This window comes from Flavitalea plasmicola (genome assembly GCF_030546645.1).
Classification (GTDB): Bacteria; Bacteroidota; Bacteroidia; order Chitinophagales; family Chitinophagaceae; genus Puia.
Genome location: NZ_JAUOTO010000006.1, coordinates 403,699 through 461,153, shown reverse-complemented (window position 1 = coordinate 461,153; position 57,455 = coordinate 403,699). Strand labels below are relative to the sequence as shown.

At 50.7% G+C, this 57,455-nt stretch carries 56 protein-coding genes (2 of these 56 only partly in view); 28 read left to right on the top strand and 28 right to left on the bottom strand.

All coding sequences use genetic code 11. The features are described 5' to 3' along the window. Positions 1-380, bottom strand: partial view of an LOG family protein gene (locus Q4E93_RS23630; protein ID WP_303589529.1) — the 5' portion only. Its footprint begins 370 nt before the window's first position; the window shows 380 of its 750 coding nt (coding positions 1-380); it begins with the start codon at positions 378-380; its stop codon lies beyond the left edge, outside the window. Between the two features lie 89 nt (positions 381-469). On the opposite strand from Q4E93_RS23630, the gene Q4E93_RS23625 reads away from it, so the two are divergent. The 6 genes from Q4E93_RS23625 to Q4E93_RS23600 all read left to right on the top strand — a co-directional run bounded on the left by Q4E93_RS23625 (position 470) and on the right by Q4E93_RS23600 (position 6,112). Next, the gene (locus Q4E93_RS23625) at positions 470-1,249 is read left to right on the top strand and encodes an exodeoxyribonuclease III (protein ID WP_303589528.1); all 780 of its coding nucleotides are present in this window, start codon (positions 470-472) and stop codon (positions 1,247-1,249) included. A 60-nt stretch (positions 1,250-1,309) separates the two neighbouring features. Further along, positions 1,310-3,739 (top strand): DUF2339 domain-containing protein, encoded by a 2,430-nt coding sequence (locus tag Q4E93_RS23620; RefSeq protein ID WP_303589526.1) that lies wholly within the window; start codon positions 1,310-1,312, stop codon positions 3,737-3,739. Next, positions 3,717-4,958 carry a hypothetical protein gene (locus Q4E93_RS23615; protein ID WP_303589524.1) on the top strand — a complete coding sequence of 414 codons (1,242 nt, stop codon included), beginning with the start codon at positions 3,717-3,719 and terminating at the stop codon, positions 4,956-4,958. Before Q4E93_RS23620 ends, Q4E93_RS23615 begins: the two co-directional genes overlap by 23 nt. Next, complete coding sequence (locus Q4E93_RS23610; RefSeq protein WP_303589522.1) at positions 4,945-5,259, top strand: DUF4286 family protein; 315 nt, start codon at positions 4,945-4,947, stop codon at positions 5,257-5,259. The genes Q4E93_RS23615 and Q4E93_RS23610 overlap by 14 nt, the downstream gene beginning before the upstream one ends. Before the next feature lie 300 nt (positions 5,260-5,559). Further along, the gene (locus Q4E93_RS23605; protein WP_303589520.1) at positions 5,560-5,829 is read left to right on the top strand and encodes an HU family DNA-binding protein; all 270 of its coding nucleotides are present in this window, start codon (positions 5,560-5,562) and stop codon (positions 5,827-5,829) included. A 166-nt stretch (positions 5,830-5,995) separates the two neighbouring features. Then, on the top strand, positions 5,996-6,112 hold the full coding sequence (locus Q4E93_RS23600) for a 30S ribosomal protein THX (RefSeq protein ID WP_303589518.1): 117 nt from the start codon (positions 5,996-5,998) through the stop codon (positions 6,110-6,112). A 53-nt stretch (positions 6,113-6,165) separates the two neighbouring features. Here Q4E93_RS23600 and pdxH read toward each other — a convergent pair whose 3' ends face one another. The 8 genes from pdxH to Q4E93_RS23560 form a co-directional block, all read right to left on the bottom strand. After that, positions 6,166-6,810, bottom strand: coding sequence for a pyridoxamine 5'-phosphate oxidase (gene pdxH / locus Q4E93_RS23595; RefSeq protein WP_303589516.1), 645 nt, complete (start codon positions 6,808-6,810; stop codon positions 6,166-6,168). A 44-nt stretch (positions 6,811-6,854) separates the two neighbouring features. Next, entirely contained in the window at positions 6,855-7,958 is a 1,104-nt protein-coding gene (locus Q4E93_RS23590; protein WP_303589514.1) for a coiled-coil domain-containing protein, read from the bottom strand. Positions 7,959-8,171: 213 nt separating this feature from the next. Further along, positions 8,172-8,885, bottom strand: a complete 714-nt coding sequence (pyrH, locus tag Q4E93_RS23585) for a UMP kinase (RefSeq protein ID WP_303589512.1) — start codon at positions 8,883-8,885, stop codon at positions 8,172-8,174. An 83-nt stretch (positions 8,886-8,968) separates the two neighbouring features. Further along, the gene (gene tsf, locus Q4E93_RS23580; protein WP_303589510.1) at positions 8,969-9,817 is read right to left on the bottom strand and encodes a translation elongation factor Ts; all 849 of its coding nucleotides are present in this window, start codon (positions 9,815-9,817) and stop codon (positions 8,969-8,971) included. A gap of 39 nt (positions 9,818-9,856) precedes the next feature. Next, positions 9,857-10,735 (bottom strand): 30S ribosomal protein S2, encoded by an 879-nt coding sequence (gene rpsB / locus Q4E93_RS23575; RefSeq protein WP_303589508.1) that lies wholly within the window; start codon positions 10,733-10,735, stop codon positions 9,857-9,859. Between the two features lie 113 nt (positions 10,736-10,848). Continuing rightward, positions 10,849-11,238, bottom strand: coding sequence for a 30S ribosomal protein S9 (rpsI, locus tag Q4E93_RS23570; protein ID WP_303589507.1), 390 nt, complete (start codon positions 11,236-11,238; stop codon positions 10,849-10,851). Positions 11,239-11,250: 12 nt separating this feature from the next. Beyond that, positions 11,251-11,694 carry a 50S ribosomal protein L13 gene (gene rplM / locus Q4E93_RS23565; RefSeq protein ID WP_303589505.1) on the bottom strand — a complete coding sequence of 148 codons (444 nt, stop codon included), beginning with the start codon at positions 11,692-11,694 and terminating at the stop codon, positions 11,251-11,253. Positions 11,695-11,951: 257 nt separating this feature from the next. Then, on the bottom strand, positions 11,952-12,338 hold the full coding sequence (locus Q4E93_RS23560; protein ID WP_303589503.1) for a hypothetical protein: 387 nt from the start codon (positions 12,336-12,338) through the stop codon (positions 11,952-11,954). Between the two features lie 70 nt (positions 12,339-12,408). Between Q4E93_RS23560 and Q4E93_RS23555 the strand changes: the two genes are divergently transcribed. Continuing rightward, on the top strand, positions 12,409-13,017 hold the full coding sequence (locus Q4E93_RS23555; protein ID WP_303589502.1) for a hydrolase: 609 nt from the start codon (positions 12,409-12,411) through the stop codon (positions 13,015-13,017). A 7-nt stretch (positions 13,018-13,024) separates the two neighbouring features. Here Q4E93_RS23555 and Q4E93_RS23550 read toward each other — a convergent pair whose 3' ends face one another. The 7 genes from Q4E93_RS23550 to Q4E93_RS23520 form a co-directional block, all read right to left on the bottom strand. Then, positions 13,025-15,940, bottom strand: a complete 2,916-nt coding sequence (locus tag Q4E93_RS23550; protein WP_303589500.1) for an alpha-amylase family glycosyl hydrolase — start codon at positions 15,938-15,940, stop codon at positions 13,025-13,027. A 10-nt stretch (positions 15,941-15,950) separates the two neighbouring features. After that, positions 15,951-17,774 (bottom strand): SusE domain-containing protein, encoded by a 1,824-nt coding sequence (locus Q4E93_RS23545; RefSeq protein WP_303589498.1) that lies wholly within the window; start codon positions 17,772-17,774, stop codon positions 15,951-15,953. Positions 17,775-17,784: 10 nt separating this feature from the next. Further along, on the bottom strand, positions 17,785-18,606 hold the full coding sequence (locus Q4E93_RS23540; RefSeq protein WP_303589496.1) for a hypothetical protein: 822 nt from the start codon (positions 18,604-18,606) through the stop codon (positions 17,785-17,787). Positions 18,607-18,616: 10 nt separating this feature from the next. Next, on the bottom strand, positions 18,617-19,123 hold the full coding sequence (locus Q4E93_RS23535) for a DUF5004 domain-containing protein (RefSeq protein WP_303589494.1): 507 nt from the start codon (positions 19,121-19,123) through the stop codon (positions 18,617-18,619). 19 nt (positions 19,124-19,142) lie between these two features. Continuing rightward, the gene (locus Q4E93_RS23530) at positions 19,143-20,543 is read right to left on the bottom strand and encodes a RagB/SusD family nutrient uptake outer membrane protein (protein ID WP_303589493.1); all 1,401 of its coding nucleotides are present in this window, start codon (positions 20,541-20,543) and stop codon (positions 19,143-19,145) included. Positions 20,544-20,553: 10 nt separating this feature from the next. After that, positions 20,554-23,625, bottom strand: coding sequence for a SusC/RagA family TonB-linked outer membrane protein (locus Q4E93_RS23525; RefSeq protein ID WP_303589491.1), 3,072 nt, complete (start codon positions 23,623-23,625; stop codon positions 20,554-20,556). Between the two features lie 209 nt (positions 23,626-23,834). Continuing rightward, positions 23,835-24,602 carry an NUDIX hydrolase gene (locus tag Q4E93_RS23520; RefSeq protein WP_303589489.1) on the bottom strand — a complete coding sequence of 256 codons (768 nt, stop codon included), beginning with the start codon at positions 24,600-24,602 and terminating at the stop codon, positions 23,835-23,837. A gap of 91 nt (positions 24,603-24,693) precedes the next feature. On the opposite strand from Q4E93_RS23520, the gene ligA reads away from it, so the two are divergent. The 3 genes from ligA to Q4E93_RS23505 all read left to right on the top strand — a co-directional run bounded on the left by ligA (position 24,694) and on the right by Q4E93_RS23505 (position 28,203). Next, positions 24,694-26,862, top strand: coding sequence for an NAD-dependent DNA ligase LigA (gene ligA, locus Q4E93_RS23515; RefSeq protein WP_303589487.1), 2,169 nt, complete (start codon positions 24,694-24,696; stop codon positions 26,860-26,862). A 64-nt stretch (positions 26,863-26,926) separates the two neighbouring features. Next, a complete protein-coding gene (locus tag Q4E93_RS23510; protein ID WP_303589485.1) occupies positions 26,927-27,490 on the top strand; it encodes an NUMOD4 domain-containing protein in 564 nt (187 codons plus the stop codon). 47 nt (positions 27,491-27,537) lie between these two features. Further along, positions 27,538-28,203 carry a DUF2461 domain-containing protein gene (locus tag Q4E93_RS23505; protein ID WP_303589483.1) on the top strand — a complete coding sequence of 222 codons (666 nt, stop codon included), beginning with the start codon at positions 27,538-27,540 and terminating at the stop codon, positions 28,201-28,203. 35 nt (positions 28,204-28,238) lie between these two features. Here Q4E93_RS23505 and Q4E93_RS23500 read toward each other — a convergent pair whose 3' ends face one another. Next, entirely contained in the window at positions 28,239-29,228 is a 990-nt protein-coding gene (locus tag Q4E93_RS23500) for an aspartate-semialdehyde dehydrogenase (RefSeq protein WP_303589482.1), read from the bottom strand. Between the two features lie 329 nt (positions 29,229-29,557). On the opposite strand from Q4E93_RS23500, the gene Q4E93_RS23495 reads away from it, so the two are divergent. Next, positions 29,558-30,097 carry a hypothetical protein gene (locus Q4E93_RS23495; protein WP_303589480.1) on the top strand — a complete coding sequence of 180 codons (540 nt, stop codon included), beginning with the start codon at positions 29,558-29,560 and terminating at the stop codon, positions 30,095-30,097. A 50-nt stretch (positions 30,098-30,147) separates the two neighbouring features. On the opposite strand, the gene Q4E93_RS23490 is transcribed toward Q4E93_RS23495, so the two are convergent. Beyond that, positions 30,148-31,071 (bottom strand): PfkB family carbohydrate kinase, encoded by a 924-nt coding sequence (locus Q4E93_RS23490; RefSeq protein WP_303589478.1) that lies wholly within the window; start codon positions 31,069-31,071, stop codon positions 30,148-30,150. Between the two features lie 96 nt (positions 31,072-31,167). Beyond that, the gene (locus Q4E93_RS23485) at positions 31,168-31,887 is read right to left on the bottom strand and encodes a glycosyltransferase family 2 protein (RefSeq protein ID WP_303589475.1); all 720 of its coding nucleotides are present in this window, start codon (positions 31,885-31,887) and stop codon (positions 31,168-31,170) included. Positions 31,888-32,008: 121 nt separating this feature from the next. On the opposite strand from Q4E93_RS23485, the gene Q4E93_RS23480 reads away from it, so the two are divergent. The 12 genes from Q4E93_RS23480 (at position 32,009) to Q4E93_RS23425 (ending at position 42,272) form a co-directional block, all read left to right on the top strand. After that, entirely contained in the window at positions 32,009-32,599 is a 591-nt protein-coding gene (locus Q4E93_RS23480; protein WP_303589473.1) for a TetR/AcrR family transcriptional regulator, read from the top strand. Positions 32,600-32,702: 103 nt separating this feature from the next. Continuing rightward, entirely contained in the window at positions 32,703-33,791 is a 1,089-nt protein-coding gene (gene paaE, locus Q4E93_RS23475) for a 1,2-phenylacetyl-CoA epoxidase subunit PaaE (protein ID WP_303589471.1), read from the top strand. Positions 33,792-34,065: 274 nt separating this feature from the next. Next, positions 34,066-35,016, top strand: a complete 951-nt coding sequence (gene paaA / locus Q4E93_RS23470) for a 1,2-phenylacetyl-CoA epoxidase subunit PaaA (RefSeq protein WP_303589469.1) — start codon at positions 34,066-34,068, stop codon at positions 35,014-35,016. Positions 35,017-35,018: 2 nt separating this feature from the next. Further along, positions 35,019-35,303: a 1,2-phenylacetyl-CoA epoxidase subunit PaaB gene (paaB, locus tag Q4E93_RS23465; RefSeq protein WP_303589468.1), complete on the top strand. Its 285-nt coding sequence runs from the start codon at positions 35,019-35,021 to the stop codon at positions 35,301-35,303. 1 nt (position 35,304) lies between these two features. Further along, positions 35,305-36,072: a 1,2-phenylacetyl-CoA epoxidase subunit PaaC gene (gene paaC / locus Q4E93_RS23460; protein WP_303589467.1), complete on the top strand. Its 768-nt coding sequence runs from the start codon at positions 35,305-35,307 to the stop codon at positions 36,070-36,072. Next, complete coding sequence (gene paaD, locus Q4E93_RS23455) at positions 36,072-36,584, top strand: 1,2-phenylacetyl-CoA epoxidase subunit PaaD (protein WP_303589466.1); 513 nt, start codon at positions 36,072-36,074, stop codon at positions 36,582-36,584. Before paaC ends, paaD begins: the two co-directional genes overlap by 1 nt. Before the next feature lie 18 nt (positions 36,585-36,602). Continuing rightward, positions 36,603-37,379: an enoyl-CoA hydratase-related protein gene (locus Q4E93_RS23450; RefSeq protein ID WP_303589465.1), complete on the top strand. Its 777-nt coding sequence runs from the start codon at positions 36,603-36,605 to the stop codon at positions 37,377-37,379. A 9-nt stretch (positions 37,380-37,388) separates the two neighbouring features. Continuing rightward, positions 37,389-37,808 (top strand): PaaI family thioesterase, encoded by a 420-nt coding sequence (locus tag Q4E93_RS23445; protein WP_303589462.1) that lies wholly within the window; start codon positions 37,389-37,391, stop codon positions 37,806-37,808. A gap of 20 nt (positions 37,809-37,828) precedes the next feature. After that, on the top strand, positions 37,829-38,419 hold the full coding sequence (locus Q4E93_RS23440) for an acyltransferase (protein ID WP_303589460.1): 591 nt from the start codon (positions 37,829-37,831) through the stop codon (positions 38,417-38,419). Positions 38,420-38,453: 34 nt separating this feature from the next. Next, entirely contained in the window at positions 38,454-39,461 is a 1,008-nt protein-coding gene (gene obgE, locus Q4E93_RS23435; protein ID WP_303589458.1) for a GTPase ObgE, read from the top strand. 197 nt (positions 39,462-39,658) lie between these two features. After that, on the top strand, positions 39,659-40,039 hold the full coding sequence (locus tag Q4E93_RS23430; protein ID WP_303589456.1) for a hypothetical protein: 381 nt from the start codon (positions 39,659-39,661) through the stop codon (positions 40,037-40,039). A gap of 52 nt (positions 40,040-40,091) precedes the next feature. Next, positions 40,092-42,272: a S46 family peptidase gene (locus tag Q4E93_RS23425; RefSeq protein WP_303589454.1), complete on the top strand. Its 2,181-nt coding sequence runs from the start codon at positions 40,092-40,094 to the stop codon at positions 42,270-42,272. Here Q4E93_RS23425 and Q4E93_RS23420 read toward each other — a convergent pair. Continuing rightward, positions 42,261-42,809 (bottom strand): hypothetical protein, encoded by a 549-nt coding sequence (locus tag Q4E93_RS23420; protein ID WP_303589453.1) that lies wholly within the window; start codon positions 42,807-42,809, stop codon positions 42,261-42,263. The two genes, Q4E93_RS23425 and Q4E93_RS23420, sit on opposite strands and share 12 nt — an antisense overlap. 124 nt (positions 42,810-42,933) lie before the next feature. Further along, positions 42,934-43,569, bottom strand: a complete 636-nt coding sequence (locus tag Q4E93_RS23415; RefSeq protein WP_303589451.1) for a DNA-3-methyladenine glycosylase family protein — start codon at positions 43,567-43,569, stop codon at positions 42,934-42,936. A 37-nt stretch (positions 43,570-43,606) separates the two neighbouring features. On the opposite strand from Q4E93_RS23415, the gene mnmC2 reads away from it, so the two are divergent. Then, positions 43,607-44,272 carry a tRNA (5-methylaminomethyl-2-thiouridine)(34)-methyltransferase MnmC2 gene (mnmC2, locus tag Q4E93_RS23410; RefSeq protein ID WP_303589449.1) on the top strand — a complete coding sequence of 222 codons (666 nt, stop codon included), beginning with the start codon at positions 43,607-43,609 and terminating at the stop codon, positions 44,270-44,272. 12 nt (positions 44,273-44,284) lie between these two features. Here the strand turns inward: mnmC2 and cysS are convergent, their stop codons facing one another. The 5 genes from cysS to rlmD form a co-directional block, all read right to left on the bottom strand. Further along, complete coding sequence (cysS, locus tag Q4E93_RS23405; RefSeq protein WP_303589447.1) at positions 44,285-45,781, bottom strand: cysteine--tRNA ligase; 1,497 nt, start codon at positions 45,779-45,781, stop codon at positions 44,285-44,287. A 46-nt stretch (positions 45,782-45,827) separates the two neighbouring features. Next, entirely contained in the window at positions 45,828-46,964 is a 1,137-nt protein-coding gene (locus Q4E93_RS23400) for an endonuclease/exonuclease/phosphatase family protein (RefSeq protein ID WP_303589445.1), read from the bottom strand. Positions 46,965-46,975: 11 nt separating this feature from the next. Beyond that, positions 46,976-47,899, bottom strand: a complete 924-nt coding sequence (locus Q4E93_RS23395; protein ID WP_303589443.1) for a rhomboid family intramembrane serine protease — start codon at positions 47,897-47,899, stop codon at positions 46,976-46,978. Between the two features lie 76 nt (positions 47,900-47,975). Then, positions 47,976-48,686, bottom strand: a complete 711-nt coding sequence (locus Q4E93_RS23390; protein ID WP_303589441.1) for a rhomboid family intramembrane serine protease — start codon at positions 48,684-48,686, stop codon at positions 47,976-47,978. 59 nt (positions 48,687-48,745) lie between these two features. Continuing rightward, positions 48,746-50,152, bottom strand: a complete 1,407-nt coding sequence (gene rlmD / locus Q4E93_RS23385; protein ID WP_303589440.1) for a 23S rRNA (uracil(1939)-C(5))-methyltransferase RlmD — start codon at positions 50,150-50,152, stop codon at positions 48,746-48,748. A gap of 48 nt (positions 50,153-50,200) precedes the next feature. On the opposite strand from rlmD, the gene Q4E93_RS23380 reads away from it, so the two are divergent. Together Q4E93_RS23380 and Q4E93_RS23375 are read left to right on the top strand one after the other, a co-directional pair. Beyond that, positions 50,201-51,637, top strand: coding sequence for a DUF5106 domain-containing protein (locus Q4E93_RS23380; RefSeq protein ID WP_303589439.1), 1,437 nt, complete (start codon positions 50,201-50,203; stop codon positions 51,635-51,637). Next, complete coding sequence (locus tag Q4E93_RS23375; protein ID WP_303589438.1) at positions 51,621-53,570, top strand: peptidylprolyl isomerase; 1,950 nt, start codon at positions 51,621-51,623, stop codon at positions 53,568-53,570. Before Q4E93_RS23380 ends, Q4E93_RS23375 begins: the two co-directional genes overlap by 17 nt. 4 nt (positions 53,571-53,574) lie before the next feature. On the opposite strand, the gene metF is transcribed toward Q4E93_RS23375, so the two are convergent. Continuing rightward, positions 53,575-54,528 (bottom strand): methylenetetrahydrofolate reductase [NAD(P)H], encoded by a 954-nt coding sequence (metF, locus tag Q4E93_RS23370; protein WP_303589437.1) that lies wholly within the window; start codon positions 54,526-54,528, stop codon positions 53,575-53,577. A 232-nt stretch (positions 54,529-54,760) separates the two neighbouring features. Here metF and lptB point away from each other — a divergent pair, with 232 nt between their 5' ends. Further along, a complete protein-coding gene (gene lptB / locus Q4E93_RS23365; protein ID WP_303589436.1) occupies positions 54,761-55,558 on the top strand; it encodes an LPS export ABC transporter ATP-binding protein in 798 nt (265 codons plus the stop codon). Positions 55,559-55,632: 74 nt separating this feature from the next. After that, positions 55,633-57,156 (top strand): GH3 auxin-responsive promoter family protein, encoded by a 1,524-nt coding sequence (locus Q4E93_RS23360; RefSeq protein ID WP_303589435.1) that lies wholly within the window; start codon positions 55,633-55,635, stop codon positions 57,154-57,156. On the opposite strand, the gene Q4E93_RS23355 is transcribed toward Q4E93_RS23360, so the two are convergent. Next, positions 57,131-57,455, bottom strand: the 3' end of a protein-coding gene (locus tag Q4E93_RS23355) for a hypothetical protein (RefSeq protein WP_303589434.1). The gene runs 935 nt beyond the window's last position; 325 of the gene's 1,260 nt are visible here — the last part of the coding sequence; its start codon lies beyond the right edge, outside the window; it ends in the stop codon at positions 57,131-57,133. The two genes, Q4E93_RS23360 and Q4E93_RS23355, sit on opposite strands and share 26 nt — an antisense overlap.

Below are 57,455 nucleotides of genomic sequence, written 5' to 3'. Positions count from 1 at the left end.
GTGATGCTGGTTTGCACGTAAGGATTAGGTTTTTGTTCGAATGGGAGCTTGATATTACATCCTACCGAGCGTCCCCCCTGCTCGAAAGCGCCCCGGTTGGCAGCCTCCATAGTGCCTGGTCCCCCGCCCGTCATGGTAGTAAGGCCCAGGGCGGCAATCTGGCGTCCCATCTCCCGGGCCGACTCATAATGCGGGTGGTCGTCCTTGAACCGGGCCGAGCCAAATACGGTGACGCAGGGTCCGACGAAATGCAGCGTGCGGAACCCTTTGATGAATTCCCTGAAGACCTTCCAGGCAAATTTCAACTCATATCCTCTGCTCTTAGGGCCTTCCAAAAATTTTGCGTCTTTGGCCGGTATGATCCTGTCTAAATTTTCCATGCTGGTATAATGCGGTTTAGTACCTTGCGGTGTCTAAGAGTAAGACCTTAGGCCCCAATCGAAGACACAAATTTAAAGTAAACGTTGTTATGTCATCATTACGAATTGTCAGTTACAATGTTAATGGCATCCGCGCCGCAATGAACAAGGGCCTGATCGACTGGCTCAAAACCGACCCTGCCGACGTTGTTTGTATCCAGGAGACAAAGGCACACCGCGACAATGTGAACCACAAAGCTTTTACGGACCTGGGATACCATGACTACTGGTTTTCCGCCCAGAAAAAGGGATACAGCGGCGTTGCCATCTTTACCAGGCGGGTGCCGGATCATGTGGAATATGGCACGGGCCATAAGGTCAGCGACGACGAGGGGCGAGTACTGCAAATAGACCTTGGGGACATACGCATCATCAATGCCTATTTCCCTTCTGGCACGACGGGAGATGAAAGGCAGGTATACAAGTACGCCTGGCTGGATGAATTCCACGCCTACCTTGAAACGCTGAAGCAAAAATATCCCAAACTGGTGTTGTGCGGGGATTATAACATCGCCCACAGGGACATCGATATCCACGATCCAAAAGGCAATAAAAAGTCCTCTGGTTTTCTTCCTGAAGAACGAGCCTGGATGGATAAGTTCATGGGCAGCGGCTGGGTGGATACTTTCCGTCAGCTGAATCCCGCACCTCACCAATACACCTGGTGGAGCCAGCGTTTCCCCTCGGTGCGGCTGGAAAATAAAGGCTGGCGGATAGACTATATCAATGTCACCACAGCGCTTGGTCAAAATCTCCTCCGCGCGGAGATCTATCCGGATGTCAGGCAAAGCGACCATTGCCCTGTATACCTTGAGCTGGAGACAAAATAAGTACCGGGGGCTTCCATTTACCAATTATGCCGTTTATCTTTATCGGCTAACCCTCCGGGCATGGAAATACTCGTCATATTACTTTTCATCGTACTCATCATATTGATCGCCTCTTTCAGGGGCCGTGCCCTGGAGAGGATTGGGAATCTGGAGCGGGAGATCGCCCGGTTGAGAAAGGATCTGGAGGCGGCGCCCCGGGCGGTGGAGGTGGAGAAGAGGCCGGTGGAAGTGATGACGAGGCCTACGCAGGCAGAGAAGGGGCCCGCTGCAACAGCGCAGAGGCCTGCGGAAGCGAGGCGGGACAAGGCTGATGGTCCGGTGGCCAGTCCGGAAGAGTCGGAACCGTTTGTTCCTGCAGCAATCAGGAGGCCAGTGCCGGCGTCGGAAATTCAGCCCGGCGCAGAGGTGACCAGGCCGCATGTTTTCCAGCCGACGACTTCTTCAGGCGCTGTTAGAAAAAGTCCCCCTCCAGTTGAGAAACCAGGATTTTTCGAAAGACATCCCGACCTGGAAAAGTTCATCGGGGAGAACCTGGTGAGCAAGATAGGGATCGGGGTCCTGGTCCTGGCCATCGGGTTCTTCGTGAAATATGCCATTGACAATGAGTGGATAGGTCCGGTAGGCCGTGTGGGTATCGGTGTACTTTGCGGCGGCATCCTGATAGGTATCGCCCACTTTCTCCGCAACAGCTACAAGGCATTCAGCTCAGTATTGGTAGGCGGAGGACTGGCAGTGCTGTATTTTTCGATCGCGCTGGCCTATCACCAGTATGGGCTTTTCAGTCAGTCTGCATCCTTTGTCATCATGCTGGTCATCACCGCATTTGCGGTGATCCTTTCGCTTTTATATGACCGCCAGGAGCTGGCCATCATCGCGCTGGTGGGTGGCTTTGTCACGCCTTTCCTGGTGAGCAATGGCAGCGGTAATTACAAAGTACTCTTCAGCTATCTGCTCATACTTAACACAGGTCTGCTGGTCATGGCCTATCGCAAAGCCTGGCGGCTCCTGAACGTGCTGGCTTTCGGCTTTACGGCCATCCTGTTCGCGAGCTGGCTGGCGACCTTGCCGGAAGGGCAGGATACGCCGTCCACTTATGGAGGCGCTTTATTGTTTGCCACATCCTTTTACATTCTTTTCTTTATCATCAATATTGCTCATAATATACGGGAGAACAAAAAATTCATCGCTTCGGATTTTGGCATTCTGCTGGCCAATACCTGTTTGTATTTCGCTGCGGGGCTGTACCTGTTGGCCGCCATGGGCCTAACGAAATACCAGGGGTTGTTCAGCGCGTCCATGGCTGTGTTTAACCTGGTAACCTCTTATTTCCTGTTCCGCAAGAAAAAAGTGGACAGCAATGTCCTATACCTGCTGATCGGCATTACGTTGACCTTTATTTCCCTTACCGCTCCCATTCAGCTGCACGGCCACTATATCACGTTGTTCTGGGCCTCCGAGTCTGTGCTTTTATACTGGCTTGCCCGCAAGTCGGGGATCCGCATCATAGAATGGGCATCCCTTGTAGTATGGGCGGCCATGTTGGTGAGCCTGGTGATGGATTGGGGTGCTGTTTATATTATAAGGCTTGACAAACGGCCGCTACCTGTTGTCTTCAACAAAGGCCTGATAACTACGCTGTATGCTGGGGCATGCACCTATGCATTGTTCTTCATGCGGAGGAAGGCAGGTACTGCCGGAATGATCCTCAATGCTATGGTGATCGTAGCCAGCCTGCTCCTGTTCATCGGTGGCGCCCTGGAGATCGACCATCAATTCGAATTTTTCTACCCGGAGACCCGGATCTCCACGTTATACCTGTTGTTGTATGGGTTCTTATGGTCTTTTTGCGTGACCTATATCATGGACCGGCGCCGGTGGTTCGACAATCCCCTATTTGCCATGGGTCTGCTGATCTTCAGTCTTGCTACCTACCTGGCAAATATCCCTGACATATTTTCCATACAAACAGCGCTGGCAACACCGGGACTGCAAGCTCATTTCATGGCGCACTGGGTCACCGCGTTGCTGGTGGCTATGATGATCCACCGGTGTATCGCCTGGTGGAGGAAGGGTATGTTGGAAGCATTGTCCCCGAAGGCCTTCAGCTGGCTGATCTGTATATTCATCATCATCTTTCTCAGCGCAGAAGTGGGATTACTGGTCAACGCTGTTTTTTACAGCAAGTCCCTTTCTTTTGACAGGATCGGCACTGTCTATGTCAAAACGGGGCTGCCCATCCTATGGGGATTGAGCTCCTTTATTTTCATGTGGCTGGGTATGCGGCATAAGTTCAAGCCGCTGCGTATCATCTCGCTGGCCCTGTTCTCCGTCACGTTGTTAAAGCTTTTCCTGTTCGATATTCAAAATATTCCTGTCGCGGGTAAGATCGCAGCATTCTTCTGCCTGGGTGTCATCCTACTGGTGGTCAGCTTTATGTATCAAAGGTTAAAAAAAATCATTATCGAGGATGAAGAGAAAAAGACTGCTTAAGTGCCTGTTGCTATCCGGCATGTTGCTGTTTTTCCTCCTGGGAAAAGCGCAGGACTTTTTCGCTTATGAAGTGCCGCTGGATACTGTCGGCCAGGCGGGTTTTTATAAGGTCATTCTCACCCCTGATGCCATTGCCAGGTGCAAACGGGACCTGGCGGATCTTCGGATCCGCGACGCTCATGGCCGGTATACGCCGTATGTTTTACGAAGCGACCTGCCCATCCAGACCGGCGAAAGCTTTAAAGAGTTTCCCATTCTTCCGGCCAAAGCCGGGGCGGACAGTTCAAACGATGTACAGATCGCCAACTGGTCTTCCGGCCCCATCCATTCGTTGTTGCTGTATGTCCATAATTTCACCGTCAGGCGTAATTTTACTTTAAGCGGCAGTGATGACAGGCAGAAATGGTATGTCATTAAAGAGCATTTTTTATGGGAGCCTTCAAATACTGACAGCGCGGAATATTTTATTCAAAGGATCGACTTCCCCGCCAGCAGCTACCATTATTTTAAGATCATCCAGGAAGAAAAGGGCGCGCTGCCTGTGAACATCCTCCGGGCGGGTATTGCCACCAAGCATGTTGCCAATGGTAGTTACCGGATGACCCCCGCGCCACAAATATCACAGAAGGACAGCAGTGATCATCATTCGTATGTGACGCTGACGTATGAAGAGCCTTACCTGACAGACAAGCTGGAGCTGGAAGTAATAGGTCCGCGTCTGTACAAAAGAAAGTCCCGGATCTTCAGCAAGGACGATCCTTATTCTTCCGTGAGCCTGGATATCGACCCCATTCATCATACTTTCCTGGTGCCGTCATTCAAAACACGCGTATTGATCCTGGACATCGACAATGAGGACAATGCGCCCCTAGTAGTCAACAATATCGTGACCAGTCAACTGGAGCGGTATCTGCTGGTCTGGCTTCAGCCAGGAACGGAATACCGGCTGCTGGCGGGCAATGTGCAGGCGAATGCGCCGGCATATGACCTTAAATATTTTGTAGACAGTATGCGCCGGGAGCCTGGAGAGATCCTTCCGGGCGCGCTGCAGGCTGTCGTTAAACCAACTGCGTTGCCAGAGGAGAATAAGAGCGGTAGCGGCGTCCTCCTCTGGATCATTCTTTCAATTGTCCTGGTCTTATTGATCTTTTTAAGCTTTAGAATGTTGAAAGCTATTCCGGGGAATCATCAAAAGGAGGATACAAATGATCGTTTATAATGTCACTTACAAGGTCCGGTGGAGCATCCTGGACAAGTGGCTGGCGTGGCAGCAGTCATCACATATTTCCGCTCATATGGCGACGGGGCTTTTCGATGATCACCGGTTTTTCCGGCTACTGGAGCAGGATGAGGAAGAAGGCCCTACTTATATCATTCAATATTTCACCACCTCCCTTGAGCGGTACAGGCAATTCATGATCGAGTTTGCGCCGGAGCTGCAAAGGGTTTCGTGGCAGCAGTGGGGGGATGCGTTTATAGCGTTTCGGACTTTGATGTCTTCAGAATTGGGCGACACCTAGCTGTGCAGTAATTGTGGAAAAGAATTAAAATAACTTTGCTGAAATATAAATTGTCGTAAATTCTTTTCAAATCCTTGCCAGTGAAGGATTTCAGCCGCCAGTCGTGAAACATAGTGCTGACAAGGTTTTCGGCCGGTGAGCGTAAGTTCGCCATAGGAAATCTACGAAGTAGAATAGCGTCTAATCCTTGTCCCACGCGGTTTAGAGAGGACTTGTACCATTTTCCAAAGGGTTAAAAAAATTTTGTCGGATTCAAAAAGCGGGTATATTTGTTGGAGCTAATTAAAAAAATATTACACTATGAACAAAGCTGAATTAATTGCAAAGATTGCCGATGATGCTGGCATTACAAAAACTCAGGCAAACTCTTCCCTGGATTCTTTTGTTGAAGCAGTTACCAAAACGCTGAAAGGCGGCGGTAAAGTTACACTGGTAGGCTTCGGTACTTTTTCTGTATCCAAGAGAGCCGCCCGTAACGGACGCAATCCTCAGACTGGTGCTGTTATCAAGATCAAGGCCAAGAAAGTAGCTAAGTTCAAGGCAGGTAAAGAGCTGTCTGCTAAATTATAATTTTAGTGGACTTACGGTCCACTTTTGGCTGCACCCAGCAAGAGTTTATTGGATGCGAGAGCGTCCTGAAGCTCCGATACCAGGCATTCAGCGCAGGTACCGGGGCTTTTTATAGTTTGGGCCGGAGGCCCGGGAAAGAAAAGTAATCTAAAAACAACAATATAATATGGGAAGAGGAGATAAAAAAACCAAAAAAGGAAAGATCTTCAAGGCTTCATTCGGCAAGAGCCGTCCTGCCAAGCCAGCCAAGAAATCGGCGCCGGCGAAAAAAGAAAGCAAGTAGCCTATTTAATGCGTGCAATTGGACTTTAAAGAAATTTAGTCCAATTGCGCGTACTATGGCGCTAATCGCTGGATCTTCCAGTCACCTTTTATTTGCAGGCTATATAGGAGCCTATCGTGTAGCCTGTTGGGCCTGCCCTGCCAGAATTCAATGTGTGTGGGTCTGACGCGGTAGCCACCCCAATTCGGCGGTCTTTTGATCACTCCATCGGAGAATTGCTGCCGCATCTTTCTTTCATTTTCTTCCAGCCATTCACGACTTGCTATGGGTTGACTTTGTGGTGATGCCCAGGCTCCTATCCGGCTGTTCTCCGGCCGGCTGTTGAAATATTCTTCACTTTCCGCCTCGCTTACCATTACTGCCAGCCCACTGATACGCACCTGCCTTTCCAGCTCCTTCCAGAAAAAGACAAGGCTCGCCCGTGGATTTTCCAGTAATTGCGCGCCTTTTACACTGTCATAATTAGTGAAGAAGGTAAACCCCTTGGGATCGAAGCCTTTCAGCAGAACGATGCGAGCATCCGGCATGCCGTCGGCCGAGGCAGTAGCAAGGGTCATGGCATTTACTTCATCGATGCCTGCTTCCAGCGCCTCTTTCCACCATTTCTCAAATAGTGCGAAAGGATCCGGCAGGGCATCGCTCTCAGAAAGGGATTGCAGCTTGTAGTCCTTTCGTATATCAGCGATATTGTTTGACATAACATCGCAAAAATAAGTCAATTCAAGGGAAAGAGGGACACTCTTTACTTATTGGGCATCTCATCACCTGTGGACCCTGTGATCCTGGCAAGCATGGTCTCCATATCGCTAACACGGCGCAGCTGGCTTTCGATCCTCTTATTATGTTCGGAGATCTCCTGAAGGTCATGGTTCAGCTCTTCAAGGAAGACCGCTCTTTTCTGGAATTGCTGGCGCTGGAAATTAGCTTCTTTCAATTTTTCTTCCGTGTCGGCCAGAATGCGGGTGAGGCGCTGATTCTCCTCCCGGAGGGAGATGTGGCGCAGCTTCATCTCATCGTGCTCTTTGCCCAGCTTGAAATAAGATTCTTTCAGTTCGTCGTAATCTGAGCCTCCCTTAAAAGGCTGCGTGAGGTAGGCCTGCAGTTTGTGCAGCTTCTCCTGGAGCCCATTGTATTCCTCATAGGCCTTGTCCAGGCGGAGACTCATTTCTTCCGCCAGCTTTTTCTGGTGACGGAGATAATTGATCTCGCTTTCCTTTTCCATCATCAATTGCCCGGACTGGCGCAATTCTTCGACCAGCTCTTCATTCCGAAGCTGCAGGTCCATGATCCTCTTCTCGGCTTCGCTCAGCAGCTGTGTTTGTTCCAGCAGGCGTGAAATGCTATTGTTGTGCTCCACCAGCTTTTCCTGGGCAGCCTTTAGTTGAGAGAGATAGGCATTGGTCGGTTCTGCTGCGACGATGGCTGCGGAAGCTGCTGCCTGCTGCTGTTGCTCAGTGACCTTGGAAACCCGGTATTGTGCGTCATCCAGCTCGGTGCGTGTCTCCTCCAGTTCCCTGCGCATGGACTCAATTTCTTTGCGGGCTTCTTCCAGCTCGATAGTGAGGATCTGCTCGGTTTCCTGTCCCTGATTGAGCTTTTCGCGCAATTGCTGCTGTGCCCGCTCCTGCATATCCATGTCGTTGTAGTACTTCAGCTTCCAGTTATCATTTTCGCTGATGCCGGTAGACTGATTGGGGTCGTTAATGCGGAGACTTTTTTTGGAATTCCAGAAAAAATGAATGGTGAAGCCAAGGATAAGGGCTCCCAGCTCACAGATGATGATCTCAGGCAGGCCCATGGTCAGCTGAAATCCCAGAATAATGTTCAGATCGTTTAAGGTGTTCATAACGGTTCGGAGGGTGTTAATTACAAAGCATATAGATATGGCTTTCAGGGATGAATGAATAAAAAACTACGGTCGTTTTTCAAGGGAGTATCGACGACAACAAGAGAGGGAAGCGAGAAAAAACCACCGTGTGAGGTGGGACTAAGCCTTTAAATTACTATGCTTTAGCCAGATATGCAAATGTTTCGCAAGTTCTGCGCAAGCAGCACACTATCAACCTTTTACTAAGGTGCCCACTTTTTCGCCGCGCACAACGCGGAGCAGGTTTCCGGGCTTGTTCATATCAAAGACGATGATCGGCAGCTGATTTTCCATACAAAGGGTGAAGGCAGTCATGTCCATTACCCTTAGATTCTGCGAGATACACTCCTGAAAAGTGAGCGTATTATATTTTGTGGCTGTCGGATCTTTTTCCGGATCGGCAGTATAGATACCGTCTACGCGGGTGCCTTTCAGGATGACCTCCGCGTTGATCTCGATCGCACGCAGTGAGCCGGCCGTATCGGTCGTGAAGTAAGGGTTGCCTGTGCCTGCACCGAAAATAACAACACGGCCTTTTTCTACGTGCCGGATAGCCCTTCTGCGGATATATGGCTCTGCGATCTGCTCCATTTTGATGGCACTTTGCAGCCGGGTATATACGCCTATCTTTTCCAGGCCTGCCTGCAAGGCCATTCCATTGATCACGGTGGCGAGCATTCCCATATAATCGCCATGGGCCCTTTCAATCCCCGTTTCGGCCTCATTCATCCCGCGATAGATATTACCTCCTCCGATCACTATGGCCACCTGTACCCCCAGCTCGACAATGCTTTTAATATCTTTTGCATAATGGGCGATGACGGCGTTGTCAAATCCAAAGCTTTTATCTCCCATCAATGCTTCACCGGATAATTTCAGCAGAACTCGCTTGTACTTAGGCACCATGTCGGATTATTCTTAATTAATTGCGCAAATATAAATTAAAGGGAGCTTACGCTCCCTCTAATTCTATACTTATTTATCGGGGCTTAACCGAGCTGTACTCTCTTAAACTGGGTCACCTTAACGCCAGCATCAACGCTCTTCAGATAATCTCCAACCGTCTTTCCTGCATCCTTTACGAAAGGCTGTGCGGTAAGGGTATTTTCTTTGAAGAAAGCGTTCAGCTTGCCAACGGCGATCTTCTCGATCATTTCGTCGGGCTTGCCAGCCATTTTAGGATCATTCTTGATCTGCTCGGTAACGATGGCTTTTTCCCTTGATACGACTTCGGCGGGAACGCTGTCCGGATCGACTGCGACGGGGTTCATTGCTGCGATCTGCATAGCGAGATCCCTACCGGCTTCGAGGACGGCGGGTGTATCTTTTGTAAGGCCTACCAGCACGCCCATGCGGTATGAACCGTGGATATAGGCGGCTACTCCGTCAGCATCCACTCTTTCAAAACGGGTGAGCTGAACTTTCTCACCGATCTTAGCGACCTGGTCGTTAATCTTATCGGCGACAGCGGCTCCATCCAGCTGGGCGGCGAGCAGCTCATCCAGGCTTTTTACGTTATTCTTAAGGGCGACGGCTACAATGCTTTGTGCGAAAGCAATGAAATCAGCGTTCTTCGCTACGAAGTCTGTTTCGCAGGCGAGGGTAACGATGAAGCCTGTCTTGTTGTCAGGAGTAGTAGTAGCGATGATAACGCCTTCTTTCGCTTCGCGGTCACTGCGCAGGGCGGCAACCTTCTGTCCTTTTTTGCGCAGGTAATCGATGGCTTTTTCGAAATCGCCATCGCTTTCCACCAGCGCCTTACGGCAATCCATCATGCCGGCGCCCGTTGTCTGGCGCAGCTTATTGATATCGGCTGCTGTTATAGTTGCAGTAGACATGTTGTATGATTTGATATATTGATAATATGATTTTCCAGCTTAGCGGGGAGCGCCTGTGCCGCGACGGGGCCCGGAATTCGGGATCCTGCGTTTAGGCTGGCTGCTTCCTTTCACTTTTTCGCCACGGGCGCGGGCAGCTTCATTCTCTGCTTCGGCCTGGAGGCGGGCTGCTTTCTTTTCATTCTCATCGCTGCCTGCATCTTCTACATCTTCTTCCTTCGCTGCTTGTCTTTCAGCCAGGCCGTCGGCGATGGCGGCGGTGACATAACCTACGATGATGGCGATGGATTTGGTAGCGTCGTCATTGGAAGGGATAGCGAAATCCACTTTATTGGGATCGCAGTTGGTGTCAACCATGCCAAAGGTGGAAATACCCAGGCGTTTGGCTTCAGCCAGCGCGATGTGCTCGTGACCGATGTCGACGATGAAAAGAGCGGCCGGAACACGTCCCAGCTGAGCGATACCACCCAACACTTTTTCCATCTTATCCTTGTCGCGGGCCAGCGTGAGGCGTTCTTTCTTCGTGATGCTGTCGAAAGTTCCGTCGCTCAGCATTTTCTCGATGCTTTGCATTTTCTTAACGCTCTTACGCACCGTATTGAAGTTTGTCAGCATACCACCCAGCCAGCGTTCGGTGACGAAGGGCATATTGACTTTTTTTGCAGATTCGGTAACGATCTCTTTGGCCTGCTTCTTCGTCCCTACGAACATGATCTTCTTACCGCTCTTGGCGATCTGCTTCAAGGCTGCGGCAGCTTCCTGAAGGCTTTCTGTCGTCTTGTTGAGATCGATGATGTGAATACCTTTCTTTTCAGCAAAAATGTAAGGCAGCATCTTGGGGTTCCACTTCTTACGCAGGTGACCGAAGTGGACACCGGCTTCAAGGAGTTGCTGTTGTAATGAAGTGTTATTTTCCATTTTATTTTTTTTAGCTGCAAGCTTCAAGCTACAAGCTGCAAGCGAAACTATATATGAATATTGTCGTCCAAACCGCCGGCTTGTAGCTTGAAGCCGACAGCTTGAAGCTGTTGTTAACGTTTGCTGAACTGGTAGCTTCTTCTTGCTTTCTTACGGCCAGGTTTCTTACGCTCCACAGACCTTGGGTCACGGCGCAGAAGGCCCGCGGCTTTAAGGGCCGGGCGAAACTCAGCGTTGACTTCCAGGAGGGCGCGTGCGATACCCAGCTTGCAGGCTTCTGCTTGTCCTTTCATGCCTCCGCCGGCTGCGTTGATCTTCACGTCGTATTTATCGGTCAGCTCAACGGTCTTCAGGGGAAGCTCTACCTGATTTTGCAGGTAAACCAGGGAGAAATATTGTTTATAGTCCTTGTCATTGATCGTGATCTTGCCCTCACCCTTGCTAAGGAACACGCGGGTTACAGCCTCTTTACGGCGACCAACTGCATTTTTTTGCTTTTCCATTTATCTGAAAAATTAGAAGGTTAATGTTTTGGGTTGCTGTGCAGTATGCGGATGCTGAGCACCGGCATACACGAATAATTTCTTATACATCTTGCGACCCAGGCGGTTTTTGGGGAGCATGCCTTTGACGGCCCTTTCGATCACAGCTTCGGGACGGCGTTTCAGAAGGCTCTTGGCAGATTCTTCTTTTTTGCCACCGGGGTAGCCGGAAAAGTTAATGTAGATCTTGTCTTCGAGCTTGTCGCCGGAGAAGACCACCTTGTCGGCGTTGATGAAGATGATGAAGTCTCCGCAATCAACGTGAGGGGTGTAATAAGCTTTGTTCTTGCCCCGTAATACGGCGGCGATCTTGGAACACACGCGTCCTACGGTTTGATTAGTACCGTCCACGATATACCAGTCGCGTTTAACGGTAGCCTCGTTCGCATGCTTGGTGGTGAAATGTAATTTGCTCATTGTCTTGTTTTTTTACATGAAGCTGTCGCTATCCCGACAACATTAAATGGACCTTTTGCCAGCGGAGGGTTTTCCGCTTTTCAAAGGAGTGCAAAGGTAGGACGAATGGAAGCGATGTTCCAAAGAAAAAGGGGTGTTTTTTTAGAGGGGTGGCTGTAAGTGATTGGTTTACAATAAAATTTTTGACGGCAAATTTAAATGCTGCCGCAGAAAATGGGTAATTGACGGGTTTATCCAGGCGGAGCCTCGTAATGGGCTCAATTCCTCACATATATTCTATCCAGAAAGAACCCTGTGGTAATCCCGAGATAGGCCAGCTTCAACGTGTCTTTGCTAAAGCTGATCCGGAACCCGTAAGGGTCGTCGGATAAATAAAGGATATCCTGCGAAGGATTCGATGTATGCCCGACATGGTAGGTTCCATCCTGTATTACTGTATTCCCAATTCTGCTCTCGAAAGTACGATCACTACGCAGGGTAAGGAAGGAGGATTGAATGGTAGGTGGAGTAGGGATTACAGGTGCACCATACGGATAAAACACTTGTTTCCAGTTGCCTACAACCGGGGAATGGAGGGAGCTTTTTCCACAGGAGGTGGTCAGCAGGATGACGAGACAGGCGGAGATAAAAAGGAAAGGCCGCATGGGGAAGGGTTTTCTTTCCTGACATTTTTTTCGTCCGGACCGTTGCACTAAATTGCCTAAAAGACCGCTCATGTCCTCTACTATTCTCGCATTGGGCCGCAGTAGCTTTGGCGACCCGGCTAACGAAGGTAAGCTGTTATCCCAGGAAGAAGCCATTGCCCTGCTCAATGAATGGGTGCCGAACGAGCGGCTGCGGCTGCATATGAAGCAGGTGAGCGCCGTCATGAAAGCATGGGCGTTGGAGAAGGAAGGGGCCGATGAACTAACGGCACGTAAATGGGAGCTGGCAGGACTTCTCCATGACGCCGATTGGGAAAAATACCCGGAAGCACATTGCCGAATGATCATTGAAAAGCTGGAAGAGCTTGGCGTCGATGCGGAAGTGATCCATTGCATCGCATCCCATGGGCCGCGTTATTTCGGTGTTGAACCCAATAACACGATGGATAAAATGATCTATGTCTTCGATGAGCTGTCGGGCTTCATCCATGCTGCTACCCTCATGCGGCCTACCCGTTATGAAGGCATGGATGTAAAAAGCATTTTAAAGAAGCTGAAGACCCCATCCTTCGCCGCGCAGGTCAGCCGCGATGATATCAATGACGCCATCGGCCGTATCGATACCCCATTGGAGGAGATCATCCAGTTCATCATCGATCATCAGAAAGATGTGGTTTAAGGAAGTTCTATTTTCTCCGAAGGAAGGGCGCCTGCGAGCACTGGCGCCCACTGACAACCCGCAATACATAAAAGCCGTCTGCCAGGGCGGCGATACCCAGGGGCAGTTGATACAGAAGGAGGCTATGATTACCTGCCGGCTGCGCGCCCAGTTCTGCTGTTGCCAGGGTCTGGCCCGCCAGGTTCAGCACGGAAAGAGATGTCTTTCCATATGCAGGCAACTCGAATTCTATTGTTCCATTGCCATTACTCACCGGATTGGGATATATTTTTATTCCGAAAGGATTGCGTGAATACCTGACATCATTGGTTGCCGTCACTGTTCCCGTCAGGTTTTTACTGACGAAGACCCGATATTCACCTGGAGAAAGCGTAAAAGACTGGTTAGCGCCGGTGGCACTGAAAGGCTCGCCAGTGAAATAATTGAACCAGGTACCGGCTGCGGGAAAGTTCAGCGCTCCACTGGAAGAGATGACATCGAAATTTCCGATCGCTGCCACACTGAGGCTATCCGTGACGGCTATCAAGGTCTTTACCGCACCCGAGAGGCTGGCATTGAAAGTCGTGGGCAACGCCAGCTTAGGATAGGTAGTCCGCAGCTTCAGCATGACGGCGTAGACATTCCGCAGCTTTACCCGCGATGTATCCTGCAGGTAAGGCCAGGCCGAGGGTTTTGCATCCGTGCGACAGCTTGCATTCACGGTGCCATTGCCGCAGGTGTTGATGGAGTAGTCATACCCCAGCTCGCCAAACTCCCACAGCATTTTTGGTCCAGGGAGCAGCGCCCAGAATGTGGCGGCCAGCGCGTTCCGCTGCAGGCCGGTGGCAACTGTCTTTATATTATACGTGCCGTTGCTGTTGCCGTACTGTTCATTCTTGTACATCAGCCGCTCCTCATCATGGCTTTCCTGGTAAACGATGCGGCCGGGCTGATCCCAGCCAAGATTGGTATAGACGCCGCCACTGAGGTCCCAGGTTCCGCCGCCGGGCGAAGGTGTGGCATAGCCCATCGCAGCCTGGCTGAAGTTGTCATTCATATTGCCCCAAAGCATCATGCCATAATCGGCCTCTGCCTTTTCTTCGCTGTTGTCGGCAAACATTTCCAGGATACAATAGCTTCCTGGAGAGACGGCCTGTAATTGATTGTAGATTGTATCCCAGATAGCTACCCGGCTGGCATCATAGGCGCCCCAGGCGTTTACGTCACAGTTGTTGCCTGTGGCATCGCAGGTGCGCCGCTGTGTAAAGCCTTTGGCCAGGTCAAACCTGTAGCCATCAATGTGATAGTTATTCATCCAATAGCTGAGCACGCGTTGCGTAAAGGTTTTTGTCGCTGCCGACTCATGGTTGAACTGATAGCCCACATTGAAAGCATGGGTAGGATATTGGTTGAACCAGGGGCTATTGGCCGCAGGGACGCCTTTTGAATTATCGAAATACAGCTGCACCATGGGCGAACTCCCGAAAGAATGATTCAATACCATGTCCATGATCACGGCCATGCCCTGCTGATGGCAGGCATCGATGAATTGCTTCAGGGCAGCCTCCGTGCCATATACTTTATCCGGGGCGAAATAGAAATTAGGGTTATAACCCCAGCTGTTGCCGCCTTCAAAGTTGGTGAATGGCATCACTTCGATGGCGTTTACACCCAGGCGCTTGAGATAGCCCAGCGTGTCTCTCAGAGCTTGCCAGCCGGAAGGTGCAATAAAGTCCCTCACCAGGAGCTCGTAGATTACCAGCCCTTTTTTGTCCGGACGCTGAAAATCCGGAACCTGCCAGGTATACGCTGGTGCCGCAGTGCGGAGGATGCTTGCGAGGCTACCTGCAGCCTTGGATGGGAAAGTTTTCAGATTCGGATAGATGGCGGAGGAAATTCCGGGATCGACATTCTTGTCCAGGATCTTCTCCGCATTGTAGTCCGCCACCGTGATCGTGTCGTCCACCACATATTGGTAGGCGTATTCGGTACCAGGCGTCAGGCCGTGTATGGTCAGCCAGTAGAAATTGCTATCCGGCGTCCTGTTCATCAGGTAGTCCGTCTGCAGTGTCCAGTTATTGAAATCGCCCGTAACGATGATCCTGCTCTTATACGGGGCGTATAGCACAAGAATGGCAGTGGTATCACCTGGCGGATAATTGATCCCTTCTTTCAATCCTGCCGGGATAGGTACGACGTTCACCGGGCCTATGACGAAAAAGTTGATCGTGTCGGTGCGGGAAGCGCTGCCATCATTGGCCACGGCAATCACCTGCTGATTGCCCGTTGCGGTGATGTTCAGGGAATAGTTCAGCGTATCGACGCCGGCGGTCGTGGCCACCTGTAGTCCGTTGAAGTAGAGGGTGAGGGTTGCGGCTTTGTTCGAAATATAGCTGACCGTCAGCGCATCTCCCACTTTTTTGTCCAGGGTTTCCGGCACAGGCGTATACTTAGGCTGAAAAGGAGGCAGGGCAAACCGTGCCGCAAGATTGTCGTCGTACACCTGCACATACATGTCGCTATTATCCATATTGCGCTGGACCAGGCTGCCATTGCCATTACGGAAAAGGATGGCTATGCGGATGATTTTCTCTCCTGCGGGAACACCGTAGTAAGCCCTTATCCCTGGGATAGTGAAGGAATACTTGTTGTTGCCGAGATAAGTGGCAGCCAGCGCTGGATTCGGCTGATTGAAGTTCTGGTTGAATTTTACGTATTTCCAGTCAGACTGGCTGGTACTTTGGTCGGTGATCACCCCCGTATGAACGTAAACATCACCCGTAGTGGCATAATTGAACAGGCCCTTGTTGCCTTTTGAGCAGTCAACGGTGATCGTAATGGTGCCCGTATCTGCCGGAAAGGCCGGAACTGTACTCAGCAATTGGGGAAAAGCTGCCGGCCCTGTAAAAAGGGCCAGCAGCAGCAATACGGGTAATGACTTCATGAATGCATTTTTATTGGACCGTATAGGTCATATTATATTCATCCACGGTGATGGTGTAGGTGCCTGCAGCTGCAATGCTGATGTTATCCGCGTTCTGGTAGGAGAGCGCTCCATTTTTGGTACCGTAGCTGAAATCCCAGCTACCCTGCTGAATGATGAACTTGATGCTGCCTGCCGTGAGGGTAACGGTGCCTTTCCAAACGCCGTTGCCCTGGTAAATGAGAGGTGGTCTGCTGGCTGCGCTCATACCTGCGTTATTGGTCCATCCACCGGCGGTGGCATCGCCAATTACCCAAATCCTTCCTTTTGTCAGCGAATATTTTAAATTTTTAATGTCGCTGCCGTCGAAGATTACACGGACCAGGGAGTCGGCCGCGTCGGTGTTGTCGAAGGTTACTGTGTTCTTGAGATTCTTTTCGTCACCAGTGACGCCGTCCAGGAACAACTGTCCGGGATAAGCGTCCACGGCATCATACCACTTCGAACCACCTGGGGCACTGTGATCCCATTGATTGCCATCGTGGATCTTGAACTCATCGCCGGCGGACATTTTCTGCAGGCGGATGAACTGGTTGGGTCCCGTATAAGCCATCTTCAGCGCCGTAGGGGGATCCCATTGCGATGGGGACTGGAAGGCTCCCACCAGCCCCGGGACGCCGATGGCGCCGGTCTGCAGCCAGTATTTATTCTGATTGATATCAGCCACGACGCGATAGATGCCGTCGGCCGGTACGCTGATGTTGTTGCTACCTCCGCTTTGGATCAGGTTGCCCGACGTACCGCTGCCATCCACATCGCCATAGATCTTTTGCGTCGGCGTACTCCAGTCCGTATTCTCGGAGAGGAATTTAAAGCCGCCGCCAGATGCTATCAGCCTGACGTAGATAAAGAACACGCCAGGGAAATTATTATCCTGGATCATCCGAATGGCGTTCGCGGGTGTCCAGCCGATGGGTGTGGAACCGCCGACGATGTACAGTTTTACTTCTCTTTGAATATAGAATTGGTTGGTATAGCTGCTCCATTGGGTCCAACCTCCGCTGGAGGCCGTTACCGTCCATTTGAGGTTAGACGTCTTCGTGAGGTCGGGGAAGCCATGCGCCGACAGGGAATCGGAAAGGCGTGCATAGGCAAAGCTAAGGACCGAGTCCTTGCCATTGTCATTAGAAGAGATGGCGAAGAGTGGTGTCGTCGTAGAATCCTTATAGAACCAGACCTTATAGGTTACTGTATTAGCGCTATTGGAGGGGATGGACCTTGTCCAGTTGAAATGCAGGCTATCGGACGTCGAAGAGGGGTTGATCACCGTAGGCGTGATAGTAGAAGAAGGCGCTAACAGCACAAAGGGAGTGGCGCCGTCCTGAAATCGGGTGATGGTGATGTTATTTGTATTCTGCGCCATCAGTTTGGTGGAACCATTGTCTGCGAGGACGCTCCATATGAGCGCTGTCTGTGCCCCTGCCGCGATGCCCTTTGCTTTCAGGGCGCTGTCCAATTGCTGGTGCCTTAAGGAAAGCCTGGTATCCAAGCCGTTGTTGTTGGAAGGAATAGCCACGAGGGGCGTATCCAAAGGGCCTGTCTTTAAAGCGGCCACCCATTTATAGGTGGGGGGCGTCTTCAATCCGGGGACGGATGCCGTCCAGGTAAATTCTATCGTTGCATTGGGTGTGGCGGCATTCAATGCCACGGTAGTCCCGGACGCGGGAGATTGCAGGGCGAAAGGCACCAGGCCTTCTCCGGTGGAATCGAAGCCGGCAAGATCGGGCTTTTTACAGGCGGCGAAGGTGGTCAGTATAAGGAGAACACCTGCTATTTTATTGGTGATGGATGTCATATTAATTAATTTATTTCATGCTTGTAAAGGTTTGCTCTCCCTCAGAAGAACTGGTGCTTACCGGTGAGCCGTTGCCATCCAGCACGGTGCCGTGGAACTTATACCGGAAACGGGTGATGACGATACCTGCAGGGACCGTAAAGGATGAAGAGGGTATAAATGAGGCAGACCATTTTTGGTCCGCTGTCTTCCTGATGGTCAAAGTGATATCGCTGCCTACCTGAATGTGGACGGTCGCTCCATTATCCAGCGAATCTTTATAAAGACCTACGGTCGCTGTTGCAGGCGTCATCCGTTGTTCATTCGGATCCATGCTCAGCGTCTGATCGAAGTTGATGGTGATCACGTCGGTGAGGTCCACCTTGGAAGGAAAGACCCGGAGGACGGTGGGGGTAAAAATCAGTGGGTCGAATTTATAGGGCTTGTAATCCGGCGTTTGTTTAGAGCCATCCTGGGTTTTTACGAGAAACCCGAAATCCTTCAATTCGCCGGGAGATTGGCTGAACATGGTAGTGCCGATGAAGCCGAACTGCCATTTATTGACTCCCACATTCTTCATTTTAGCGGAAGCAGGTGAATTCGTCCAGGATGTGTTTGTAAAGCCGTCTTTTCCACCTCCGCTGATATTGGAAAATATCCAGATATAAGCTTCCGTTTTGCCATCCATGGGTGTGCCGGTGACGTCTACCGTCAAAGTCACCGAATCAACGGGCGTAAAGGAGGATGGATTGAATGTCACCTGGGCTTCTGCCGAATATAGCAGCAGGAAAAACAGGCATGCGGCCATACATCTCTGGCCGGCTGATCTTATATGTGTTTTATAATGTGTCATGTTGATGAGTTTATTGCTTTACAAACGCATAGCTGTATGAAATAAGAAGCTTGCCGCTGGCGGCGTCATGCCTGGCTACTGCTACTTTTAAAGAAGGGTTGATTCCCGAAGGATAGGAACCCAGGGTTACTTTTGCCGTGTCGGACCCATTCATGAGGGTGAGGACCTGAGGATAAGTGGGGTCGTCCACTGTCCAGTTGCCCGAAGCCAGCGTAATGATCCTTGGGGCCTGGCCTGGACTCGTGGTAAAGGTCGTTGGCGTACTTCCGTTCATATTGAGCGTCAGCGTAAAATCGGTGTATGGGAAAAGCGAGGTCAGGTCGGTGGTCTGATAAGGCCATCCATAATTGGCGGCAATCTCATCTTTCTGCGTTACGCTGGAGATCTTCCAGGTACCTGCCAGGGTAGTGATGGGCGTTGCGGCCTTACCCAGTGGTTTGTAATTTTCCGGCTTGCAGCCAGTGACCAGCAGGCCAGCGAGAAAGAGACAATGGGCAACTATTTTGAATTTGTTCATATATGTCGTTTTATCAATTTTAGAAACATCCGCCTTCGGGGTTCAGTTGGAAAGCCGCATTGGCATCCTGCTCTGCCTTGGGGAATTGCAGGATAAAGCCGTTGCATGTCCAGGGTGATCCGCGCCTATCGATGTTATTGCCTGTACGAGCTCCAATCCTTTTTATCTCCTGCACCCTGTTCCCTTCTCCTACCATTTCCAGCTCCCGCTGGGTGCGTGCCGCGTCAATAACTGCGGTAGCAGTGGCTCCGGCGGAAAGGTTCCGGGAAGTACCTCCGTAAGCACGCGCCAGGATGAGATTGATGTCTGTGATGGCAGTTGCCAGCGTTGTTCCTCCCAACTCCGCACCTGCCTCGGCCCGGATGAGGTAAATTTCCGTCAGGTGGGTGAGGGGCTGCTCCATGTAGTTGAAGTTAAACTTGGTGAGGCTGTTGTATCCCGGCTTTATCGTATTGCTGTACCATGCCACGCGTTTATCGGCCGCATCGCCCGTAGCGTAATTGTAAAACTGGTTGGTAAAATACAGCGTGGGGTTCTTGGTATCGGAGCGCCAGTTGCTGATGAACTCGCTGCCTGGCTGAAAATGGCTTACCTGATTGGGCAATCGGAGGATCGCCTCTTTTGTCCCGCCCAGGGAGTACCTGCTGGTGAAATCCGCGTCCAGCTGGAACTTGCCGCTTTTGATCACCTGGTCTGCGTACAGGAACGCATTTGCGAAGTCGTTCTGCTGGAAGTAAACTTTTGCGAGATAGGCTTCTGCGATCCATTTGGTCGCGGTGTAGAATTTACCTCCATCGCCTGCATCGGCCGGCAGTACACTGTCTGCGCTTTTCAGGTCGGCGACCACCTGGTCATAGACCTGCTTTACCGTGGAGCGCGAAATGGAATTGGTGGCGGTGGTCAACCTCAAAGGAATGCCTGGCTGTGAATTATCCGAAGAATACCCGTAGGGTTGGGCGAAAAGTCGTACCAGCTCGAAATGCGCCATACCTCTGAAAAAAAGCGCTTGTCCTTTGGCTAAAGCCTGATGATCGGCAGAAACTGCCTGCAGGTTCTCCAGTATATTATTGGCGGTGGCAATGACAAGATATCCCTTCTTGTACATATCATCCCTTGTGCCGCCGAAGATGGAATTCTGTCTTTTATAGATTTCTGAAAAATCGCCGGTGAGATTGGAGCCGTCGAGCTGATCGCCCAGCATATCGCTGAGCGCCTGCACGCGACCGCCTGTGAAATTCCCGTCGCCCAGGTAGGTATAGATGCCATTGCCCAGGGCCACGATATTGCTGTCCGTTGCAAAGACCTGGTCCTTGCTCAGTTGTCCTTGCGGTGGCTTGTCAAGGAATTTGGAGCAGGAGCCGGCCATTACCAGGACGCCTATGATGAGTATGTTTATTTTATAAAATTTATGCAAGTTCATATCTGTTATTTTAAAAATTAGCATTGATACCGAAGACAAATGTCTTTTGTGTGGGAGCGGTCAGGTAGGTGATATTCGGGCTGAGGTTCCTGTCCTGGGAATTTTCGAAGTCACGGGTAATCTCAGGATCGCCGCCGGGATATTTTGTAAAGGTCAGCAGGTTGGTGCCTGTAGCGAAGATCCGGAAGTCTTTAAAGAAGAGCTTTTTCAATGTGGCCCGCGGTACCCTGTATGCGATGGTGAGCTCCCTCATCCTCAAGTAGCTGGCGCTTCTCAGGAACATGGTGGAGTTGAACTGATCTTCGCTGGGCACGCCGGGATAGGAGGCTGCGTCCGCCACCAGGCGGGGATATTTGGAAATATCGCCGGGTTTGGTCCAGTGGTCCAGGAAGTCTTTCCGGAAATTCCAGAACTTTTTGGATACGCCCAGGAACTGGTACTTGCCCGAATTTTCGTAAATATTGCCCCCTATAACGAAGGTGAAAAGGCTGGAAAGTTCGAAGCCTTTGTACTGAAGGCTGGTATTGAATCCTCCGAAATAATCAGGTTGTACGGAGCCTACATAAGTCCTGTGGTCGAGCGAAAATGTTTTGGTCTGCTTACCATTTTTATCCAGCCAGATTGGCAAGCCATCGGAAGGATCGACGCCATAGAAGCGTACGAGATAATTCACGCCGACCGGAAGACCTTTTACAATGCGGGTGTCATTTGTGCCGCCACTTACGGCATCGGGCCCCAGCTCATATTCCAGTACTTTATTCTGGTTACGTGCGATATTGCCGCCCACGGACCACTTCAGGTCTTTCCCGTCTATGATCCTCAGGTTGGCGCTGAATTCCAAGCCCTGGTTCAGGATCTTGCTGTTATTTAGGTTCCTGTAGATGCTTGTAAACCCGATGGAGGGGGAAACGCCGGGGTTCAATATGATGTTCGTGGTGGTCTTATAGTAGTAGGCTATTTCACCAGTGAGCCTGTTGTTAAAAAAGCCAAACTCCGCGGCGGCGTCCACGTTATGGAGGGTCTCCCATTTCAGGTCCGGGTTGCCGAGACCATTCAGATACAGTGTAGGCAGGCCGTTATAGGTATTGGTGCCCCGGTTATATTTGTCATAGTACAGACCTGATCCGAAGTTTGCATTGCCGACGATGCCGTAGCTGGCCCGTAATTTCAGATAGCTTAGCCTGGGGATGTCCTTCATGAAATCTTCGTCACTGATGTTCCAGGCGGCCGATGCTGCCGGGAAGAAGCCGTGTTTATGATTTGTTCCGAACTTAGAAGAGCCGTCGACCCTGCCGATGAGCTGGAAGGAGTATTTATCGTGGAAGGTATAATTGATTCTGGCGAAGAAGCTGTTGAAGGTGAATCTTTCCTGGGCCACTTCGGTGATATGCACCTTTGCCGACAGCAAAGAATCCCTGAGGCGTTTGTATTCGCCTCCATTTTCCCAGAAGGGGCGGTCCGTATTCTCGGTGATCGGGTCGGTGGAATATCCTTTACGGGTATAGTCCTGGAGCTCCGTACCTAGTAAGAAGTTGAATTTGTGCTGCTCACCGGGGTTCCAGAGGTAATTGGCCGTGAGGTTGGCCGTTTCGTTCTTACCCCAGGAGGGGCTTCTTTGGGCAAAGCCGGTGTGCTTGCTGGTATCGAGCTGCGGCGTATTGAACTGATCATCATTGGACCTGGTGGATTCGATGGAGTAGTTGCCCCGGACGAAGAGGTTATGAATGGGCTGGTATTCCAGCGCCACTCCGCCCAGCAGACGCTGGTCGGTCTGTCTTCTACGGTATTCGTTGAGGCTGATCACGGGGTTCGTCGTTGTCCTGTAATAGTCGCTGTGGCTGGAATTGTATACGGAGTAGATCGGCAAGGCACTGGACATGGCATCTCCGATGCCGCCATCCCAGGCTGCGTGTACACGTTTATTGGTACCGCGGTTGTAGGCGGATGTCAGGGAGATCTTTAAATTGGGTAAGGCATTATAATCCATGTTCAATCTCGCACCTATGCGGGTATAGGCATTATTCTTCAAGTATCCCTGGTCGTTACTGTACGTAAGGTTGCCGAAGGTCTTCAGCTTACTGGTTCCGGCGGACATCGACAGGCTATGATCGTCGATGAAGCCTTTTTGTGTCAGCAGGTCCCACCAATTGGTATTTGTCTGGCTGGCCTGGGCCCAGGTGACTCCGCCCGGCAGGCTGGCATATCCAGTGTGGCCATCGTTGAGCCATGCTTCCTGGCGTAACTGCAGCCATTGGGGGCCGTCGACAAAATCCAGCTTTTTAGTATAGGTGGCAATGCCCAGTTTGTTGGAATAAGTGAACAGGGGTTGGCCGGACCTGCCTCTTTTTGTTGTGATCAATATGACACCGTTGGCGCCTCTCGATCCGTAGATGCCCGTTGCGCCCGCGTCTTTCAGGATCTCGATGGATTCGATGTCATTGGGATTGATGGAGGACAGCGGGTTCTGGTTCATGGCGCCGCCGTTGCCCCGAAGGAAGGGGTCCGCGATGATGGGCGTTCCATCCACCACATAGAGGGGATCGCCGGAGGCGGAGATGGAACCTACGCCGCGGATGCGTACAACGGAGCCGGAGCCGGCGAGTCCGTTGCCTTGTATTATCTGCACGCCCGGGGCGCGGCCTGCCAATGCGGCTTCGAAGCTGGGTACCGGGATCTCGCTGATCTTGTCGCCGCCGACCCTGGAGATGGCGCCGGTGACCTCTCTTTTGCGTTGGGTGCCATAGCCGACCACGATCACTTCATTCATGGAAGCATTGGTCGCGGTGAGCTGGACATTCACTACGTCTCCTGTGATATCTACCTGCTTTGATCCATAGCCGATGGAGGAGAAGATCAGGGTGTGCGTAGCGGCGGTCACGGTGAGACTAAAGCTACCGTCCGGCGCGGAGGAGGTGCCTCTCGCAGAACCTTTTGGCACGATGGATACGCCAGCCAAAGGACTTCCGTCCTTTGCGTCCGTGACCTTGCCCGTGACCGTTTGGTTCTGTGCGTAGGAGAATAGCGTTGCTAATAGCAGGCATAGTAGGACAGGAGTCCTTGCAAGCAATCGTTTCTTTCTCATAAACTGATCGTTAGTTTAGTCGTTTGTTTAATGGCTAATTGTGTACAAATTACACATTATAATGTGTAAACAATACACAATATTTCATAAAATTTATTATTCTGCCAACTTTAGGGTAAACTTTATTTGCTAAATCGATATAGGGAAGGGCGAATCGTCGCCTTTCCGGGACGAGGATTCAGGGAGCGATATCAGAAAGAAACAAGTCGTCAGAAGTCGATGCCGAACCATTTTTTTCTTTCCTTCTTCTGGTATTTCTCGTAGTTGAATTTGTAGAGCTTGCCGGGGCGATGTGGGACGTCCGTCTCCAGCTCGCCCGTATCTTCCAGCAATTCCATGGAAAAAAACTTCTTCCGGAAGTTGCGTCTGTCGAGCTTTACATCCAGGATGGCTTCATAGAGGTTTTGCAGCTCCCTCAGGGAGAATTGTTTGGGCAGGAGGCTGAAGCCGAGAGGGTGTTCCTGTATCCTTTTCTGCAGCCATTCATAGCATACGTCGAGGATCTGGCGATGATCAAAGGCCATGTCGGACAGGGTCGTCACCCGATGCCAGTGCAACTCGTTGTCCGTGATCTTCAATTTATGATGTTCGATATTGATGAGAGAACAATAAGCGATGGTTACGACGCGGGCGGCGGGGTGCCTTCCTACGTCTCCGAATGCTTTTACCTGCTCAAGGTATACGTCATCGAGCCCTGTACGTTCCTTCAGGATACGATAGGCGGCCTGATCAAGGTCTTCGTGATTGTTCACCAGGTCACCCAGGAGGGACCACTTATTATCGAATTTTTCCAGATCCGATTTGATCAGCAATACTTTCAGCTCGTTGTCGTCGAAGCCGAATATGACGCAGTCCACGGAGATGCCGATGATGCCATCGCTCTCCAGTTGTTTGAGAATAGTCTTAATATTTTTTTGCGGCACAGCAGCGTTACCCGAAGTTTTGGCAGTAGTATCGGATGTTATTTTAAGGTTCATAGAACCACGAATTTAATTCCTTTTCCGGTAACTGTATGCGATTGGTCGTTTGGAAACGATTCCCGTAACTTTATCCGATCAAAAACTTTGTATGTATTCTTCTGAACAGACCCGGCAATTACAGCAACTGACGAAGGAATTAATGGCAGCCAGTAATAGTAAACCCCTGGGAAAGGGGAAGCTGGATGATTTGAGGGATGTGATCCGGTTTCATGAATACCGGTATGCGATCATGAACGATCCGCTGATCTCGGACCCTGAATATGATGGCCTTTACAAACAGCTGGAACACATTGAGGCCGAGCATCCGGAGCTGATAAAGCCGGATTCCCCCACGCAACGGGTAGCCAAGGGGCTTACCAAGGAGTTCCCCACTATGCAGCACCTGGTGCCCATGTTATCCCTGGAGAACTCTTATAATGAAGAAGATCTGTTGGCTTGGGACAAGCGGGCCCGGGAGCTCGCAGGGCTGGAGGAGCTGGAGTATTGTGTCGAGCCGAAGTTCGACGGGGCCAGTATTTCTCTCACCTATGAAAATGATCTGCTCCTGAGGGGGGTGACACGTGGAGACGGGGTAGCGGGCGATGAGATCACCAACAATATCCGGCAGATCCGCAGTGTGCCGCTGAAAGCCGCATTTTCCCGATATGGTCTTCAGCTGGTGGAGATCCGGGGGGAAGTGCTGATGAATAAAAACAATTTTAAAAAGTATAACGACCAGCTGGCGGAGCAAAATCTAGCCCCACTGGCCAATCCCCGTAATGCAGCGGCGGGCTCTCTGCGGATCAAGGATCCACGGGAAGTAAGCCGTCGCAACCTGGAGGCCTTTCTCTATCATGTCAGCTATTTCACTACGATGGAAGGGTGGCAGATGACGGACGGCCATCTCACCAGTCCCGAGGGGGAGGATATGGGAGCCGTCAAGCCAAAGGAGATGCCTGTGCACCCGGCGCTCAAGAGTCACAGCGGCAGTCTGCAAATGTTATGGGATCTTGGTTTTAGAAGTCCCCAAAAGGAAAAAAGAGTCGTAAAAGGCATCCAGGCGGTGCTGGATTATTGTCACGAATTTGAAAAGCAGCGGGATGGTCTGCCTTATGAGATAGACGGCATGGTGATCAAGGTAAACTCCATTGCATTGCAGGATAAGATGGGCATGACCACTCACCACCCCCGATGGGCCATCGCCTTTAAGTTCAAGGCACGCCAGGCTACCAGTATCCTGCGGAAAGTAGAATTCCAGGTAGGTCGTACCGGCAGCATTACTCCCGTGGCCAAGATCGACCCGGTGCCCTTGAGTGGGGTGACTGTCAGCTCTGTCTCTCTGTTCAATGAGGAGGTGGTCCGTGAAAAAGACCTGAAGATAGGCGACCAGGTGCTGGTGGAGCGGGCGGGAGATGTTATTCCTTATATCGTAAAGCCGTTGGCAGAGCTGCGCACAGGTAAGGAAACTGCCATTGTTTTCCCTACGCATTGTCCCGTTTGCGGCGACAAGCTGGTAAAACCGGAAGGAGAGGCTGTATGGCGTTGTGTCAATATCAATTGTCCTGCGCAAGTAGTCGAACGGATCATCCATTTTGCCAGTAAGGACGCCATGGATATCCGCAGCTTTGGAGATGCCAATGTGCGTAAGTTCTTCGAACTGGGGTTCTTAAAGGACATCCCCGGGATCTATCACCTGCCCTACGATAAAATTAGGGAGCTGGAAGGGTTTGGGGAAAAAAGCATTGCCAATCTGCAGGGAGCCATCGAAACTTCCAAAAAACAACCGCTGCACCGGCTGATCTTCGGATTGGGTATCCGTTATGTCGGGGAAACTACGGCCAAAACCCTGGCAGCAGCCGTCAGCCATCTGACGGACTTTGAGGGGTTCTCGCTGGAAGACCTTCAAAACCTGGAAGATGTAGGTCCCAAGGTGGCGACCAGCGTACATCAGTTCTTCCGCAATAAGGACAACCGGGCCCTGTTGGATAAACTGGAGTCCCTGGGCCTGAACCTGAAAAGTCAGAAGGGCGCGCCGGCTGCCGGAGGCAACCTGAATGGGCAAACGTTCTTATTCACGGGTACTTTACAGCGGCTGAAACGGTCCGACGCGGAGGAAATAGTAGAAAAGAATGGGGGTAAGCTACTCAGTGGCGTTAGCAGTAAGCTTAACTACCTGATAGTGGGGGAAGACGCCGGTAGCAAATTGGAAAAAGCCAAAAAAATACCTTCCATCCGTATACTCACAGAGGACGAGTTTATAAAGCTTGTAGACATATAAGAATATTTTCTTACGTTACTGGTAAATCGAAAATCTTTTCCGTAACTTTAAGAAAATTGCAGGCATGATTAGAAAACTATCCGGCGAAGCGTGGAAACCATTGCAGTTTCCCGGCTGGAAACAACTCCGAAAAAAATATGCGCTTTCATCGCAGGGTCGCGTTGCCAGTTATTCTGAGGACGTGATCGCTGATGGCAAGTTGCTTAATGGCAGCCTTACCACAGGCTACAAAACCCTCAATCTTCACCGGCCCGGAAACAACGGTACGCTGTACATTCACCGGGAAATAGCGCGCCTGTTCCTGCCGAAAGCCTCTCCGAAAAACAAATATGTGATCCACGTGAATCACAACAAGCTGGACAATGCCGCCAAAAATCTGAAATGGGCTACATTGGAGGAGATGATCGATCATCAACAGAAGAGTCCTGCCAAGATCGCTTATAAGAAGGTTCAGGCCAATCGCACTGTGGGGCTTAAACTAACGGCTGCGCAGGTGAAGACCATTAAGAAAACCCTTTCAAGCAAGAACCGGCAGCTTACTATCAAAAAACTGGCAGAGAAATACAATGTCAGTGAAATGACCATGTACCGCATCAAGAGCGGAGAGAATTGGGGGAGGATCAAATAGCTTCGGTCTTTCCGACGATAAGAACCACCAGACAGGAGAAAACACATATGTTACAGCCCGCTACGATCAAGTTCCTAAAAGATCTAAAGAAAAATAACAACAAGCCCTGGTTCGAGAAAAATAAAACGATCTACCTGGATGCCAAAGAGGATATGGATCAGTTCGTACAGCAGGTGATCGATGGGCTGAAAAAAATTGACCCGGATATAGGCGCTTTACAACCGAAAGACTGCACTTTCCGTATCTATCGCGACGTAAGATTCTCCAAAGACAAGACACCCTATAAGACAAATATGGGAGCCTCCTTCAACAGGGGCGGCAAAAAGGTTCCCACGGCAGGCTATTATTTCCACTGTGAGCCGGGAGGGCAAAGCATGGCCGGCGGCGGTCTCTGGATGCCAATGCCTCCACATCTTGCCAAGGTCCGGCAAGAAATAGATTACAGCTTCGATGAATGGAAAAAGATCACCGGGAACCGGAATTTTTTAAAGATCTTCCCCAAAGGCGTGGAGGGCATAGAGCTATTGTCCAGACCGCCCAAAGGATATGACGAAGAGAACCCAGCCATCGAATTCCTCAAGATGAAATGTTTTATCGTCTCGCGGGATCTTACCGACGCAGATCTGCAATCAAGGTCCCTGTTGAAAGAAGTATTGAAAACATTTTCTGCCATGAAAGCGTTTATCGACTTTCTCAATCGAAGTATGGATTAGTATAAACGCATATAAAAAGGGCCTTACGGCCCTTTTTATATGAGATGCTCAGCAAGCAGGTATTCCGCTATCTGCACGGCATTGGTAGCCGCCCCTTTTCGTAAATTATCACTTACGACCCACATATTGAGCGTCTTTGGCTGCGTCTCGTCTCTTCTCAACCGGCCGACGAACACTTCATCCTTATTGTGCGCGTCTTTCGGCATGGGGTATTGCTGCGTAGACGGATCATCCACCACCACCACGCCAGGGGCTTTTGACAGCAGGCTCTTTACTTCGGCCATATCGAACTCATTTTCAAACTCCACGTTCACCGCCTCGCTATGGCCGCCCATTACCGGGATACGCACCGTCGTTGCCGTCACCCGGATGGAATCATCGCGCATGATCTTTTTTGTCTCATTGACCATCTTCATCTCTTCCTTCGTGTATCCATTGTCGAGGAACACGTCGATCTGGGGAATGACGTTGAGGTCGATGGGATATTTATACGCCATTTCGCCCTCTACCCCCTTTCTTTCATTCATCAGCTGCGTGACGGCCTTTACGCCCGTACCGGTGACGCTCTGGTAAGTAGATACCACGATCCTCTTCACCTTGTATTTTTTGTGCAGCGGGTTCAGTGCCACAACCATCTGGATGGTGGAACAGTTGGGATTGGCAATGATCTTGTCCTCTTTTGTGAGGGCATCAGCATTCAGCTCGGGCACTACCAGCTTCTTAGTGGGGTCCATCCTCCAGGCGGAGGAGTTGTCGATGACCGTGATACCGGCTGCGGCGAATTTCGGGGCCCATTCCAGGGAGGTGCTGCCGCCTGCCGAGAAGATGGCTACATTGGGCTTTGCTGCAATGGCATCGGCGGCGCTGATGATCTTGTATTTCTTTCCTTTGAAGGTTACTTCCTTCCCTACCGACCTTTCAGAAGCTACGGGGATCAATTCCGTGACGGGGAAATTCCTTTCTGCCAATACGTCCAACATTTTGGTGCCTACCAGGCCTGTGGCGCCTACGACTGCAACTTTCATTTTTTTTGATTATGTGTGTGTTTATTTAAAAAAAAGAGCCTCCCCAATCCGGGAAGGCTCTCATTATCTTGTCATACAAAACAATCAAACCCCTTCCCGCTGTGGGAACTGCTTCTTGGTTTGCTTTGTATGTTTCATTATTATTTGCATAACGGGGCCAAAAATAGGCATGAAAGCAAGAAAATCCAAATTTTTTTAAAGATTACCCTCCCGGAGAATGGGTATGATTGGTAAATCGTGAAAAATAAACCAGGAATAATTTTGGTATGAATATTTATGAAGGAGATTTGCCTGGTTTTAATATCTGTCAAAACTTTAAACTGATGTACATGAAAAAATTGTTTATCCCTGTCGTAGCTATCGCAACCTTCTCCTTTATGTATTCCTGCAAAGGCAAGAATAAGGATGCATCGTCCGATGCCGGCACCACGCAGGAACCTGCCAAGAAAGACGAAACCAAGGCCGCCCCAACCAATGAGCCCAAGACCTATACAGTGACCTTCAGCCCTGACACCGTCCTGCTGGGCAAGAACAAGGAAGCGTTTATAAAGATCAAGAATGCTAAGGCCATCGCTTTGCAGAATCCCGACGGCAAGGATGAGGGTATCGAGCTGACCTTTGACCTGGACGTGACAAATAAGAATAAGGTAGGCGGCCACAATTTCTTTTTCAGTACCAGCAATTTTCGGCTGACCCTGGATAACAACCAGAATATCACTGAAGCAGACGGTAATTCTTCCGGTGTCGATGCTGAATCCACGAAGGAGATTGCGGGTATTAAATACAAGATCCCTGCGGGTGCAAAGCCAAAGACGCTGAACTTATTCCATGATGAGACACGCGCGAGTGTAGGAGTGGAACTGAAATAGTCTGGTCCAGATAAGAAAAGGCCGGCTCACACCCGAGCCGGCCTTTTTATTTATACCAGTTCGATATCGAAATTTACCAGGTCTACGAATTGTCTGATCCGGCCGTCAATATCCCGTTTGGTGATCTCTTTAAGGCGGGTGGGGCCGAATTTCTCTACGCAGAAGGATGCCATGGCCGAGCCTACGATAATGGCCGTCTTCATATTTTCGAATGAGACATCGCGGGTCTGGGCGATATGACCGATGAAGCCTCCTGCAAACGTGTCGCCGGCACCGGTGGGATCAAAGACCTCTTCCAGGGGCAGGGCGGGTGCAAAAAAGACCTGGTCCCCATGGAAAAGCAATGCCCCATGTTCCCCTTTCTTAATAACGAGATATTGGGGTCCCATTTTCTGGATCTCTTTTGCCGCCTTGACCAGGGAGAACTGGCCGCTGAGTTGACGGGCTTCGCTGTCATTGACCAACAGCACGTCCACCATGGTAAGGAGCTTTTTCAGGTCGGGCAAGGCATTGTCCATCCAGAAGTTCATGGTATCCATGACAATGAGCTTGGGACGGATCTTCAGCTGCTGAACGACGCTGATCTGCAGGCTGGGCAATACGTTGCCGAGCATGACGAATTCGCTGCCCTGGTAGCTTTCCGGAATGATGGGATTGAAGTCGGTCAGTACATTGAGGTCAGTCACCAGGGTATCCCGGGTGTTCATGTCCATGTGGTAGCGACCACTCCAGAAGAAGGACTTTTTATCGGATACGATTTCCACGCCTTCCAGGTTCACGCCTCTGCGCGTTAATTCGTCCATTTCTTCCTGAGCGAAATCGTAGCCGACAATGGACACCTGGTTAATGGGCCTGATGAAGTTGCTGGCTGCATAAGCGGCATAGGTAGCGGCTCCACCAACAATCCAATCTGTTTTACCGAAAGGGGTCTCAATGGCGTCATATGCCATGGAACCGACAACAATTAGAGACATAGCGTTTGTTTGCCCCCGGCTCCTAAGGGGGTGTGAATTAAATTAAAAATGGCCTTAAGGAGCTTTGTCAGGCGGTGCAAACCTACATAATTTCAGTCACAGGACAAGGGGCGGGCGTACAGTCTCTATCCGCTGCGCATTCTTCTGGTGCCAGTAGAATTGCTTCTTTATTTTATGAGCAGGGAATCGGTAATGATAGCTCAATTTCAGTTTTAGGTTATGCCGGCTAAGCCGCTTGGCAAATTCTTTGTATCGTTGAAGGACATACTGCAGGTTGATGTATTTGTAATGAAGCAGCAGGAATTCTTTCTCGGAGAAAATGATCTCCCCTATGGGATGGGCTTCGTGAGCGCCATAGCCATAGTTCATCTCTTTTATCCTCGCCTTGTTGAAACAGATCCATTTGCCTGGAAAGTCCTTATATATCACCCCATGATCCATTCCGGCTATGTCCCAATCATCTTTCATATTTATCATATTCGTGAACCAGGTGCGGATGATGGTGGCTTTGGTGGATAAAAGATATTCAGGATGAATATCCAACCATTCATCCACATCGCACACGACCACCCAGTCTGTCGCGGCATTTTTCCAGCAGCTGTTCTTGATATTCAATAATGCCTGATCGCTCATTTTGTCATTCGTATAAAAATTCAGCACTTTACAATTATGCTGCCTGGCTATTTCCCTGGTATTATCCGTCGAAAAATTGTCATATATGACTATTTCACATCCGGGGAAACGCTGTTGGTAGAACCTGATGGTATAAGGCAATAGAAGCTCTTCGTTGTACGCGATCAGATAGATAGTGACCATAGTGAAGTTTGGTTTAGGGCATTTACGCCTGTAAAACTTTCTATGCTGGGAAAAGAATCTTAAAATTTTCTAAAAATCGACGGCTAACACTTGTTAGTATTTTTCTATCTTTACGCTCCATATGGCAAAGATCCAGGGTAAAAAGAACAGCACTAAAAAGGAGGTCATTATCGAAAAGGCGTCCAAGCTCTTCCGGGAAAAGGGATTTGGGGCGGCGTCGATGCGGGATCTGGCCGAGAATGTGGGTGTGGAAGCCGCCAGCCTGTACAATCATATTCAATCGAAGTCGGAAATATTACAGACTATCTGCTTTAAAGTAGCCAATGAGTTCATGACCAACCTGGAGCAGGTGGAATCCAGCAGTGAGTCCACGCTGAAGAAGATGGAGGCCATTATCCGGCTGCATATCCGCATGATGCTGGACCAATATGAGTTCATTTATATTTCCGACCATGAATGGCGGCATTTGCCCGAGCCTTATCTCTCCAATTTTCTCAGTCAAAGAAGGAGCTATCGCAAGCGGCTGGGAGATATAATAGAAGAGGGTATTGCCAAGGGGGAGATGAAACATATCGATCCATATGTAGCCGTGCTGATCATATTATCCGCCGTCAGCGGCATAGACTCCTGGCAGCGGAGCCGCAAGAGCACCAGCGCCGAGGCATTGGAGACGAATATGGTAAAATACCTTATCGAGGGACTGAAGAAGTAGCCACAAGCGGCAAGCTACAAGCTGCAAGCGGCACCTAATAATCATATCAGACTTAAAAGATCTTGCTTGTGGCTTGTAGCTCACAGCTTGCAGCTCAAAAAAAATGGCCAGTCATTTCAGGAAATTACGGGTACAGGATGTCCGTCGTGAAACAAACGATTGTGTCTCCGTCGCCTTTGCCGTTCCAAAGGATCTCCAGGAGGAATTCAGGTTCATCCAGGGGCAGAACATCACGATCAGGACCCGCGTAGGGGAAGAGGAGATACGTCGAAGCTATTCCATCTGCAGCAGCCCTTTTGAAGAGGAGCTCAGAATTGCCGTTAAAAAAGTGCCGGGGGGACTTTTCTCCACTTATGCCAATGATCGGCTGAGAATAGGAGACGAGCTGGAGGTGCTCCCGCCCACCGGCGCATTCTATACTCCCCTTGACCCGGCGAAGCCCAAAAGCTACCTGGCTTTTGCAGCAGGCAGCGGCATCACACCTATCCTATCCCTGATCAAGACGGTGCTGGCGGCCGAGCCGGACAGTCAGTTCACCCTGGTGTACGGCAACCGTCACAGGCCTTCCATCATATTCCGGGAGGAGTTGGAGGCGTTGAAAAACCGGTATATGCATCGCCTGGCGCTGCACCATATCCTTAGCCGGGAAAAAACGGATATTTCCCTGCACCAGGGCAGGATCGACGCGTTGAAGTGTGCGGAGCTTTGCGACAAGCTGATCGACCTGGCGGGCACGGATGAGGTATTTCTATGCGGGCCGGCACAAATGATCTTCACGGTGAAAAGCTGGCTGGAGGAAAAAGGTGTTGATCACCGTAAGATCCATTTCGAATTGTTCCATACCCAGGAAAGGCTTTCATCGGCAGGGGGCGTAGAAAATGCTGCCGTCAAGACACCGCTGACCGGAAAGATCAGCCGGGTGACCGTACGGCTCGATGGCGCCAGCGTTGAGTTCGACCTGCCTTTTGAAGGTGATTCTGTTCTGGATGCCGCCTTATTGCAGGGCGCCGACCTGCCTTTTGCCTGTAAGGGCGGGGTCTGTTGTACCTGCCGGGCCAAGCTGGTGGAAGGAGAGGTGGAAATGGATGTTAATTATGCGCTGGAAGAAGACGAACTGTCGGAAAGATTTATTCTTACCTGCCAGTCCCATCCCAGATCAGAGAAAGTGGTAATAGATTTTGATACCAGGTAAAATAGACCCCGGCACCCTGGTGGGCGTCGAGAGTTTTATCCAGCCATCCCCTACAAACCGGGAAGGGGTCCAGTTGCCTACGCTGCCGTTGTAGCCATCGTATTGAATTTCCCAGATGGACTCGCTGTTGTTCTTATGATTGATATCAAAAAGGTCGGCATAATTCGTCCACAGGAGGCGAAAAAAAGCACAATCGCTGGATTTGGAACGGAACTAACAGTTGTTAGTATGTTTAAGATAAAAAAAGTATCTTTACAGCTGCAAATTTTATCATATGTCTGTGCAGGATCTTGAAAAAATATTCCAGGATAAGATAGACGCGGATATTCGTATCGAGCCTAAGGACTGGATGCCCGATGCCTACCGTAAGACATTGGTCCGCCAGATGTCCCAGCATGCTCATAGCGAGATCGTAGGGATGCTGCCAGAAGCCAACTGGATCACGAGGGCCCCGACCCTTCGACGCAAGGCGACACTGATCGCCAAGGTGCAGGATGAGGCGGGGCACGGGCTTTACCTGTATTCGGCGACCGAAACGCTGGGCACAGGCCGGGATGAGCTGCTGGAGCAGCTGCACACCGGGAAAGCCAAGTATTCTTCTATATTCAATTATCCGACACTCACCTGGGCGGATATGGGCGCCATCGGCTGGCTGGTGGATGGAGCGGCAATTATGAACCAGGTGCCATTGTGCCGGGCTTCCTATGGACCGTATGCGCGGGCCATGGTCCGGATCTGTAAGGAGGAAAGCTTTCATCAACGGCAGGGGTTTGAGATCCTGCTTACGCTAAGCAGAGGCAGCGAGGCTCAGCGGCGGATGTGTCAGGATGCGATCAACCGTTGGTGGTGGCCTTCAGTCATGATGTTTGGGCCCAATGATGACGCGTCTCCCAATAGCGCACAAAGCATGCAGTGGAAGATCAAGCGTTTTTCAAATGATGAATTACGTCAAAAGTTCGTGGACGTGTCCGCAGAACAGGTGAAGATACTGGGAATGACCTTGCCCGATCCGGACCTGGTATGGAATGAAGACAAGCAGCATTATGATTTCGGGGCCATTGACTGGGATGAATTCTGGAATGTGATCAAGGGTAACGGGCCTTGCAATAAAGAGCGGCTGGAGGCGAGGGTCAAAGCGCATGAGGACGGGGCGTGGGTAAGAGAGGCGGCGATGGCGTATGCAGAAAAGGTGTCACGAAATTCAGTAAAAAAAGAGATTGCATAATTATGTCAAATCAGTGGCCACTTTGGGAGATCTTCATCCGGAGCAAACAGGGGCTGGATCACAAGCATGCGGGCAGCCTGCATGCCGCAGATGCGGAGATGGCTATCGAAAATGCGAGGGATGTATATACCCGTCGCATGGAGGGAGTCAGTATCTGGGTAGTAGAAAGTAAACATATTCATGCCTCCAACCCGGATGAGGCAGCCAGCTTTTACGATCCGGCCAATGATAAGGTCTACCGGCATCCGACGTTTTACGACTTGCCGGACGAACTAAAGCACATGTAACATGTCTGAATCAACCTTTCTTTTTCAGTATGTCCTCCACCTGGCAGACGACGTCCTCATCCTGGGTCACCGCAACAGCGAATGGACGGGGCATGGGCCTATCCTGGAGCAGGATATCGCCATTTCCAATATTGCCCTGGACCTGATAGGACAGGCAAGAAATTTTTATCAATATGCCGCACAGCTTTCGAACGAAGAGGGCATCAGCGCTACGGAAGACAGCCTGGCCTATTTGCGGGACGGCTGGGATTTCAGGAATTGCCTGCTGGCAGAGCAGACCAATGGTGACTGGGCAAAGACCATCCTGCGCCAGTTCTTCTTCAGCGCCCACCAGGTCGACCTGTATGCGTGGCTGGCGAAAGGCAATGATACCACATTGGCGGCCATCGGGGCTAAAGCCTATAAAGAGGCCATCTACCACCTTCGCTGGAGCAGCGAGTGGGTCATCCGGCTGGGAGACGGCACGGAGGAAAGCCATGCGCGTATGGTCAGGGCCCTGGATGAACTATGGAAATTCACGGGAGAGTTGCATACGCCTGTTCCTTATGAGCTATGGGCCACCGGCGCCGGGATAGGTCCGGATCTTTCATTGCTACGACTGAAATGGGAGGAAAGGATCAAAAATATATTTGACGAAGCAGGGTTGACATACCCGTCGACGCAGTGGATGCAGACGGGTGGAAAAGAAGGGCGTCACACGGAGCAACTAGGCTATGTCCTGGCGGAGATGCAATTCCTGCAAAGAGCTTACCCCGGATGCGAATGGTAATGGAACGTCACCACGATAGCGCAACCGTCTCTATAGCGGAGATCCGATCGTTACTGAAGGAAGTGAACGATCCGGAAGTTCCTGTGCTGTCTATACTGGACCTGGGTATCGTCCGGGATATTAAAGTGGACGGAGATAAGGTGGAAGTCGTTATAACGCCCACCTATAGCGGTTGTCCTGCGATGGACATGATCCGCACCGAAATAGGGGCCGCGTTGGGCCGGCATGGCTATGGCAATGTCCGGATCACTACGGTGCTTTCGCCGGCGTGGACGACGGAATGGATGAGCCAGGAGGGCAAGGATAAATTGAAAGCTTATGGTATTGCTCCGCCCAACCCATTGCAGCAGGTGTGCCACGTAAGGCCATTTCAGCGGGAAGAGGCTGTCCAGTGCCCGCATTGCCATTCCTACCATACCCGCCTGATCAGTGAATTTGGAAGTACGGCGTGTAAGGCCCTGTATCGCTGTGAAGATTGTAAAGAGCCATTCGACTATTTCAAGTGTCATTGATCTTCTAATTATATCCACATGTCTTCTATATTATTCGAGGTCCGCGACCACATCGCTTTTATCACGCTGAACCGTCCCGACAAGCTGAATGTATTCAATAGGGAGATGGCATTGCTTTTACAAAGCCGGTTGGATGAATGCGCCAGCCTTCATGAAGTGAGAGCCGTCTACCTGACGGGCGCCGGCAAGGGATTTTGTGCGGGCCAGGATCTGGCGGAAGTGGTCGACCCGGAAGGGCCGGGCATGGAGACGATCCTCAGCGAGCATTATAACCCGATCATCACCCGTATCCGGAACCTTCCCAAGCCTGTTCTGGCGGCGGTGAGGGGTGTAGCGGCAGGCGCGGGTGCCAATATCGCCCTTTGCTGTGATGTCGTCGTAGCTTCGGCCTCGGCCTCTTTTATCCAGGCTTTTTCGAAGATAGGCCTCATACCCGACAGCGGAGGCACCTATTTTCTTCCCCGGCTGGTGGGCTGGCAGCGTGCATCAGCCATAGCTATGCTGGGAGACAAGGTCATTGCCAGTGAGGCGGAAAGAATGGGGATGGTGTACAAGGTTTATGAGGAAACGGAATTTGAATCAGCCTCACATGCCCTGGCGGTCACGCTGGCGCGACTTCCAACGAAAGCCCTGGCTCTTACCAAGCATGCCCTCAATTATTCTACTGTCAATTCTTTTGAGGCCCAGCTCCTGTTGGAGGACGAGCTGCAGCAAAAGGCGGCTGCTACAAAGGATTATGCGGAGGGCGTCCAGGCTTTTCTGGGTAAGCGGGTCCCTGATTTCAAGGGAGAATAAATTTTATATATGAAAAGTAAAGCAACGCGGATCGTCGACGCCATGATGGAGAAGGATCATTTCAGTCAATGGCTGGGTATTGTCCGGCTCGGCGAGCGGGAAGGTTATTGCCGGCTGCAGATGATCGTGCGGCCGGAAATGTGCAATGGGTTTGGTATTGCGCATGGAGGCATTACTTATTCCCTGGCGGACAGTGCCCTTGCTTTCGCCTCCAATAGTGGCGGCAAGCATGCCCTATCGATAGAAACTTCCATTTCGCATATACGTCCCCTGCAGGCGGAAGATGCCATCATTGCCACTGCGGTGGAGAAAAGCCCCGGTAATAAGATCTCCATCTATGAAGTAAGGATAGAAAAAGAAGATGATGGGGAACTGGTAGCGCTTTTCAAGGGGACTGTATACCGGAAAAGCATTGATTGGGAAGTATAATTGATTTAAAGACCAGGCAAATGATCTACGAATTTAAAGGATACAGGCCTGTGGTGGATATTTCCGCTTTTATCCATCCGCAGGCGACCGTCACCGGCAATGTGGTGGTGGGGAAAAACGTTTATATCGGGCCAGGCGCGGCCATCAGGGGTGACTGGGGGCGTATTATCATAGAAGATGGCTGTAATGTACAGGAGAATTGTACGGTCCATATGTTCCCGGGCGTCACGGTGTGGTTGAAGGAGGGTGCGCATGTGGGTCATGGGGCAGTGGTCCATGGGGCTGTCATTGGGCGCAATTGCCTCATCGGCATGAATAGTGTCATCATGGATAATGTTCAGTTGGGGGAGGAATGTATCGTAGGCGCGCTTACTTTTATAAAGGCGGGGATGGAGATACCCCGGCGTAGCATGGTCGTAGGCAATCCCGGCGTGATCATTAAGGAGGTCAGTGATGAGATGATCCGGTGGAAGACGGAAGGTACGGCGTTGTACCAGGCTTTGCCGGATGAGATGCGGGGAGCCTGGAAGGCCTGTGAACCTTTGAGGGAAGGGGTTCCGGGGGAGGGAGGCGATATGGAGGGGGCTTCCGGGTATAAACCTTGGAAATGACGCCTTGTTTTGGAATGCGTATATTTGCACCCTTGTGGAAAAATCAAATTTTGTAGACCAGATCAGGATATTCTGCCGAACCGGGCACGGCGGCGCGGGAAGTAAGCATTTTGCGCAGACGAAGTTTAATGCCATGGCCGGACCTGACGGGGGGAATGGGGGACGGGGAGGACATATCATCCTCCGTGGGAGCAAGCATTTGTGGACCCTTCTGCATCTGCGTTATTATAAGAATGTGCTGGCGGAGAATGGCGAGGCGGGCAGCGGCAATAACTGTACCGGCCGTTTTGGCAAAGACATCATTATCGAAGTCCCGCTGGGTACCATTGCCCGGGACGAGGAGACGGGTAAGAAGGAGGTCGAGATCTTAGAGGATGGGCAAGAGGTCGTCTGGCTAAAAGGGGGAAAAGGCGGTCTGGGCAATGCCTTTTTTGCCAGTCCGACGAACCAGGCACCAGAACATGCACAGCCGGGGCTCCCCGGTGTGGAAGGCTGGAAGGTGCTGGAATTGAAGGTCCTGGCCGATGTAGGATTGGTGGGATTCCCCAATGCTGGCAAATCCACTTTGTTATCCGTCATCACGGCTGCAAGGCCAAAGATCGCTGACTATGCGTTCACGACCATCACACCGCAGCTGGGAATGGTAGAATACAGGGAAGGCCGGTCATTCTGCATGGCCGATCTGCCCGGTATCATCGAAGGTGCGGCCGAGGGTAAGGGTCTGGGGCACCGATTTTTACGTCATATCGAAAGAAATCCTGTCCTGCTCTTTCTCATCCCCGCAGACAGTACGGATCACCGCGAGGAATTCCGGATCCTGGTGAAAGAGCTGGAGAAATATAATCCCGAGCTGCTGCATAAACAATTCATCATTGCCATCAGCAAGTCTGATATGCTGGATGATGAATTGAAGGAAGCGATCAGCAAGGAATTGCCTGACAATATTCCCCATGTATTTATCTCATCTGCTACGCAAAAGGGTCTGACGGAACTGAAAGATCTGCTCTGGAAGGTCCTCAACACCCCCGCAGAAACGAATTAACATTAAAATATATTCTTGATGTTAACCCAAAGTTTACATTACGGGTTTGTAATCCCCGGAGTTCATTTATATATTTGCATTAATCTATAAGTTCTTTCCCGATTGGCCTGCCTTTTTACGTTGCTGCCTCCTTTTTGATTGATAGCCGCAACGTTGCTTCGTCATATACGTTAAATCAGCCATTTAAACCCCATTATATGAAGAAGCACCTTTCCTCCATTCTTTTTGGCAGCCTGTTCCTGCTATTGGCCATTTCAGCCAGCGCTCAATCCGGCGATTCTCCGGCCAAGGGCGAACCTGCCCTGATCAGGTACGTGGGTACCCGGGAAGACATGGTCGTATTTGATATTTCCTATCCCAATCCCGATGGTGCGGCTTTCGACCTAGCAGTGAGAGACCAGGATGGCATCGAGCTGTACAAGCATACTTTCCGTGTGAAGAATTTTTGCAAACAGTTCAGGCTGCCCAGATCCGAAAAAAGCAAGCTAAGCTTTATCCTCCGCAACGGAAAAGAGGCTGAGCTGATAAAGACCTTTGAGATCGGTGTCAACAGCCGGAGGCAACAGAAAGTAAAATAGTAGGTGATATTGCTATTTTTTCGGAGGTTTGCTCCGAAAAAATCTTAACCATATGATATATCCGAAAAGGATCCTCTTAACGATTGTGTTGTCCACCACCCTGCTGCGCAGCATGGCGGACGAAGGCATGTGGCTACCCTTGCTGCTAGGCGAGCAGGTGTATGGCGACATGGTAAAAAAAGGGTTGAAGCTTACAAAGGAACAGCTCTACAGCATCAACAAAGCTTCCTTAAAAGACGCCATCATTATTTTTGGCCGGGGATGTACCGGCGAGATCGTGAGCAATGACGGTCTGATCTTCACCAATCACCATTGCGGCTATGACGCCATTGCCTCTTCCAGCTCCATCGAGCATAACTATCTGCGTGACGGCTTTTATGCGAAGAGCAGGCAGGAGGAGATACCGGCACGAGGTCTTACTGCCGACTTCCTCTTAAAGATCGAAGATGTGACAAAGGAAGTGGAGGATTCTCTAAAGGGCCTTGCCGGAGATGAACGGGCAACCCGGCAACAAAGCGTACTTACTTCGATCAACAACCGGTTTACCGACGTCCAAAAAAGTATCACTGGCAGGATCAGCCCTTTGTTCAAGGGGAATCAATTCCTTGTTTTCGTCTATCAGCGTTATAGCGATATCCGGCTGGTGGGCACTCCGCCGGAAAGCATCGGAAAATTCGGGGGCGATACGGACAATTGGGAATGGCCACGTCACACGGGTGATTTTTCCATCTTCCGTATATATGCCGGAAAGAACGGTGAGCCTTCGGAATATTCCACCGACGACGTTCCTCTCAAGCCTAAGTATTTCCTGCCTGTCTCCATCAAAGGGTTAAAAGACGGGGATTATGCGATGATCTATGGTTACCCGGGCAGCACCAACCGCTATGAGACCTCCTTCGGGGTGAAGCAAAAGATCGATGTCGACAATCCTACGCTCGTAAAGCTCCGGGATATCCGTCTGAAATATATGTTCGAAGAAATGAAGAAGGATCCCGCGGTCAAGCTACAACTGGCCTCCAGCTATGCAAGTATCGCCAATTACTGGAAGTTCTTTGACGGGGAATCGAAGCAATTGATCAAATACGGCATTTACGATCAGAAGAAGGCCCAGGAGGCTGCATTTCAGCAATGGGCGGAAGCGCATACCGGGTATGATCATCTCTTCAAGGACTGGGCCAAGGCATACGAGGACTGGCGTCCGTATAGCCGTCACAGGGTCTATATGAACGAAGGCATTCTAGGCAGTCCGCTCATCGCCTTTGCCGCCAGTCTGCAGGAGCTGGAATATACACTGGTGAAACCTGGCTACGGGGATCTGAAAAAGGCTCTGCAGGCGGCCGGGGAAGCACGTAAGAATTTTGTAAAGCAGGAGAACAAGCCTTCAGACCAGCATATCCTGGCGGCTATAACCCAGTCCTATTACACGGACATCGATAAGAGCCAGCAGCCTATTGGATTTTATGAAGCGATCAGGTCATCATATGGCCCATTGCAGGAAGATGCCACTTACCAAAAATATGCTGCGGCAGTTTTTGCAGGCACCTTCCTTTTTGACGACGCCCGCTGGAACGCTTTTGTCAATCGCCCGGAGGCAAACCTGCTGCAAGAAGACCCTGCGTATAAACATGCCGCTGCTTTTCTCCGGAACTGGCAGGGCAAATACCTTTCTTTCTACCAGCAATTTAACTCCCGCAACAATGAGCTGGGGAGGTTGTACCTGAAAGGCATCATCGAAAAGGACCCTAAAAAGGTCCGTTATCCCGACGCCACTTTCACCATGCGTGTGTCCTATGGCAATGTAAAGTCCTATAGTCCCCGCGACGCTGTCCATTACGACTATGTCACGACATTGAGCGGGGTGCTTGAGAAATATGTCCCGGGAGATTATGAGTTCGATCTGCCTCCCGGGCTGGTAGAACATGCTAAGAAAAAAGACTTCGGCCAATACGTCGACAAACAGCGCAATGACCTGGTAGTAGGCTTTATCACCACCAATGATATTACGGGCGGCAATTCAGGTTCGCCTGTATTGAATGCCAATGGAGAGCTGATCGGTCTCGCTTTCGACGGCAATTATGAAGCGCTCAGTCATAAGATCGCTTTCGACGCCCAATACAACCGGACCATCTGCGTGGATATCAGGTATGTATTGTGGTGTATCGACAAGCTGGGCGGCGCTCCTAATATCATCAATGAGCTGAAGCTGGTGCGTCCTGTAGCCTCAGTCCGTTAGGTTCAATGATGTCCGCAAAGTGCTGCTGCCTGTGGCCGGAACATGCAAAAGGCTTGTCAAGGTGCTATAGTCCATCGACTTCAGCTGTTCCCTGGTATAGGTTTGGACCGACCCGTCGCCGCCATTCACCGTCACCTTGGCAGGGATGATCACATACCTGTATTTTGCGCCGGACCAATCGCCCGAATAAGACAGCAGCTCGATCTTCCCTACGGCGAAGTATTCCTGGAAAGGCAGGGTGCCATTGACAATACTGGAGTCTCCGGATAAGGGGGCAAACAGCATCAGGTATCCGATGACAGAGCCATGGTTCAGCACTGTGGAGGTGATGGAGGCAGCAGTGATGGATTGATAGTAAATGGAATCTCCGGTGTTTTGATCCTTATCGCCAGTCATGTGGAGGGTGATCCAGTTGGAGTACATTACACTATCGGGTCCTGCGGGACCTGCGGGGCCCGTATCCCCTTTTTTACAGCTCGTGGTCATAAAGAACCCGATCGCGAGGGATGCTAATAAGCAGCGTTTCAGACTTCTCACAGCTTTTTAATTTTTAGGTTTATAATATGTGCCAGTATAGGAATACGCAAGGATGGCGGAAACGGTCTATTTCAAATCGGTCAATTTTACATTTTCGCCGGCCAACGGGCTTATGCAACAGGGGTTATTTTTTCTTAGGCGTTCGTTCTTCACCGGGTACCGGGCTATTATCTTTCCAATGCCATAAATGCATGCAGGCGTAGGTCCTGTAAGGGCTCCATTTCTGTGAAATGCGCAACAATTCCCCGCGAAAGGCTTTTTTGTCCGTTCTATCCAGTTTGTACAGTCGGATCATGGCATTTTGAATGCCCAGGTCATCCACGGCAAAGACATCCTCTCTCCCCAGGCTGAACATCAGCATCATTTCCGCCGTCCATCTGCCCACGCCCTTTATCTGCGTAATATAGGCGATGATCTCTTCATTATCCATCTTATGCAGGCGGCGGTGGTCGATGCCCTGCTCGACCGCAAAGCGGGCCACATTGTGCACATAGGATACTTTGGCATTCGAGAGACCGATGCCACGAAGGGTCTCGAAGGGAGTGGCCAGGATCTCTTCCGGCAAGGGGATGCGTCCTTCATAGAGGTGGAGAAATCGCCCGTGGATGGTGCTGGCCACTTTGGCGGAAAGCTGCTGGCTCATGATGGAAGCACAGAGATAGTGGGATAGGTTTGTTCGCCGGCGGAGGGTATAGACTTCCTGCTGCTCTATAAGCTTTTTCAGTTTCTTATCTTTTGCCAGGTGCGAACGATAGTCCACAAAAAAGTTTTTATTTTGTAAGTTAGAATTTTGTTGCGTGTCCCGAAAGATTATTATTACCAACGATGGCTCTCCGTCCATAGCGTTGAAAGATGGTGTGACTTACCATTCCATTTATGGCGCCATGCAGGAATCGCAGCACATCTTCATTGGCGAGGGCTGGAAAGCATTGAGGACCGAGGGGCCGGCGCATATCTTCGAGGTAGGACTGGGCACGGGATTGAATGCGCTGCTAATGCTTATAGAGGCTACGTTCGCCCGCCGGGAGGTGATCTATGAGGCTGTAGAGGCACACCCGCTGGAGCTATCTATTATTGAAAAGCTTGACTATTGCCGGATCATGGGCAAGCCGGAGCTCCAACCGGCTTTCGAACGCTTGCATAGGTGCGACTGGGAGGCGCCTGTATCCATCACCCCTTATTTTACGTTGTATAAATCCCGGCGGGCCTGGCCGGGCTATGTTTTGCGTCAGCCGGCTGCGCTGGTATTTTATGATGCATTTGATCCTGCAGCGCAGCCGGAGCTATGGACATCGGAAATATTTAAACGACTATCCCGGCAACTGGCGCCGGGGGCGTTGCTGGTGACCTATAGCAGCAAGGGATCGGTAAGGCGGGGGTTGCAGGCAGCAGGTTTCCGGGTGGAAAAGCGGCCCGGTCCTCCCGGGAAAAGAGAGGTCATCCGGGCCTGGCGGATACCATGAGGACGCTGCAGCTCAGGCGAAGGTGTAGCTTACCCCTCCGTCCTTCTCATCCTTCAACACAATGCCCAACTGTTGCAGCTGATTGCGGATCTTGTCCGAAGTGGCATAATCTTTCCGTTTGCGGGCATCTTTTCGGATTTCGATCAGGAGATCCACTACGCCGGTGAGTTTATTGTCATCCGCCGCGGACTCGTCCTTTAAGCCGAATATTTTTTCCAGGTAATTGTAGAAATATGTTTTTAAGGTCTGCAGGGTAGCAGCCGATAGTGCGCCGGGAGCGATGTGGCCACTCCTGATAGAATTGATCACGGGCGTCAGCTCGAACATATTTGCCAGGACCTTTGCCGTGTTGAAGTCGTCGTTCATGAATTCGTCGAACTCCAGCAGAAGCTTGTTCACACGGGTATCCAGCCCGGCATCAGCAGCCGCGCCTGGCCCAGGTTCCAGCTTTTTCAGCACATCGTAAGCCTCCCACAGCCTTTTCAATCCTTTTTCTGCCCCCTGCAAGGCTTCGTTACCGAAATCGAGCGTGCTGCGGTAGTGCGTTTGCAGGATAAAGAAACGTATGGTCATGGGGGAATAGGCCTGCTGCAAAAGGGGATGATCGCCGGAGAACATTTGTGTCAGCATGATCTGATTGCCGTAGCTTTTGCCCATCTTTTTCCCATTGAGCGTGATCATGTTGTTATGCAGCCAGTAGCGTGCGGGGACATGTTTATTGCAGATGGTGCTTTGGGCTATCTCGCTTTCATGGTGCGGGAACTGCAGGTCCATGCCGCCTCCATGGATATCGAACTCCTCGCCCAGGTATTTTGTGCTCATTGCCGAGCATTCGATGTGCCAGCCAGGAAACCCTTCACCCCAGGGGCTTTTCCAGCGCATGATGTGTTCTTCGGGCGCCGCTTTCCAAAGGGCAAAATCCTGCCGATTGTGTTTTTCATCCTGTCCATCCAGGTCGCGTGTCGTTTCCAGGAGATCATCCAGGATCCTGCCGCTGAGCTTGCCATAAGGATAATGGGCTGCATATTTTTTAACATCGAAGTAAACGGATCCATTCACCACATAGGCATAACCTTCTGCAATGATCTTTTCGATCATGACGATCTGTTCGACGATGTGCCCGGTGGCAGTGGGCTCAATGCTGGGGTCCAGGTTGTTGAACTGGTGCATGGCCCAGTGAAAGAGGTTGGTATATTTCTGTACCAGCTCCATGGGCTCTAATTTTTCCAGGACGGCTTTTTTTGCGATCTTATCTTCCGCCTCTCTTCCCTCTTCTTCGAAGTGACCAGCATCGGTGATGTTGCGGACATAGCGGACCTTATAGCCCAGGTGCAGCAGATAGCGGTAAATAAAGTCGAAGGTAATAAATGGCCGGGCATGACCCAGATGGCTTTCACCGCTGACGGTCGGGCCGCAAACGTACATACCCACATGTCCGGGCGTGATAGGAATAAACTCTTCCTTTTTCCTTGTATAGGAATTAAAAACCTTTAATACTGATGGGCTCATACCGATGAAATTAAACTGTTCTCCGAACCCCCGAAGATACAAAGTATTATGGAAGTTGGAGGTCGGCTATGACAGGATTATGGTCTGAATATGGGAGGGGAAATTTCCGGCATTGGAGGATGGGTAACCGCTGATCGGCCAGAATGTAGTCTATCCGCAGTGTAGGGGAAATATGGACATAGGTACGACCGATGCCGAATCCTTTTGAGATGAACGCATCATTCCACCCGCCCCGGATGGTGAAATAGGTGTAAGAATTGGGGACATCGTTGAAATCTCCGCAAATAGCGGCCGGATAGGGACTTTTGTCCAGCTCTGCCCTCACTTGTTCGGCCTGGTTACCCCGGAGGCGAAAAGCGTAACTGAGCTTTTTGGCAATGGAGCGGGAGGCCATAAGGATGCTGTCATCGACGTTCTTGATGATCTCGATGTCGTGAAAATCCTTGCTTCTGAACAGGACGGACTGGAGGTGTGTGGTATAAATCCGCACGGTGTCCTTTCCTACCAGCATATCGGCCGCGATGAGGCTTTCCTGAGAGCTCATTTTGTCTTGCCGTACATAGCGTAGGATGAGGGAGTCCATGATGGGATATCTTGAATAGATGATCACTCCGCCATCATACCCACCATCATAGCGGGAATAGTCCCTGGAAAAATAGTAATAGGGGTAATGAAGCTGGTCCTTTATGTAGGAGAGGTTATCATCCTGACTTTTCGGCTTCCGGGCAGTATGGAACTCCTGGAGGCAGACTACGTCGGCATCCTGCTGCCTGATAAATTCCATCATCAGGGGTTTGTGGCCGGAGGCACCCTTCTTTTTGGTGATGTATTCATCGAAGCTTCGGACATTCCAGGTAAGTATACGCAATGCGTGGGGGGGCTTTTCAGGCCTGAAGCCTTTCCCAGGGTGGAAAGCCAGAAAACTGTGGATATTGGACCAGCCAAGAAGCAAGGCTACGAGCGAGAGCAGGGACCAGCGGCGGCAGGAAGGGAAGAAGAGGCCTGTAACAAAGAAGGTCAGGACGATCAGCAGCAAAAGCGGAAATACCAGGCCTAAGAGGGAAATAAGCCACCAGCGGCCGGGATGCAGAAAGGAATTAGTGCAGGCCAGCAGGAAAAGGGTCACCGCTACTATGTTCGAAATGATGAACAGACGGCGGCTGAAGTTTCGAAATTTCGCCATGAAGACCTAAGTTACAAATCTTCTTCGTCTGCGGCCCTTTTAAGGATGTCTTTTTCCTCATCGGTGAGGAAGCGATAACCCTGCTGGTTGATCTTATCCAGGATCTCATCGATACGTTGCTGGGTGATATTGGGGATCTTTTTGTAAGGTTGCGTCCCGGATACTTTATAATAATATTCATCTTTAGGCGACCGTCCCTTTTTCTTCTTATTGGGATTAAAAAGGTCATTAAACCAATCGAAGACCTTATTCATCCAGATGCTGCCGTCGTAGCCTCTCCTCACCAGGTAGATGAAAACGAAGCCGGCGCCAGCTCCTGTAAGATTGGCTATATAAGTGGCGGTGTCTGTATGTCCGATGCTCACGATGTCGATGATCAGGAAAACGAGCGTGAAGATCCACAGCCGGATGCCGCCGTTGATCATGGGGAAGATCCGGTAGTCCGGCGCTATCGTCGTGGTGGCAACGGCGATGGCCATGATGCCGGGATTGGCTCCTATCAAAAAAGCACCGGGTGCCTTTGGTTTAAACCCGGGCACCATACCATAGGAAAGGAGTACAACGATCGCCGCTGCAATGCCGCCATAAAGGTAAATGGGCACCAGCTTGCGATTGCCCATGAGATCCTGCAGGATATATCCGAAACCCCAGAGCCAGAACATATTGCCGATGAAGCGGATGACACTCTGTTCGGAAAACATATAGGTCAGGATCGTCCAGGGGCGGGAAGACAGCTTTTCCATGCTTGCTGGCATAACGAACCAGCTGAGCACGTCGCTTTCAAATTCCGGGACCTTGTGATTCATACTAAAGACAAGGTAAATGAACTGGAGGATAACGAACAGGACGGCATTGATAACGATCAGCTGTACCAGCGCATTCCCATCCTGCCCCAGCATCATTTTCTTGCGATAGCTATCTTCCATTATGCGCATACTAAAATTGATGGTCTAAAGTTACAAAACGGAGTCCGTCCTGCCAGCATTTTAACAGTCGTTCAATGCAAAGTGTTTAATAAAAGTTACGGCGGTTGGTCCGGTTCCAGTAGATCACCAGCAATAATCCCACCAATCCTCCTCCCAGGTGGGCCCAGTGGGCGACGTTGTCTCCTGCACTGGCGCTGAGACCGGAGAACAGTTCTATTGCGGCGTAGCCCAGCACGAACCATTTTACCTTGATCGGAACAAAAAAGTAAAGGTAAATGAGGTTATTGGGAAAAAGGTATCCAAAGGCGGCAAGGCAGCCGAAAACGGCCCCTGACGCCCCGACAGTGATCGAATTGAGCGGGTAATCCGGGTTGTGTGCGATGGCGTCCCTGGCCTCCGGTGCATAGAGCTGGAGCTCGTCGATATACCGGGTCATTTCCGGGTAGAGCACGGCCAGGTGAAAGACGGCAGCGCCAATACCGCAGATCGTATAAAAGATGAGGAACCTCTTTGGACCCCAGTAATTCTCCAGGATGGATCCAAACATCCAGAGCGCAAACATGTTGTACAGGATATGGGCAAAGCTCCTGTAGTCATGCAGGAACAGATAGGTCACCAGCTGGTGAGGGCGAAAAAGTGGCGATTGGACCGTATGCAAGGCAAACAGATTGAACATACCATCCCTTATGGATGGCCCCAGGGTCACTTCTGCCAAATACACCAATGCGTTAATAATAACCAAATTCTTGATAACAGGAGGGATCATCTGAAAGCCCCCCGGGCGAAATTCTGTCATACCTTCACTTTAAGTTACGCAAATTACTATTTAATTGCTTGCGGAGCGGCCAATCTATCCTATCTCCTTTTCAACTGAACGACATTCTCAATATGATGGGTATGCGGGAACATATCCACCGGCTGTACCTTAGTGACAACATATTTTTCATCCAATAGTTGCAGGTCCCTGGCCTGGGTAGCGGGGTTGCAGCTGACGTAAACGACTACCGGCGCCTCCATATCCAGGATCTTCCTCACCAGTTTTTCGTGCATGCCGGCCCGGGGGGGATCGGTGATGATGACGTCCGGCCTGCCCTCTGCGGAAAAGAATTCGTCATTGCAGATGTCGGACACGTCGCCGGCAAAGAAGCGGGCATGGGGGATATTATTCAGCGCTGCATTTTCCCTGGCATCGTCGATGGCTTCGGAGATCACCTCCACGCCAATGATCCTGGAGGCCAACCGGCTAACGAAAATGCCGATGCTGCCTGTCCCGCAGTAGAGGTCATATACTGTCTGGCTGCCTGTGAGCTCTGCAAATTCACGTGTCACCTGGTACAGGCGCTCACCCTGGCGGGTATTGGTCTGGAAAAAGGATTTTGGCCCTATTTTGAACCGGAAATCCTCCAGCTTTTCGATGACATATCCCTTTCCAGAGACGATCTGGGGTTCCAGGTCCGAAAGGCTATCATTCCATTTGGGGTTGATGGTGTAAAGGAGCGTGGTTAGTCCGGGGAACTGCCGGAGAATATGGTCCTGGAGAGCTGTCCGGGCCGCCTGATCCTCGTAGCCGTAGACGATATTGGCCATGACCTCGCCCGTCGTACAGATGCGAACCTGCATGGTACGCAGCCATCCTTGATGGGATTTTATGTCGTAAAAAGGAAGATTACGACTGATCGCAAAGTCCCTGACGGCGATCCGCAGTTGGTTGGTCGGTTCTTCCTGGAGGTAGCAGGTCCTGATATCCACGACTTTATCGAAGATGCCCCTGGCATGAAAACCGGCCACATTCTGCTGCGGCGTGATCTCCGGATCGTGTAGTTCTTCCGGCAGGAGAAAGCGTCTGCTGGAAAAAGTGTATTCGAGCTTGTTCCTATAGTGGATGGTCTGCTCTGCTCCCAGAATGGGAGGGATCTCCGGCAGCTGGATCCTGCCGATGCGCTGCAGGTTGTCCATGACCTGCTTTTGTTTGTACTCCAATTGTTTGGGATAGGGCAGCATCTGCCAGCGGCAGCCGCCGCATACCCCAAAATGGGAGCAAAACGGCTCTATCCGGTCAGGAGAGTATTGATGCCAGGCCGTTACGAAGCCTTCGGCCCAATCTTTCTTATTTTTGGAAAGTTTAACATCTACCACATCGCCGGGTACGACATTCTCTATAAAGATCACCTTCCCGTCCACGCGGGCCAGGGATTTGCCTTCAGCGGCGTAGTCCTGCACCAGTACCTGCTGAAGGACTATGTTTTTATTTTTTCTTCGCACGGCCGTAAATATACCACAGAAACCAGAAATGGCTATTTTTACGGGCGTATGAGTAAAATCCTTTTGTCCCTGACGACCTTTTTGTGTCTATTACAAGCTCAAGCCCAAAACGGGTACGATATCCGGCTAACCCTGAAGCCTTATAAGAACAGCAAGATCTATTTAGGCTATTATTACGGTAAAATAAAGGCGGTAGCCGATTCTATCACCCTGGACGAGAATAGTACGGGGCATTTCACAGGCAAGGAAAAGCTGACCGGGGGGGTCTATTTCATCGTCAGTCCTTCCAAAACCATCCTGTTCGAGCTGCTGATAGACAGCCAGCAGCATTTTTCCCTGGCTGCGGATACCCTCCATCTGCCAGGCAGCGTAACCTTTACGGGGTCGCCTGAAAATACGGTCTTCCAGCAGTACACGCTTTTCACCAATAATAAGGGCTCGGAGATCGTCGCCAGCCAGAAGGAGCTGGCGGCCACGCATGACAAAAAAGATTCTCTCCGCCTGCGGGAAAAGATCAGGAGGCTGAACGAAGAGATCCAGCAATATCGCCAGCAGATAGCTGCCCGCTACCCGCAGTCATTGCTCACCATGCTGTTCCATGCCATGAAAGAACCTGTGGTCCCGCCAGCTCCAAAGGTGGGTGGCAAGGTGGACAGCCTCTTTCCCTATCATTATTTTAAAGCGCATTATTGGGATAGCATTTCCTTTACGGATGACCGGCTTACGCGTACACCGGTCTTCGAGCCCCGGCTGGACAAATATTATAAAGATCTTGTATCCCCCCAGGCGGACTCTATCGAACGTGAAGCCGACATGATGTTACTTGAGGCAAGGGTGAACAAGACCATGTTCCAGTTCCTGCTGGTCTATTTCGTGCAGAAGTATGTCAACCCCGAATACATGGGACAGGATGCCGTGTTTGTGCATCTATTTGAAAAGTATATCAACACCGGGCAAGCGGAATTCTTTACGGAGAAGTACAGGCAATACCTTAACAATCGGGCTTATAGTCTTATGGCCAATCTTATCGGGCAGCCTGCAGCCAACCTGGAGATGGTGGATTCTTCCGGCAAGCCCCGTCCCCTGTATGGCGTGCAAGCCCCTTTTACGGTCATCTGCTTCTGGGACGCCACCTGCGGGCATTGTAAGGAGGTCGTTCCCAGGCTGGACTCAATTTTTCAGGCTAAGTGGAAACAGCAGGGGGTAAAGCTATATGGGGTAATGGTGGATGGAGGCCAGGAGGCATGGTTGCAATTCATTAAGGATCACAATTTAAAGGATTGGATACACGTTTATGAGACCAAGGCGCACCAGGACTCTACAGAGGCAGCGGGCCAGGCCGGTTACCGGCAGCTGTACGATGTATATCAAACGCCGATCCTTTATCTGCTGGACAAGGACAAGCGGATTATAGCCAAAAAACTTTCTTACCAGCAATTGGATGAAGTATTAAATCTGAAACTTCAGCATGAAAAATCTCATTGATAACAGGAGGCTTGCCGGAACGCTTACCGTTCTCTTAATACTTTTCTCTTCCTCTACCAGGGCGCAGACTTTGTTCACCTGTGACGGACGGGGTGTCAGCAAAGAGGATTTCCTGAAAGCGTATAATAAGAATAACACGGGCGAGAAAACGACTGACAGGTCCTACAGGGACTACCTTGAGCTTTATATCCGCTATAAGTTGAAAGTAAGGGCGGCATATGATATGCAATTGGATACGCTGCCTGCACAACGGACGGAGCTACAGAATTTTCGCAGCCAGGTGGCCGACAGCTACCTGAAGGATGAGGCGAGCCTGGATAAGTTAGTGAATGAGGTCTTTGCCAGGGGGCAGAAAGATATTCACCTGGCGCATATTTTCATTGCGCTTCCCGGAAACGGATCTTCCGATACGGCAAAGGCATATGAAAAGGCGACGGCGGCTTATAGTGCCCTGAAAAAAGGAAAAAAATTCTCCGAAGCGGCCCTTTTATGGTCGGAAGACCCTTCTGTAAAGGCGAATGGGGGCGACCTTGGTTATATTACGGTCTTTTCCCTTCCCTATGAGCTGGAGACCCTCGCCTATTCCACGGCAGCCGGGGAGATATCGAAACCTTACCGCAGCAAAGGCGGCTACCATATTTTCAAGAATCTCGGCGAGCGGAAATCATTGGGAAGGATGCGTGCGGCGCAGATCCTTGTGTCCGTCCCTCCCGGCGCCCCGGCGAATGTACAGGAAGCCGGTCGGCAGCAGGCAGATTCCCTGTATGAAGCTTTGCAAAAAGGGGCGGATTTTTCTCAGCTGGCCAGGTCATACAGCGGGGACAATCTTTCCTATCAAAGTGGCGGAGAGATGCCTGAATTCAGTGTGGGCCGTTTTGAGCCGGCCTTTGAAGCAGCCGCCTATGCCCTGGACAAGGATGGAGCCGTCAGCCGTCCTGTCGCTACCAGCTTTGGATACCATATTATCAAGCGACTTGGGCGAACGCCCTTCCCCCGTGTGCTGAACGATGAAACAGTGGCAGCCCTGAAACAGCAGATCAGCAATGATACGAGGGCTGAAGTTTCCAGGCAGGCTTTGCTGAAGCGGATCTACCAGCAGATGGGCATGAGAAAAGCTGATTTTTCGGAAGCAGATCTCTGGAACTTTACAGACAGCTTTATGGTGAATATGGGGCTTAACTCCTATAAGGGCTTAAGTCATTCCACGGTCCTCTTTTCCTTTCCCACACAACAGTATGCGGTGCAGAACTGGCTGGATTATGCGCGCAATATCAAAGCTTCCAAAGGCAGGAATATCAATGACAAAGCCCTTTTCGATCAATTTATGGGCAGGATGGCTCTGGACTATTATCGCAACCACCTGGAGGAATACAACAAGGATTTTGCTTTTCAGCTGACGGAATTCAAGGAAGGCAACCTGCTCTTCGAGGTCATGCAGCGGAAGATCTGGGATAAGGCGTCCACAGATAGTGCGGGCCTTCATTCCTATTACGAGGCGCATAAAGGCAAATACTGGTGGGAACCCAGTGTAGATGCGCTTCTATTCACATGTAGCAACGAGCAGGCTGCACAGTCGCTGCGGACACGTCTTACCGCCAATCCCTATGACTGGAGGAGATGGTCGGACAGCGCCGGCACCGGCATCCAGGCCGATTCGGGCCGTTATGAGCTTTCGCAGATACCTGCACTGGAGAAGGTGAGCCCATTTCCCCGGCAGTTCACGCCTTTCAATACCAATAAATCTGACAATACAGTGAGCTTTGCCTATATCCTGAATGTATACCAGGAGCGGTCGCCCCGCAATTACAGGGACGCTCGTGGATTTGTCATCAATGACTACCAGACTTACCTGGAAGATGAGTGGATTGCCGCATTGAAGAAGAAATACCCGGTAAATGTGGATCAGCGGGTGTTTGCTTCGTTACCGAAGTAAGCCCTCAGAACACTGCTTTCACCACGTTCTCGATCACTTTGGGTTTACCGAGAGTATAATAGTGCAGGACTGGCACGCCTGCCCTTTTTAATTCCCTGCTTTGATGGATCAGCCACTCTTCGCCGACCTTTTCCACCTCTTCATCATTTTTGCATTTCAGGATGGCGTTGGAGAGGTCAGTAGGCAGGTCGACGTGGAAGACCTTGGGCAGCATGCTGAGCTGCTTGCGATTGGTGATGGGTTTGAGCCCGGGTATGACCGGGACGTTAACTCCCTGGTCTTTACAGAGCTTTACGAAATCGAAATATTTCTGGTTATCGAAGAACATCTGGGTAGTAATGTATTCGGCTCCTGCCTCAACTTTGGCTTTCAGGTACATTATATCCGTTTCCAGGTTGGGGGCTTCGAAGTGTTTTTCAGGATAGCCCGCGATACCAATGCAGAAATTGGTCTTACCTCCATTCTTGATATCCTCTTCGATATAGACGCCATGGTTGAGCGAGACCACCTGTTTGAGCAGGTCGATGGCATAGCGATGGCCGTCGGGTTCGGGTTCGAATGAGCTTTCATTTTTAGCTGCATCTCCCCTCAGTACCAATACATTGTCGATGCCCAGGAAATGGAGGTCGATCAATGCGTCTTCTGTCTCTCTTTTGGCAAATCCTCCGCAGATCAGGTGCGGTACGGCATCTATCTGGTAATGGTTCATGATCGCCGCGCAGATACCTACGGTGCCGGGCCGTTTGCGGACCTCTACTTTTTCAAAGGTACCATCCGACTTTTTCTTGAACATGGTCTCGCTGCGATGGTAGGTGACATTGATGAAAGAGGGGTTAAACGCCATGAGCGGGTCAAGGTGCTCATAGATCGAATTGATCGTTCTTCCTTTCAGGGGGGGGAGGATCTCAAATGAAACGAGTGTGTCTTTGGCCTGTTGAATATGCTCGATAACCTTCATAACCTGTGGTCCGTTTTGTTACACCGGGTATGGTTTACTCCGAAAATAAACCCATCCCCGGTGCATATCTAATGATGGGCCTTCGGCCAACGGACCTATGGTCCGTTCTTATTTTGCGCAAACATAACGGTTTTTTGGCCTTTATATTACAGGTCTTTACGTACTTGCTAAATTGGCCATAATTTTCAGGCCCGCAGCTTGTGGCTTGGGCCTTGCAGCTTAACTTTGGGTTATGAGTTTGACCATTCATTCGCAGGACCTTGTAAAGAGTTACCGGAACCGTACCGTGGTAAATCATGTATCCGTAAAGCTGGAACAGGGTGAGATCGTGGGGTTGCTGGGCCCCAACGGGGCAGGGAAAACCACCACTTTTTATATGGTCGTCGGGCTGATAAAGCCTGACGAGGGAGGGGTCTACCTCGATAACGTCGATATCACCCGGATGCCCATGTACAAGCGGGCCCAGATGGGTATCGGCTACCTACCCCAGGAGGCTTCGGTATTCCGCAAGCTGAGTGTGGAAGACAATATCAAGGCAGTGCTGGAGATGACCAGGCTCAGCAAGGCTGAGCAGAAGGAAAAGCTGGAATCCTTGCTGGATGAGTTCCACCTGCATCACGTGCGGAAGAACAATGGGGACTCCCTCAGTGGAGGCGAGAGAAGGAGAACCGAGATCGCCAGGGCGCTGGCGGTGGACCCTAAGTTCATTTTGCTGGACGAGCCGTTCGCGGGTGTGGACCCCATTGCCGTGGAGGATATACAGACCGTGGTCGCCCGTCTGAAGTTCAGGAATATCGGTATTCTTATCACGGACCACAACGTGAATGAAACCCTTTCCATCTGTGACCGTGCCTATCTTCTTATCGACGGAAAGATCTTCAAGCATGGTACGGCGGAAGAGCTGGCGGAGGACGAACAGGTACGCCGTCTTTACCTGGGGCGGAATTTCGAGCTGAAACGGAAGGATTACCTGCATGAGGAGGCGCGCCGGCAAAGTGTGAATAATGCTCCTGAGGAGGAAGTTATGTAAGGACATCTATAAAAAAGCCCCTATCCAGCGTATAATGTCCCTATCATTCTTTATTTTGCCTTAGATCATCGTGTATGAGACTTCTCAGCCCTGCCATATCAAGACTTGCCAGATTCCGGCTTTGGCGTATCGAACAGTGGATGGAGAATCCGGTGGCTACGCAACGGGAGGTTTTGCAGCACCTGGTCACTTCTGCGCAATACACGGAGTTCGGCCGGAAATATAATTTTTCGAAGATCTTTTCAATCCGGGAATTCAAACAGGCAGTCCCTATTCATGAATATGACGATCTGAAGCCTTATATCCAACGCATTATGAACGGGGAGGAAAACATCCTCTGGAATACGCCCGTTAATTGGTTTGCCAAGAGCAGCGGCACCACCAGCGATAAGAGCAAATTCATTCCTGTCAGCGAAGACAGCCTGCAGGACTGCCACTATAAAGGCGCGAAGGATGTGCTAACCATGTATTATCATTTCAACCCGGATTCGGACCTGCTGACCGGGAAAGGTCTTGTCCTTGGGGGAAGCCATACTGTCCACCAGGTGAATGACGACGTGCATTATGGGGACCTGAGTGCGGTGCTTTTACAAAACTCCCCATTTTGGGGACATTGGATCCGGACACCCGAGCTGAGCATCGCCTTACTGGATGAATGGGAGGATAAGATCGAAAGACTGGCCCGTAATACCATTCCTGAAAATGTCACTTCTATTTCAGGGGTACCTACGTGGACCATGGTCCTCATCCGGCGTATCCTGGAGATCACGGGCAAATCCTGCCTTGCAGAAGTCTGGCCTTCATTGGAGCTATACATACATGGGGGCGTTTCCTTTACGCCGTACAGAGAGCCATTGAGAAAGCTGATCGGGAAAGATATTCACTACCTGGACATGTACAATGCCAGTGAAGGTTTTTTTGCCGCACAGGCTAATCCCAATGACGATGGAATGCTGTTATTCCTGGACCATGGTATTTTCATGGAGTTCATGCCTGTGGAAGAATACGGCAAGCCCAACCCCGAGACCATCGGTCTCTCCGATGTCGAACTGGGCAAGAACTATGCGCTGGTGATCAATACCAATGGAGGATTATGGCGCTACTTGCTGGGAGATACAATCCAGTTTACTTCCAGATTTCCTTTCCGTATAAAGGTCAGCGGACGGCTGAAGCATTTCATCAATGCATTCGGAGAGGAGGTCATCGTGGACAACACGGATAAGGCCATCGCGATAGCATGTCAGAAAACAGGAGCTGTCGTCAACGACTATACTGCAGCGCCTGTCTATTTCAGCGATCAGGGAAATGGCGCCCATGAGTGGCTGGTGGAATTTGAAAAAGAGCCTGCCAGCCTGGATCTGTTCGCGGCCGAGCTGGACAAAGCCCTGCAAAGCATCAACAGCGATTACGAAGCCAAACGACATAAGAACATAGCCCTTCGCATGCCCATCTTGCACGCTCTGGAAAAAGGCGTCTTTACAAAATGGCTCAAGAGCAGGGGCAAGCTGGGCGGACAGCATAAGGTGCCCCGTCTGTCCAATGAGCGGAAATATATTGAGGAGATCTTTGCACTTATCCCATCGCTGAGCCAGACATGATCTCATCCCTGGTCCGCAGCAGCATCGTAACAATCAAAAGACTTACAAAAGAGGACGTATAAAAAAGATAGAGGTAGGGTACGTCGATAAAGCAGTAAAAGATCACGAGGCTGAGCTTGAGCGCCGCCAGCGCTACGTTGGCAACGGGTGTCCTTTTGCTTCTCCTGTAACAGTACAAGACAAAGCCGGAAGGAACGATAAAGCTGAGACTGATCAATAATGTATGCAGAAAGACAATTCTTTTCGGTCCGAAAAAATAAGCGAGTCCCGGAGAGGAGGAAAAGACGTCAGGACTATCC

Bases quoted from the DNA above. Each gene is read 5' to 3' on its own strand.
- Q4E93_RS23535 (WP_303589494.1), bottom strand. From the start codon at position 19,123: ATGAACAAATTCAAAATAGTTGCCCATTGTCTCTTTCTCGCTGGCCTG.
- Q4E93_RS23615 (WP_303589524.1), top strand. From the start codon at position 3,717: ATGAAGAGAAAAAGACTGCTTAAGTGCCTGTTGCTATCCGGCATGTTG.
- rpsB (WP_303589508.1), bottom strand. From the start codon at position 10,735: ATGGAAAATAACACTTCATTACAACAGCAACTCCTTGAAGCCGGTGTC.
- Q4E93_RS23440 (WP_303589460.1), top strand. From the start codon at position 37,829: ATGATCTACGAATTTAAAGGATACAGGCCTGTGGTGGATATTTCCGCT.
- Q4E93_RS23445 (WP_303589462.1), top strand. From the start codon at position 37,389: ATGAAAAGTAAAGCAACGCGGATCGTCGACGCCATGATGGAGAAGGAT.
- Q4E93_RS23500 (WP_303589482.1), bottom strand. From the start codon at position 29,228: ATGAAAGTTGCAGTCGTAGGCGCCACAGGCCTGGTAGGCACCAAAATG.
- cysS (WP_303589447.1), bottom strand. From the start codon at position 45,781: ATGAGCCCATCAGTATTAAAGGTTTTTAATTCCTATACAAGGAAAAAG.
- Q4E93_RS23525 (WP_303589491.1), bottom strand. From the start codon at position 23,625: ATGAGAAAGAAACGATTGCTTGCAAGGACTCCTGTCCTACTATGCCTG.
- tsf (WP_303589510.1), bottom strand. From the start codon at position 9,817: ATGTCTACTGCAACTATAACAGCAGCCGATATCAATAAGCTGCGCCAG.
- Q4E93_RS23555 (WP_303589502.1), top strand. From the start codon at position 12,409: ATGTCCTCTACTATTCTCGCATTGGGCCGCAGTAGCTTTGGCGACCCG.
- Q4E93_RS23610 (WP_303589522.1), top strand. From the start codon at position 4,945: ATGATCGTTTATAATGTCACTTACAAGGTCCGGTGGAGCATCCTGGAC.
- Q4E93_RS23430 (WP_303589456.1), top strand. From the start codon at position 39,659: ATGAAGAAGCACCTTTCCTCCATTCTTTTTGGCAGCCTGTTCCTGCTA.
- Q4E93_RS23400 (WP_303589445.1), bottom strand. From the start codon at position 46,964: ATGGCGAAATTTCGAAACTTCAGCCGCCGTCTGTTCATCATTTCGAAC.
- Q4E93_RS23605 (WP_303589520.1), top strand. From the start codon at position 5,560: ATGAACAAAGCTGAATTAATTGCAAAGATTGCCGATGATGCTGGCATT.
- Q4E93_RS23590 (WP_303589514.1), bottom strand. From the start codon at position 7,958: ATGAACACCTTAAACGATCTGAACATTATTCTGGGATTTCAGCTGACC.
- Q4E93_RS23395 (WP_303589443.1), bottom strand. From the start codon at position 47,899: ATGCGCATAATGGAAGATAGCTATCGCAAGAAAATGATGCTGGGGCAG.
- Q4E93_RS23505 (WP_303589483.1), top strand. From the start codon at position 27,538: ATGTTACAGCCCGCTACGATCAAGTTCCTAAAAGATCTAAAGAAAAAT.
- Q4E93_RS23625 (WP_303589528.1), top strand. From the start codon at position 470: ATGTCATCATTACGAATTGTCAGTTACAATGTTAATGGCATCCGCGCC.
- Q4E93_RS23480 (WP_303589473.1), top strand. From the start codon at position 32,009: ATGGCAAAGATCCAGGGTAAAAAGAACAGCACTAAAAAGGAGGTCATT.
- Q4E93_RS23545 (WP_303589498.1), bottom strand. From the start codon at position 17,774: ATGACATCCATCACCAATAAAATAGCAGGTGTTCTCCTTATACTGACC.
- Q4E93_RS23495 (WP_303589480.1), top strand. From the start codon at position 29,558: ATGAAAAAATTGTTTATCCCTGTCGTAGCTATCGCAACCTTCTCCTTT.
- Q4E93_RS23560 (WP_303589503.1), bottom strand. From the start codon at position 12,338: ATGCGGCCTTTCCTTTTTATCTCCGCCTGTCTCGTCATCCTGCTGACC.
- paaC (WP_303589467.1), top strand. From the start codon at position 35,305: ATGTCTGAATCAACCTTTCTTTTTCAGTATGTCCTCCACCTGGCAGAC.
- Q4E93_RS23510 (WP_303589485.1), top strand. From the start codon at position 26,927: ATGATTAGAAAACTATCCGGCGAAGCGTGGAAACCATTGCAGTTTCCC.
- Q4E93_RS23540 (WP_303589496.1), bottom strand. From the start codon at position 18,606: ATGACACATTATAAAACACATATAAGATCAGCCGGCCAGAGATGTATG.
- lptB (WP_303589436.1), top strand. From the start codon at position 54,761: ATGAGTTTGACCATTCATTCGCAGGACCTTGTAAAGAGTTACCGGAAC.
- paaD (WP_303589466.1), top strand. From the start codon at position 36,072: ATGGAACGTCACCACGATAGCGCAACCGTCTCTATAGCGGAGATCCGA.
- metF (WP_303589437.1), bottom strand. From the start codon at position 54,528: ATGAAGGTTATCGAGCATATTCAACAGGCCAAAGACACACTCGTTTCA.
- Q4E93_RS23530 (WP_303589493.1), bottom strand. From the start codon at position 20,543: ATGAACTTGCATAAATTTTATAAAATAAACATACTCATCATAGGCGTC.
- Q4E93_RS23425 (WP_303589454.1), top strand. From the start codon at position 40,092: ATGATATATCCGAAAAGGATCCTCTTAACGATTGTGTTGTCCACCACC.
- paaE (WP_303589471.1), top strand. From the start codon at position 32,703: ATGGCCAGTCATTTCAGGAAATTACGGGTACAGGATGTCCGTCGTGAA.
- Q4E93_RS23390 (WP_303589441.1), bottom strand. From the start codon at position 48,686: ATGACAGAATTTCGCCCGGGGGGCTTTCAGATGATCCCTCCTGTTATC.
- Q4E93_RS23485 (WP_303589475.1), bottom strand. From the start codon at position 31,887: ATGGTCACTATCTATCTGATCGCGTACAACGAAGAGCTTCTATTGCCT.
- Q4E93_RS23380 (WP_303589439.1), top strand. From the start codon at position 50,201: ATGAGTAAAATCCTTTTGTCCCTGACGACCTTTTTGTGTCTATTACAA.
- ligA (WP_303589487.1), top strand. From the start codon at position 24,694: ATGTATTCTTCTGAACAGACCCGGCAATTACAGCAACTGACGAAGGAA.
- Q4E93_RS23450 (WP_303589465.1), top strand. From the start codon at position 36,603: ATGTCTTCTATATTATTCGAGGTCCGCGACCACATCGCTTTTATCACG.
- paaB (WP_303589468.1), top strand. From the start codon at position 35,019: ATGTCAAATCAGTGGCCACTTTGGGAGATCTTCATCCGGAGCAAACAG.
- Q4E93_RS23490 (WP_303589478.1), bottom strand. From the start codon at position 31,071: ATGTCTCTAATTGTTGTCGGTTCCATGGCATATGACGCCATTGAGACC.
- Q4E93_RS23550 (WP_303589500.1), bottom strand. From the start codon at position 15,940: ATGAAGTCATTACCCGTATTGCTGCTGCTGGCCCTTTTTACAGGGCCG.
- Q4E93_RS23360 (WP_303589435.1), top strand. From the start codon at position 55,633: ATGAGACTTCTCAGCCCTGCCATATCAAGACTTGCCAGATTCCGGCTT.
- Q4E93_RS23520 (WP_303589489.1), bottom strand. From the start codon at position 24,602: ATGAACCTTAAAATAACATCCGATACTACTGCCAAAACTTCGGGTAAC.
- Q4E93_RS23600 (WP_303589518.1), top strand. From the start codon at position 5,996: ATGGGAAGAGGAGATAAAAAAACCAAAAAAGGAAAGATCTTCAAGGCT.
- pyrH (WP_303589512.1), bottom strand. From the start codon at position 8,885: ATGGTGCCTAAGTACAAGCGAGTTCTGCTGAAATTATCCGGTGAAGCA.
- rplM (WP_303589505.1), bottom strand. From the start codon at position 11,694: ATGAGCAAATTACATTTCACCACCAAGCATGCGAACGAGGCTACCGTT.
- paaA (WP_303589469.1), top strand. From the start codon at position 34,066: ATGTCTGTGCAGGATCTTGAAAAAATATTCCAGGATAAGATAGACGCG.
- Q4E93_RS23375 (WP_303589438.1), top strand. From the start codon at position 51,621: ATGAAAAATCTCATTGATAACAGGAGGCTTGCCGGAACGCTTACCGTT.
- Q4E93_RS23620 (WP_303589526.1), top strand. From the start codon at position 1,310: ATGGAAATACTCGTCATATTACTTTTCATCGTACTCATCATATTGATC.
- pdxH (WP_303589516.1), bottom strand. From the start codon at position 6,810: ATGTCAAACAATATCGCTGATATACGAAAGGACTACAAGCTGCAATCC.
- rpsI (WP_303589507.1), bottom strand. From the start codon at position 11,238: ATGGAAAAGCAAAAAAATGCAGTTGGTCGCCGTAAAGAGGCTGTAACC.